General features: G+C 60.9%; 55 protein-coding genes (2 of these 55 cut by a window edge). 16 read left to right on the top strand and 39 right to left on the bottom strand.

What is annotated here, in order from left to right:
- A protein-coding gene (gene rfaH, locus WA302_RS22970) for a transcription/translation regulatory transformer protein RfaH (protein ID WP_025304924.1) crosses the window boundary here: on the top strand, positions 1-454 show its 3' portion. It extends 35 nt beyond the left edge of the window; the window shows 454 of its 489 coding nt (coding positions 36-489); its start codon lies off the left edge, out of view; its stop codon occupies positions 452-454.
- Positions 455-499: 45 nt separating this feature from the next.
- Here the strand turns inward: rfaH and hemB are convergent, their stop codons facing one another.
- From hemB to udp, 12 genes are all read right to left on the bottom strand, one after another.
- Positions 500-1,522: a porphobilinogen synthase gene (hemB, locus tag WA302_RS22965; protein ID WP_025304923.1), complete on the bottom strand. Its 1,023-nt coding sequence runs from the start codon at positions 1,520-1,522 to the stop codon at positions 500-502.
- A 14-nt stretch (positions 1,523-1,536) separates the two neighbouring features.
- Entirely contained in the window at positions 1,537-2,319 is a 783-nt protein-coding gene (tatD, locus tag WA302_RS22960) for a 3'-5' ssDNA/RNA exonuclease TatD (protein ID WP_167324723.1), read from the bottom strand.
- Between the two features lie 53 nt (positions 2,320-2,372).
- Positions 2,373-3,143, bottom strand: a complete 771-nt coding sequence (gene tatC / locus WA302_RS22955; protein WP_004934456.1) for a Sec-independent protein translocase subunit TatC — start codon at positions 3,141-3,143, stop codon at positions 2,373-2,375.
- Positions 3,144-3,146: 3 nt separating this feature from the next.
- The gene (tatB, locus tag WA302_RS22950) at positions 3,147-3,692 is read right to left on the bottom strand and encodes a Sec-independent protein translocase protein TatB (protein WP_025304921.1); all 546 of its coding nucleotides are present in this window, start codon (positions 3,690-3,692) and stop codon (positions 3,147-3,149) included.
- Positions 3,693-3,695: 3 nt separating this feature from the next.
- Positions 3,696-3,959: a Sec-independent protein translocase subunit TatA gene (gene tatA, locus WA302_RS22945; RefSeq protein ID WP_004934452.1), complete on the bottom strand. Its 264-nt coding sequence runs from the start codon at positions 3,957-3,959 to the stop codon at positions 3,696-3,698.
- 80 nt (positions 3,960-4,039) lie between these two features.
- Positions 4,040-5,671, bottom strand: a complete 1,632-nt coding sequence (gene ubiB, locus WA302_RS22940; RefSeq protein ID WP_025304920.1) for a ubiquinone biosynthesis regulatory protein kinase UbiB — start codon at positions 5,669-5,671, stop codon at positions 4,040-4,042.
- Positions 5,668-6,276: a ubiquinone biosynthesis protein UbiJ gene (ubiJ, locus tag WA302_RS22935; RefSeq protein WP_336064759.1), complete on the bottom strand. Its 609-nt coding sequence runs from the start codon at positions 6,274-6,276 to the stop codon at positions 5,668-5,670. Before ubiJ ends, ubiB begins: the two co-directional genes overlap by 4 nt.
- Positions 6,277-6,289: 13 nt before the next feature.
- Positions 6,290-7,045: a bifunctional demethylmenaquinone methyltransferase/2-methoxy-6-polyprenyl-1,4-benzoquinol methylase UbiE gene (gene ubiE / locus WA302_RS22930; protein WP_025304918.1), complete on the bottom strand. Its 756-nt coding sequence runs from the start codon at positions 7,043-7,045 to the stop codon at positions 6,290-6,292.
- Between the two features lie 78 nt (positions 7,046-7,123).
- Complete coding sequence (gene rmuC, locus WA302_RS22925) at positions 7,124-8,671, bottom strand: DNA recombination protein RmuC (RefSeq protein ID WP_049209369.1); 1,548 nt, start codon at positions 8,669-8,671, stop codon at positions 7,124-7,126.
- Between the two features lie 140 nt (positions 8,672-8,811).
- Complete coding sequence (locus WA302_RS22920) at positions 8,812-9,342, bottom strand: DedA family protein (RefSeq protein WP_004934438.1); 531 nt, start codon at positions 9,340-9,342, stop codon at positions 8,812-8,814.
- A 79-nt stretch (positions 9,343-9,421) separates the two neighbouring features.
- On the bottom strand, positions 9,422-10,204 hold the full coding sequence (locus tag WA302_RS22915) for a tyrosine-protein phosphatase (RefSeq protein WP_049209368.1): 783 nt from the start codon (positions 10,202-10,204) through the stop codon (positions 9,422-9,424).
- A gap of 257 nt (positions 10,205-10,461) precedes the next feature.
- Positions 10,462-11,223 (bottom strand): uridine phosphorylase, encoded by a 762-nt coding sequence (udp, locus tag WA302_RS22910; protein WP_004934432.1) that lies wholly within the window; start codon positions 11,221-11,223, stop codon positions 10,462-10,464.
- A 489-nt stretch (positions 11,224-11,712) separates the two neighbouring features.
- Between udp and WA302_RS22905 the strand changes: the two genes are divergently transcribed.
- The gene (locus WA302_RS22905) at positions 11,713-12,540 is read left to right on the top strand and encodes a dienelactone hydrolase family protein (protein WP_336064758.1); all 828 of its coding nucleotides are present in this window, start codon (positions 11,713-11,715) and stop codon (positions 12,538-12,540) included.
- Positions 12,541-12,624: 84 nt separating this feature from the next.
- Here WA302_RS22905 and metE read toward each other — a convergent pair whose 3' ends face one another.
- Positions 12,625-14,913, bottom strand: coding sequence for a 5-methyltetrahydropteroyltriglutamate--homocysteine S-methyltransferase (gene metE, locus WA302_RS22900; protein WP_197826794.1), 2,289 nt, complete (start codon positions 14,911-14,913; stop codon positions 12,625-12,627).
- Between the two features lie 90 nt (positions 14,914-15,003).
- Between metE and metR the strand changes: the two genes are divergently transcribed.
- Entirely contained in the window at positions 15,004-15,948 is a 945-nt protein-coding gene (gene metR, locus WA302_RS22895) for an HTH-type transcriptional regulator MetR (protein ID WP_016929455.1), read from the top strand.
- Between the two features lie 15 nt (positions 15,949-15,963).
- On the opposite strand, the gene WA302_RS22890 is transcribed toward metR, so the two are convergent.
- Positions 15,964-16,824: a carboxylate/amino acid/amine transporter gene (locus WA302_RS22890; protein ID WP_025304913.1), complete on the bottom strand. Its 861-nt coding sequence runs from the start codon at positions 16,822-16,824 to the stop codon at positions 15,964-15,966.
- Between the two features lie 151 nt (positions 16,825-16,975).
- On the opposite strand from WA302_RS22890, the gene WA302_RS22885 reads away from it, so the two are divergent.
- Positions 16,976-17,305, top strand: coding sequence for a hypothetical protein (locus WA302_RS22885; protein WP_025304912.1), 330 nt, complete (start codon positions 16,976-16,978; stop codon positions 17,303-17,305).
- Here the strand turns inward: WA302_RS22885 and WA302_RS22880 are convergent.
- The 12 genes from WA302_RS22880 to WA302_RS22825 all read right to left on the bottom strand — a co-directional run bounded on the left by WA302_RS22880 (position 17,286) and on the right by WA302_RS22825 (position 29,572).
- Entirely contained in the window at positions 17,286-18,242 is a 957-nt protein-coding gene (locus WA302_RS22880; protein ID WP_025304911.1) for an AEC family transporter, read from the bottom strand. The genes WA302_RS22885 and WA302_RS22880 overlap by 20 nt on opposite strands.
- Positions 18,243-18,302: 60 nt before the next feature.
- Positions 18,303-19,040: a glycerophosphodiester phosphodiesterase gene (gene ugpQ / locus WA302_RS22875; RefSeq protein ID WP_025304910.1), complete on the bottom strand. Its 738-nt coding sequence runs from the start codon at positions 19,038-19,040 to the stop codon at positions 18,303-18,305.
- Positions 19,040-20,110, bottom strand: coding sequence for a sn-glycerol-3-phosphate import ATP-binding protein UgpC (locus tag WA302_RS22870; protein ID WP_197837311.1), 1,071 nt, complete (start codon positions 20,108-20,110; stop codon positions 19,040-19,042). Before WA302_RS22870 ends, ugpQ begins: the two co-directional genes overlap by 1 nt.
- A gap of 5 nt (positions 20,111-20,115) precedes the next feature.
- Positions 20,116-20,961: a sn-glycerol-3-phosphate ABC transporter permease UgpE gene (ugpE, locus tag WA302_RS22865; RefSeq protein WP_025304908.1), complete on the bottom strand. Its 846-nt coding sequence runs from the start codon at positions 20,959-20,961 to the stop codon at positions 20,116-20,118.
- A complete protein-coding gene (gene ugpA / locus WA302_RS22860; protein WP_015376293.1) occupies positions 20,958-21,845 on the bottom strand; it encodes a sn-glycerol-3-phosphate ABC transporter permease UgpA in 888 nt (295 codons plus the stop codon). Before ugpA ends, ugpE begins: the two co-directional genes overlap by 4 nt.
- A 78-nt stretch (positions 21,846-21,923) precedes the next feature.
- On the bottom strand, positions 21,924-23,243 hold the full coding sequence (ugpB, locus tag WA302_RS22855; RefSeq protein WP_336064757.1) for a sn-glycerol-3-phosphate ABC transporter substrate-binding protein UgpB: 1,320 nt from the start codon (positions 23,241-23,243) through the stop codon (positions 21,924-21,926).
- 187 nt (positions 23,244-23,430) lie between these two features.
- On the bottom strand, positions 23,431-24,618 hold the full coding sequence (locus WA302_RS22850) for an aminotransferase-like domain-containing protein (protein ID WP_025304906.1): 1,188 nt from the start codon (positions 24,616-24,618) through the stop codon (positions 23,431-23,433).
- Between the two features lie 44 nt (positions 24,619-24,662).
- A complete protein-coding gene (gene livF / locus WA302_RS22845) occupies positions 24,663-25,364 on the bottom strand; it encodes a high-affinity branched-chain amino acid ABC transporter ATP-binding protein LivF (protein WP_025304905.1) in 702 nt (233 codons plus the stop codon).
- A 1-nt stretch (position 25,365) separates the two neighbouring features.
- Complete coding sequence (gene livG, locus WA302_RS22840) at positions 25,366-26,136, bottom strand: high-affinity branched-chain amino acid ABC transporter ATP-binding protein LivG (protein WP_025304904.1); 771 nt, start codon at positions 26,134-26,136, stop codon at positions 25,366-25,368.
- Complete coding sequence (locus tag WA302_RS22835) at positions 26,133-27,416, bottom strand: high-affinity branched-chain amino acid ABC transporter permease LivM (protein WP_025304903.1); 1,284 nt, start codon at positions 27,414-27,416, stop codon at positions 26,133-26,135. The genes livG and WA302_RS22835 overlap by 4 nt, the downstream gene beginning before the upstream one ends.
- Complete coding sequence (livH, locus tag WA302_RS22830) at positions 27,413-28,339, bottom strand: high-affinity branched-chain amino acid ABC transporter permease LivH (RefSeq protein WP_015376290.1); 927 nt, start codon at positions 28,337-28,339, stop codon at positions 27,413-27,415. The genes WA302_RS22835 and livH overlap by 4 nt, the downstream gene beginning before the upstream one ends.
- Positions 28,340-28,456: 117 nt before the next feature.
- Positions 28,457-29,572 carry a branched-chain amino acid ABC transporter substrate-binding protein gene (locus WA302_RS22825; protein WP_025304902.1) on the bottom strand — a complete coding sequence of 372 codons (1,116 nt, stop codon included), beginning with the start codon at positions 29,570-29,572 and terminating at the stop codon, positions 28,457-28,459.
- A gap of 405 nt (positions 29,573-29,977) precedes the next feature.
- On the opposite strand from WA302_RS22825, the gene panM reads away from it, so the two are divergent.
- From panM to WA302_RS22810, 3 genes are read left to right on the top strand one after another with little or no spacing between them, the layout of a single operon-like run.
- Positions 29,978-30,370 (top strand): aspartate 1-decarboxylase autocleavage activator PanM, encoded by a 393-nt coding sequence (panM, locus tag WA302_RS22820; protein WP_148123043.1) that lies wholly within the window; start codon positions 29,978-29,980, stop codon positions 30,368-30,370.
- Positions 30,367-31,584, top strand: coding sequence for a DUF3142 domain-containing protein (locus WA302_RS22815; RefSeq protein WP_311271490.1), 1,218 nt, complete (start codon positions 30,367-30,369; stop codon positions 31,582-31,584). The genes panM and WA302_RS22815 overlap by 4 nt, the downstream gene beginning before the upstream one ends.
- Before the next feature lie 43 nt (positions 31,585-31,627).
- The gene (locus WA302_RS22810) at positions 31,628-33,646 is read left to right on the top strand and encodes a hypothetical protein (protein ID WP_443018049.1); all 2,019 of its coding nucleotides are present in this window, start codon (positions 31,628-31,630) and stop codon (positions 33,644-33,646) included.
- A gap of 64 nt (positions 33,647-33,710) precedes the next feature.
- On the opposite strand, the gene rpoH is transcribed toward WA302_RS22810, so the two are convergent.
- The 4 genes from rpoH to ftsY form a co-directional block, all read right to left on the bottom strand.
- Positions 33,711-34,568, bottom strand: a complete 858-nt coding sequence (gene rpoH, locus WA302_RS22805) for an RNA polymerase sigma factor RpoH (protein WP_004934345.1) — start codon at positions 34,566-34,568, stop codon at positions 33,711-33,713.
- A gap of 317 nt (positions 34,569-34,885) precedes the next feature.
- The gene (ftsX, locus tag WA302_RS22800) at positions 34,886-35,839 is read right to left on the bottom strand and encodes a permease-like cell division protein FtsX (RefSeq protein WP_033636680.1); all 954 of its coding nucleotides are present in this window, start codon (positions 35,837-35,839) and stop codon (positions 34,886-34,888) included.
- Positions 35,829-36,500 carry a cell division ATP-binding protein FtsE gene (ftsE, locus tag WA302_RS22795; protein WP_004934337.1) on the bottom strand — a complete coding sequence of 224 codons (672 nt, stop codon included), beginning with the start codon at positions 36,498-36,500 and terminating at the stop codon, positions 35,829-35,831. The genes ftsX and ftsE overlap by 11 nt, the downstream gene beginning before the upstream one ends.
- A gap of 5 nt (positions 36,501-36,505) precedes the next feature.
- Positions 36,506-38,140 (bottom strand): signal recognition particle-docking protein FtsY, encoded by a 1,635-nt coding sequence (gene ftsY, locus WA302_RS22790; RefSeq protein WP_313245354.1) that lies wholly within the window; start codon positions 38,138-38,140, stop codon positions 36,506-36,508.
- 242 nt (positions 38,141-38,382) lie between these two features.
- On the opposite strand from ftsY, the gene rsmD reads away from it, so the two are divergent.
- Together rsmD and WA302_RS22780 are read left to right on the top strand one after the other, a co-directional pair.
- Positions 38,383-39,003, top strand: a complete 621-nt coding sequence (gene rsmD, locus WA302_RS22785; RefSeq protein WP_025304896.1) for a 16S rRNA (guanine(966)-N(2))-methyltransferase — start codon at positions 38,383-38,385, stop codon at positions 39,001-39,003.
- On the top strand, positions 38,993-39,265 hold the full coding sequence (locus WA302_RS22780; RefSeq protein ID WP_004934327.1) for a DUF1145 family protein: 273 nt from the start codon (positions 38,993-38,995) through the stop codon (positions 39,263-39,265). The genes rsmD and WA302_RS22780 overlap by 11 nt, the downstream gene beginning before the upstream one ends.
- Positions 39,266-39,268: 3 nt before the next feature.
- On the opposite strand, the gene WA302_RS22775 is transcribed toward WA302_RS22780, so the two are convergent.
- Positions 39,269-39,625: a DUF2500 domain-containing protein gene (locus WA302_RS22775; protein ID WP_025304895.1), complete on the bottom strand. Its 357-nt coding sequence runs from the start codon at positions 39,623-39,625 to the stop codon at positions 39,269-39,271.
- Between the two features lie 159 nt (positions 39,626-39,784).
- Here WA302_RS22775 and WA302_RS22770 point away from each other — a divergent pair, with 159 nt between their 5' ends.
- Positions 39,785-40,411, top strand: a complete 627-nt coding sequence (locus tag WA302_RS22770; RefSeq protein ID WP_025304894.1) for a lysoplasmalogenase — start codon at positions 39,785-39,787, stop codon at positions 40,409-40,411.
- 40 nt (positions 40,412-40,451) lie between these two features.
- Here WA302_RS22770 and WA302_RS22765 read toward each other — a convergent pair whose 3' ends face one another.
- Together WA302_RS22765 and WA302_RS22760 are read right to left on the bottom strand one after the other, a co-directional pair.
- Positions 40,452-40,829 (bottom strand): AprI/Inh family metalloprotease inhibitor, encoded by a 378-nt coding sequence (locus WA302_RS22765; protein WP_025304893.1) that lies wholly within the window; start codon positions 40,827-40,829, stop codon positions 40,452-40,454.
- A 54-nt stretch (positions 40,830-40,883) separates the two neighbouring features.
- On the bottom strand, positions 40,884-42,347 hold the full coding sequence (locus WA302_RS22760) for a serralysin family metalloprotease (protein WP_025304892.1): 1,464 nt from the start codon (positions 42,345-42,347) through the stop codon (positions 40,884-40,886).
- Positions 42,348-43,031: 684 nt separating this feature from the next.
- Between WA302_RS22760 and WA302_RS22755 the strand changes: the two genes are divergently transcribed.
- Positions 43,032-45,350 carry a zinc/cadmium/mercury/lead-transporting ATPase gene (locus WA302_RS22755; protein ID WP_265527375.1) on the top strand — a complete coding sequence of 773 codons (2,319 nt, stop codon included), beginning with the start codon at positions 43,032-43,034 and terminating at the stop codon, positions 45,348-45,350.
- 80 nt (positions 45,351-45,430) lie between these two features.
- Here WA302_RS22755 and tusA read toward each other — a convergent pair whose 3' ends face one another.
- Complete coding sequence (gene tusA, locus WA302_RS22750; protein ID WP_025304890.1) at positions 45,431-45,676, bottom strand: sulfurtransferase TusA; 246 nt, start codon at positions 45,674-45,676, stop codon at positions 45,431-45,433.
- Positions 45,677-45,894: 218 nt separating this feature from the next.
- Here tusA and WA302_RS22745 point away from each other — a divergent pair, with 218 nt between their 5' ends.
- From WA302_RS22745 to WA302_RS22735, 3 genes are all read left to right on the top strand, one after another.
- Positions 45,895-46,554 (top strand): 7-cyano-7-deazaguanine/7-aminomethyl-7-deazaguanine transporter, encoded by a 660-nt coding sequence (locus tag WA302_RS22745; RefSeq protein ID WP_025304889.1) that lies wholly within the window; start codon positions 45,895-45,897, stop codon positions 46,552-46,554.
- A 40-nt stretch (positions 46,555-46,594) separates the two neighbouring features.
- Positions 46,595-47,029: a GNAT family N-acetyltransferase gene (locus tag WA302_RS22740; RefSeq protein ID WP_043142199.1), complete on the top strand. Its 435-nt coding sequence runs from the start codon at positions 46,595-46,597 to the stop codon at positions 47,027-47,029.
- A gap of 80 nt (positions 47,030-47,109) precedes the next feature.
- Positions 47,110-47,673, top strand: a complete 564-nt coding sequence (locus WA302_RS22735) for a DcrB family lipoprotein (protein ID WP_336064755.1) — start codon at positions 47,110-47,112, stop codon at positions 47,671-47,673.
- 35 nt (positions 47,674-47,708) lie between these two features.
- Here the strand turns inward: WA302_RS22735 and glpC are convergent, their stop codons facing one another.
- The 3 genes from glpC to glpA are packed head-to-tail and all read right to left on the bottom strand — an operon-like array spanning position 47,709 to position 51,812.
- On the bottom strand, positions 47,709-48,908 hold the full coding sequence (gene glpC / locus WA302_RS22730) for an anaerobic glycerol-3-phosphate dehydrogenase subunit GlpC (protein WP_043142203.1): 1,200 nt from the start codon (positions 48,906-48,908) through the stop codon (positions 47,709-47,711).
- Positions 48,905-50,173, bottom strand: a complete 1,269-nt coding sequence (glpB, locus tag WA302_RS22725) for a glycerol-3-phosphate dehydrogenase subunit GlpB (RefSeq protein ID WP_060434789.1) — start codon at positions 50,171-50,173, stop codon at positions 48,905-48,907. The genes glpC and glpB overlap by 4 nt, the downstream gene beginning before the upstream one ends.
- On the bottom strand, positions 50,163-51,812 hold the full coding sequence (gene glpA / locus WA302_RS22720; RefSeq protein WP_025304884.1) for an anaerobic glycerol-3-phosphate dehydrogenase subunit A: 1,650 nt from the start codon (positions 51,810-51,812) through the stop codon (positions 50,163-50,165). The genes glpB and glpA overlap by 11 nt, the downstream gene beginning before the upstream one ends.
- Before the next feature lie 364 nt (positions 51,813-52,176).
- Here glpA and glpT point away from each other — a divergent pair, with 364 nt between their 5' ends.
- Together glpT and glpQ are read left to right on the top strand one after the other, a co-directional pair.
- Positions 52,177-53,532: a glycerol-3-phosphate transporter gene (gene glpT, locus WA302_RS22715; protein ID WP_025304883.1), complete on the top strand. Its 1,356-nt coding sequence runs from the start codon at positions 52,177-52,179 to the stop codon at positions 53,530-53,532.
- An 82-nt stretch (positions 53,533-53,614) separates the two neighbouring features.
- Positions 53,615-54,694, top strand: a complete 1,080-nt coding sequence (glpQ, locus tag WA302_RS22710; RefSeq protein ID WP_025304882.1) for a glycerophosphodiester phosphodiesterase — start codon at positions 53,615-53,617, stop codon at positions 54,692-54,694.
- Between the two features lie 54 nt (positions 54,695-54,748).
- On the opposite strand, the gene yigL is transcribed toward glpQ, so the two are convergent.
- Entirely contained in the window at positions 54,749-55,546 is a 798-nt protein-coding gene (yigL, locus tag WA302_RS22705) for a sugar/pyridoxal phosphate phosphatase YigL (protein ID WP_025304881.1), read from the bottom strand.
- A gap of 4 nt (positions 55,547-55,550) precedes the next feature.
- A protein-coding gene (pldB, locus tag WA302_RS22700) for a lysophospholipase L2 (protein WP_043142212.1) crosses the window boundary here: on the bottom strand, positions 55,551-56,225 show its 3' portion. The gene runs 369 nt beyond the window's last position; 675 of the gene's 1,044 nt are visible here — the last part of the coding sequence; its start codon lies off the right edge, out of view; its stop codon occupies positions 55,551-55,553.

Genomic DNA, 56,225 nt, shown 5'->3' with positions numbered 1-56,225 from the left:
TCAGCTGTTGCGAGCGCAGGAACATCTGGAGCGGCAGCAGGTAAACTGCCTCAGCCCGATCATCACGCTGGAAAAGATCGTGCGTGGTAAGCGCATCGCGGTCAGCGAACCCCTGTTTCCCAACTATCTGTTTGTGGAGTTCGACCCGGAGCGCATTCACACCACCACCATCAGCGCTACCCGTGGCGTCAGCCACTTCGTGCGTTTCGGCACGTTGCCGAGCGTCATCCCGAGCAAGGTGATCGATGAACTGCGCACGCACGCCTGCGAAACCTATGTCGATCCGGAAACCCCACAGCCGGGGGATACTGTTCTGATCGTCGACGGCGTGTTCGAAGGGCTGCAGGCGATCTACACCGAGCCGGACGGCGAGGCGCGTTCCATGTTGTTGCTGAACCTGATCAACAAGCAGGTCAGTCAAAGCATCGACAACCGACAGTTCCAGAAGATGTAATGCAAAAGGCGCCCTCAGGCGCCTTTTTGTTGGCTCATGTTCCGCTTAGCGGCGCATCGCGTCGTCGTGCAGCCACTGGGCGACACGCTTGGCGAAGTAGGTCAGCACGCCGTCGGCGCCGGCGCGTTTGAAGCACATCAACGACTCCATCACCGCAGGTTGCTCCTGCAGCCAGCCGTTCTGAATCGCCGCCATGTGCATGGCGTACTCGCCGGACACTTGATAAGCGAAAGTCGGCACACCGAAGGTATCCTTCACGCGGCGCACCACGTCCAGGTAAGGCATGCCCGGTTTCACCATCACCATGTCCGCACCTTCCTGCAGATCCTGCGCAATCTCCTGCAGCGCTTCGTCACTGTTGGCCGGATCCATCTGATAGGTTTTTTTGTTGCCGCCCTTCAGGTTGCCGCTGGAACCCAGCGCATCGCGGAACGGACCGTAGTAGCAGGAAGCATACTTGGCGGAGTAGGCCATAATCTGGGTATTCACCAAACCCTGCAGTTCCAGACGATCGCGGATCGCCCCGATACGGCCGTCCATCATGTCGCTCGGCGCCACGATTTCTGCGCCTGCTTCGGCATGAGACAGCGCCTGACGCACCAGAATGTCTTTGGTCACGTCGTTAATCACGTAGCCCTGCTCATCGATCACTCCGTCCTGCCCGTGGGTGGTGTAGGGATCGAGCGCGACGTCGGTCAGAATGCCCAGCTCAGGCACCGCGTCTTTCAGCGCGCGCACCGTGCGCTGTACCAGCCCTTCTGGGTTATAGGCTTCTTCCGCATGCAGCGATTTCAGACCCGGTTCGATCACAGGGAACAGGGAGATCACCGGCACGCCGAGTTTGGCGATGGTTTCCGCTTCCTTAATCAGCAGATCGATCGTCATGCGCGATACGCCCGGCATCGAGGCCACTTCTTCCTGGCGGTTGCTGCCTTCCATGACAAACACCGGATAAATCAGGTCGTTGACCGTCAGTTGGTTCTCGGCCACCAGGCGGCGGCTGAAGTCATGACGGCGTACGCGGCGCATACGACGACCAGGGAAGGTACCCGGAAATGCATAGCTCATAGTTTTCTCCTAGCTCAAACCAGCCGGAATAGCCGGCGGGCGTTCTCATCGGTCTTTTGCCCCAGCCATTGCGGCTCTTCCTGTCGCCAGACGGCGACCTGATGCACGATGTGGGGCAGGAAACAGGGTTCGTTGCGGCGAGATGCGGGTTTAGGCTGTAAATCCCGGGGCAACAGATAAGGGGCGTCCGTTTCCAGCAGCAGACGCTCGGCCGGGATCTGCGGCAACAGGGCTCGCAGTTCCAGGCCGCGCCGCTCGTCGCAGACCCAACCGGTAATCCCGATCGACAGGCCTAGCGACAGGCAGCTTGCTAATTCTTCGGCGGTGCCGGTGAAGCAGTGCACTACGGCCGCGGGCAGTTTATCCAACCACGGCGTCAGTAGCTCGGCAAAACGTGCGTGTGCGTCGCGGCAATGAAGAAATACCGGCAGCGCCAATTCCGCCGCTAACGCCAGCTGCGCGGTGAACGCCGCTTCCTGCTGTGCGGGCGTCGAGAAATTGCGGTTGAAATCCAGGCCGCATTCGCCGATCGCCGCCACTTCTGGGTGCGCGGCCAACGCATAAATCTGCTCGGCGGTGTGTTCATCCCAACTGCTGGCGTTATGCGGATGCACGCCGGCAGTAGACCAGCAATAACCCGGATGTTGCTGCGCCAGTTTGGCGGCCTCACGGCTCTCCGGCAGATCGGTGCCGGTAATCAACATCCCGGTAACGCCCGCCGCGCGAGCGCACTCCACCACGGTCTCGCGGTCTTTGGCGAATTGGCTGCTGGTGAGGTTAACGCCGATATCAAACATGGTTTTTTCCAAAGCAAAAGCCGCCCAATGGGCGGCTTAGCAATCAAGATGGATCAGGGGGCTGGGGGTTCGTCACCCTCGTCTTCTTCTTCCGCCTGTGGACGACGTTTTCCGGTATAGAAGCGAGCGAAGAACACCCCCACTTCAAACAGCAGATACATCGGTATCGCCAACAGGGTTTGCGAGAACACGTCCGGCGGCGTCAACAACATGCCGACCACAAACGCGCCAACCAACACATACGGCCGTTTCTTCTTCAGATCTTCCGGTGAGGTGACGCCACTCCAGCACAGCAGAATGATGGCGACCGGCACTTCGAAAGCGACGCCAAACGCCATAAACAGCGCCATGACGAAATCGAGGTAGTTTTTGATATCGGTCGCAATGGTCACCCCCATTGGCGCGGTCTTGGCGAAGAAACCGAAGGCCAGCGGGAACACAATGAAGTAGGCGAAAGCCATGCCGAGGTAGAACAACAGGCTGCTGGACACCAGCAGCGGCATCATCAGGCGGCGTTCATGCTTGTACAGCGCCGGCGCGATGAATGCCCACACCTGATACAGGATCATCGGCGCAGAGACGAACACCGAGACGATCATGGTCAGCTTGATCGGCGTAAAGAACGGCGACGCCACGTCGGTAGCGATCATGCTCGCCCCGGCCGGCAGCTGCTTGAGCAGCGGCGCAGAGACCAGCTGGTAGATGTCGTTGGCGAAAAACACCAGCACCACGAACACCGCCAGCACGCAAATAATCGAGTTAAGCAGCCGCTTGCGCAGCTCTATCAGGTGACTGATAAGGGGTTGGGTATCTTCAACAGCCATGTATTAACGATCGCCACTAGGTTGGTGAGACGCTGGGGTTTTATCCGCAACAGGTTCGACAGGAGCAGGCACGGTTTCCACCGGCGCTTTAGCCGGTTGCGCCGCCACGACGGCTTCAGGTTCCACTGCCGGTTTAGGCACCGCGGCAGGCGCGCTGGCGCTGGTTGCCGCTTCCGCCGGCGTCACGCCGTCGTGCAAAGCTTCCGGATCGATGGCCTGCGGGTTATGAATGGTGTTCGCCAGCTCTTCTTTCTCGCCCCGGTAGGTGCGTTTCAAAGATTCCGTCGCGTCTTTCAGCTCATCCATCGACGCCTTCAACTCCGGCGTCAGGTTCTGCAGGCCGGCCTGTTCGGCTTTTTTCAGGCTGTCCTGCAGCTCCTGCAGCTTCAGCTCCTGAGACAGTTCGTGCTGCACCGAGGCCGCCAGCGAGCGCAGCGCGCGGATCCAGCCCGATACCGTTCTGACCGCAACCGGCAAGCGTTCCGGCCCCAGAACAACCAGGCCGATCACCAGCACCAGCAGCAGCTCACTAAACCCAATGTCAAACACGGTTTATACCTGCTCTTTGTTCTTCGACTCTTCCGGTTTCACTTCCGGCTGCTTATCGGTAATAGGCTTGGCCGAGAAGTCAGCATCATCCAGGCTGCTTTTTTCAGCCGTATTGGGGGTCGACGGCGTATCGTCACCGATCGCTTTTTTGAAGCCCTTGATCGAGGCGCCGAGATCGGAGCCCAGCGTGCGCAGTTTTTTGGTACCGAACAGCAGCACCACGATCACTGCGATGATCAACAATTGCGTAATACTAATACCGCCCATTTTAATTACCTCTAATTTTAAAGGGTCTTTTAAAGCCAGCCCGCATTATAGAGCCGACTTTACCAGAGTAACGAATTAAATCAGGTGGTTCGCTTCCAGCCAATCACCCAGCATACGATGCCGGCGGCCATCATCCAGGCGGGAAACACCTCGATTTGCCCCAGCAGCAACAGCGTGCCGCTTACCAACAGTGTAGCGCCAACGCCGAACAAATAACGTGACTGCCCCTGACGAACCCGCTGAGCCTGCATCTGGTTGGTCAGCTTATCAACGCTTTGTTGCAACAGTTTATGCTGCTGCAGGCTGTCGTAAAACAGCTCGGGCAGTTCGGGCAGTTTCTCCGCCCAGAACGGCGCTTTCTCTTTCAACGCACGCACCACGGCGGGAATGCCGACCTGATCGCGCAGCCAGCTCTCGAGGAACGGCTTGGCGGTGGTCCACAGATCCAGCTGCGGGTAGAGCTGACGCCCCAGCCCTTCAACATACAGCAAGGTCTTCTGCAATAACACCAGCTGTGGCTGCACTTCCATATTGAAGCGGCGCGCGGTGTTAAACAGATTCAGCAGCACGTTGCCGAAGGAAATCTCCGCCAGCGGCTTCTCGAAAATCGGTTCGCACACGGTACGGATAGCAAATTCGAAATCTTCCACGTTGGTGTCACGCGGCACCCAACCGGAGTCGACGTGCAGTTCCGCCACCTTGCGGTAATCGCGGTTGAAGAAGGCGATGAAGTTTTCCGCCAGATAGCGTTTGTCATCCTTGTTCAACGAACCCACGATGCCGCAGTCGATGCCGATGTAGCAGGGATCTTCCGGATGTTCGTAGCTGACGAAAATATTACCGGGATGCATGTCCGCATGGAAGAAGCTGTCGCGGAAGACCTGGGTAAAGAACACCTGAACGCCACGTTCCGCCAACAGTTTCATGTTGGTGCCCTGCTGCTCCAGCGTGGCGATGTCCGAGACCGGAATGCCGTAGATACGCTCCATCACCAACACGCTTTCGCGGCAGTAGTCGGAGTAGACTTCAGGCACGTACAGCATCGGGCTGCCGTCGAAATTGCGACGCAGCTGAATGGCGTTGGCCGCTTCACGCAGCAGATTCAATTCGTCCAGCAGGGTTTTCTCGTACTCGCGTACCACTTCGCGCGGACGCAGGCGGCGGCCGTCCGGCAACAGCTTCGGCACCCAACCGGCCAGCCGGTACATCAAGCGCACATCGGCTTTGATAATCGGCCCGATATCCGGTCGGATCACCTTCAGCACCACTTCCTGGCCGGTGGTTTTCAACCGCGCGGTATGCACCTGCGCGATCGAGGCAGAGGCCAGCGGTTGCTGATCGAAGTCGTCGAACCAGGCTTCCAGCGGGCCGCCCATCGCCAGCTCGATATGCTTGCGCGCCAGCGCACCGTCGAAAGGCGCCACCCGATCCTGCAGCAGCGTCAGCTGATCGGCAATGTGCGGCGGGAACAGATCGCGGCGGGTCGACATCATCTGGCCGAACTTGATCCAGACCGGCCCCAATTCCTGCAGCGCCAGCCGCAGACGTTCGCCCAGCGGTTTGTCCTTGTGCCGATTAGGCATCCAGAACAGCAGCCGGCGGCCGAAGCGCAGCGGCAGCGTCAAACGCATTGTCGGGATCAGCTCGTCCAGCCCATAGCTGAGAAAAACGCGGACGATAAAATACAAACGACGCAGTTCGCCTGGGGTCATCGCTTGCCCTCCAACTTATCCATGCGGGCAATCAGCGCTTCCGCGCTGCGGGCGAGCGCATCCACTTCTTCATTGAACCACACCACTTCCAGCGGCCCCGGCGCCAGACGCCACTCTTCAGTCAGCGCCTCAGCCATGTCTTGCTGCCGACGCATCAATCCGGCCTTGAGTAACGAAGCGCCTTTGCCCAGCGCCTGCGTAATGCCCTGAGCGGCGATATCGCCGATATAAGGTGCCAGCCATTCCGCCGGATCCCACTCCGCCAGATCGAGCAGGCCAACCAGCTGTTGCACCACCTGAATATCGCCTTCCACCGTTAATTCGCCGCTGCGCATCAGCACTGGCAACTGCTGGCGATCGCGCAGCTTCAGTAAGGCGGGAATGCGGCTGCGCACGGTGCAATCGGCACTGTCTTCAGACTGCCCCAGCACGTCCACACGCAGTTCGCTGAACACCAGCACCAGCGGTGAAGCCAACTCTTCCAGTTCGATGCGCAGCACCTTGCCCGCCAGGCGTTGGCGAGCGGCTTTCATGCTGCGATCGCGAAACAGCAGGTTATTCAGCGAGGTTTCCAGCGCACCGGTCAGCAGAGGGGTAAACAGCATCGGCATCTCCCTCTCAGAACTTGAAGCCGCGATGCAGGGCGACAATCCCACCGGTCAGGTTGAAATAGGTGACGTTTTCAAAACCGGCGTTGCCCATCATGCCTTTCAGGGTTTCCTGATCGGGGTGCATACGGATCGATTCCGCCAGGTAACGGTAACTGTCCGGATCTTTCACCACCAGCTCGCCGATCTTCGGCAACACATGGAAGGAGTAGGCATCATAAGCCTTGCTCAGCGGAGCCAGCAGCGGCTTGGAGAATTCCAGCACCAACAGGCGCCCGCCCGGCTTCAGCACGCGGAACATCGAGCGCAGCGCTTTGTCTTTGTCGGTCACGTTACGCAGGCCAAAGGAGATGGTGATGCAATCGAAGTAGTTATCTGGGAACGGCAACGCCTCGGCGTTGGCCTGCACGTAATTGATATTGCCGACGATGCCGCGATCGCGCAGCTTCTCCCGCCCCATCTTCAGCATCGAATCGTTGATGTCCGCCAGCACCACCTGCCCCTGCTCGCCGACCATGCGGGAGAACTTGGCCGCCAGGTCGCCGGTACCGCCGGCCAGATCCAGCACGCGCTGCCCACGGCGCACGCCGCTGCAGTCAATGGTGAAACGCTTCCAGATACGGTGGATGCCGAACGACATCAGGTCGTTCATCACGTCATACTTTGCCGCTACCGAATGAAAAACGTCCGCCACCATGGCCTGTTTTTCGTCTCTAGCGACGGTGCGAAAACCGAAATCGGTGGTTTCCTGCGGTTGATCTGCCATTGTCCTGCCTGCTATTCAGTCAATTTTGTGTTGATGAGTGTACCAGAAGCCTGGGGAATACCCCACCTCGCCACGGCCTCAGCCGTGCGAAACGAAGCCCGGCTCCCCGGCGGTATCGTCATCGTCTTTCGTCTGCGGCAGCGCGGCGACATCATCGTCGTTCGCCTCTTCCGCGTCATCGTGTTGCGCGCCGGCTTGCTGCGCCAGCAGCGGGTTGATCGGCCGTTTGACCTCAACCCCAAGCGCGCGGAAACCTTCAATTTGGCCGATAAGATTACCACGGCCTTCGCTCAGTTTGTTCATCGCCTGACGATAACTGCCCTGCGCCTTGTCCAGGCTCTGCCCCAGCGCGGACATATCGTCCACGAACAGCCGCATCTTGTCATACAGTTTCGCCGCGCGATCGGCGATGCGCTGGGCATTTTGGCTCTGATGCTCATAACGCCACAGGTTGGTGATGGTACGCAGCGCCACCAGCAGCGTGGTCGGGCTGACCAGCATGATGTTGTGCTTGAGCGCTTCGCTGATCAACTCCGGCTCGCGATCGATAGCCAGCAGGAAGGCGGGCTCGACCGGAATGAACATCAGCACATAGTCCAGCGAGCGCAGCCCCGGCAGTTGCTGATAGTCCTTGCGGCCCAGCATGCGGATGTGGCCGCGCAGCGAGGCGATATGTTCGCTCAGCGCCGCCTCGCGCTCCGCCTCATCCTCGCCGTTGAAATAGCGCTCGTAGGCGATCAGCGACATCTTGGCGTCGATCACCACATCCTTGCCCTGCGGCAGGCGTACGATCACATCGGGCTGCATGCGGCTCTGGTGATCCACCCGCACGTTGACCTGCGTTTCATACTCATGCCCTTCGCGCAGGCCAGAGGCTTCCAGCACCCGGCTCAGCACCACCTCGCCCCAGTTGCCCTGCGTTTTGTTGTCGCCTTTCAGCGCCTTGGTGAGGTTGATCGCCTCGCGCGCCATCTGCGCGTTCAACTGCTGCAGATTGCGTATCTCGTGCGTCAGCGTGTGGCGCTCCCGCGCCTCCTGGCCAAAGCTGTCCTGAACCTGGCGGCGGAAACCGTCCAGCTGTTCGCGCAGCGGCAGCAGTAAACGATCCAGGCTTTGCTTATTTTGCTCGTCCACCTTGCGGCCGCTGTGTTCAAAAATGCGATTGGCGAGATTTTCAAACTGGGTGGTGAGGCGCTGTTCGCTGTTGATCAGCAGGCGTTGCTTCTCCTCCGCCGCCATACGCGTCTCTTCCAGACGGATGGTGACTTCGCGCAGCTCGGCCTCCTGCGCGCTGTTAACCTCGCGCTGGGCGCGCAGCTCCTGATTGAGCAGTTCGCATTCGTTGCGCCAATGGTTGAGCTGTTGCAGCTTCTCATGTCCGGCTGCCAGCTGGCTGTGCAGATTGCGCAGCTCCAGCTCGCTCTGGCGCAACTGCTGCTCATGACGCTGCAGGGTATCCTGCCGCACGGCCGTTTCCTGCTGCGCCTGCTGCAACGCTTGCTCCAGCAACCGCAGTTCGGTTTCATGTTGCGCATTCGTCTGCTGCACCCGCAGACTGGCGATCAGCCACCCCAACAGCATGCCGATCGCGACGCCGCCAATCCCATAAATCAGACTGGTATCCACCCTGCCTCCTGTTGCACCTTGCCGTTCCGGCGTTTCGCACGCCCATTGCCCGTCACGTTAAGGGGAGGCTGTATGGATGTCCAGCCTGATTTTGCCCGCCGCGCACAATATTGCGCGGCGCTACGCAATTTAGCGAGAAATCAGCCCAGCCACTGGCTGAGCCACTTGATGCCGAATGCCCCCGGCGCCAGAATGCCGAACGCCCAGATCATCGCCGACGTGACGTTGGCCAGTTGGAAATAGCGCTGCGGCATGCCGCAAATGCCGCCCACCAGCGGCACCACGGCGCGCAGCGGGCCGAAAAAGCGGCCGATGAAAATGCCCAGCACGCCCCAGCGCTCAAAGAAGGCATGGCCGCGCGCCAGCAGCTGCGGATTGCGCGACAGTGGCCACATATGGGCCACGCGATCCTGATAGTGATAGCCGATCCAGTAAGAGAGCCAGTCGCCGAAAAACGCCCCGGCGGCGGCGGCGGCCCAAATCGGCCAAAAGGCGATGCCGCTTTCGCCGATCAGCGCGCCCAGCGCCAGCAGGATCACCGTGGCCGGCAGCAGCAGCGACAAAAACGCCAGCGACTCACCGAACGCCAGGAAGAAGATGATGGGAATGGCCCAGCCTTCGTGCTGACGCACGACGTCGCTGACCCAGTTGATAACGTCATTGAGGCTCAATGCAGGGCTCCTGATACGCGATGGTTCGCCGCCTAGGATAAGCCGGGGCGAGTTAAACCCCGGCTAAACACGCGGTAATTTACTCGAGGTAAAACGCCTGCAGCGCTTCGCGCTGGGCCGCGCCCAGGCCGTATTCCGCTTCCAGCCAGCGGTCAGTGGAGCCGTATTGCTGACGGATGCAGCCCAGCGCCGTCATCAGGAACTCCTCGCGCGCGCTGAGCACGTAGGCGAATTGCTCCAGCGCCGCCGCATTCAGCTTGATAGACAGCTGATCCAGCATCTGCTCGCGGAAAGTGGCCAGCGTGGTTTCAGTCAGCAGATAGTCTTCCAGCACCGTCGCTTCGTCGGCGCCCAGCGCGAACAGCACCAGCGCCGAACCGACGCCAGTGCGATCCTTGCCGACCGCGCAGTGCTGCACGATCGCGCCGCCGCCAGGGTTGCTCAACAGCTGCGCCAGCCGCTGATAGGCCGCATTGCCGAACGGCAGGCGGCGATACAGCTCCAGCATGAACGCCCGGGCGTCGAAAGCGGCCAGCGTTTCGTTGGTGAGCTTTTCCAGGTTGGCGTTAACTTCGCTGCTCAGCGGGTTAGCCGGCACGTGGTGATAGTCGGCGCCATTCCACAGAATATCCGGTTTGGCCTGCACCTCGTCGGCATCGCGGTAGTCCAGCACGGAACGTACCGGCACTCCAGCGAGGAAAGTACAGTCGTTTTCCGTCAGCCGCTCGAGAGAACCGGAGCGGAACAGCAGGCCGCGTTTGATGCGGCGCCCGTCGGCCACGCCGTTGCCACCGAAGTCGCGGAAATTGATGCCACCGTCGAGCGGCGCAAGCGAAGGATGAAGCAGGATCTGGGCGGTCATAAACGTCCTCGTTGTTTTTGTTATGACAACGCGCGGCAGCCATCGGCGCAGCGCTGAGGAGTATCACCGTAACAGATTCGCCGCGAATGGAAAAACGGGCCGCGTCAGCGGCCCGTTCAGTTCGTTGACAAAGGAGGAAAAAACGCGGTTTTTCCTCCTTTGTGGTCATCAGCCGAAAATCAATGAATTGATTTTCCCTGTTTGTTATCCGCAGCTCTTTGCAAACCCGGCAATGGCATGAGGTTGAGGGAAGGTGATTACAGCAGACGGCGGGCGGCATCCACCACGATCTGCACCGCTTTGCTTTCCGTGTTTTTCATGGTTTCGGCGTTCGGGATCTCTTGCTGGGTGCGGTTAACGATCACCCCAGCCACCATGCCGGCGCGCAGGCCCTGGCTGGCGCACATGGTCAGCAGCGTGGCGGATTCCATTTCATAGTTCATCACGCCCATCGCCTGCCACTCTTCCATCGAGCCTTTAAAACGGCTGACCACGCGGCCGGAGTAGGTGTCGTAACGTTCCTGGCCCGGGTAGAAAGTATCGGAAGAGGCGGTCACGCCAATGTGGGTGGTCGCGCCGCTGGCTTTGGCCGCTTCCACCAGCGCGGTGGTGCAGGCGAAGTCCGCGACCGCCGGAAACTCCATCGGCGCAAAGTGCAGGCTGGCACCGTCGAGGCGTACCGCCGCCGTAGTCACCAGCACGTCACCGACGTTGATATTGGCCTGAATGGCGCCGGTGGTGCCGATGCGCAGGAAGGTGCGAATGCCCAGCTGCGCCAGCTCTTCCACCGCGATAGAGGTAGACGGGCCGCCGATACCGGTGGAGCAGACGATCACCGCCTTGCCGTCCAGCTCTGCGCGCCAGGTGGTGAATTCACGATGGGAGGCCAGATGCACCGGATTTTCCATCAGCTTGGCAATCTTCTCTACGCGCTGCGGATCGCCCGGCACGATGGCAAGCTGGGCCCCTTGTAAATCGTTCTTGGTGAGGCCGAGATGAAAAACATCAGACTGAGACATACGAGACTCCTCATGGATCATGTTTATTGGGAGGAACAAAAAAGCACTCTACTGAAAATCGCCGCTTAATTTCGTGACGATAGTCACTATGAAAAGAGAAACAAATCACATGCTACATATTTTTTGTGATTTTTATCACGAAAAAAATCACTATGACGCATCCAGAACGCACCGCTAAATCTCAGTCTAGCCGACAAACCTTGCCGCTCCCTGCCCGTTGGTTGCCGACTGAAACTATTTAGCTCATCAATTCGAAATACCCCCATCTTATCGGTTGCTTAGGGACAAAAAAGCCCTCTAACGCACCTTATGGCACTTACGTGGGCCAAAACGCGTAATAACATGATAAAAAGCGCTTAAAAATGCCGCAAAGCCAGATAATTAGCCGTTTTTTATCGACTTGTCCGAAAGTGCGCCACGCAGCGCCAATAATGGGTAATCTTTCCTATAGTTAATCTCAGCGCTTTTTTCTATTGCACGGAGACCGCAATGAAAACCGAACATGTGATGACATTAGAACAGGCTCAGGGGGGATTCGCCCCGGCCGCCGCGCCGTTGGCCGCCTCCGCGATTATCACCGACGAACAGGGCATTCACGCCGGGCAAACGACCATCCCTTCTCAGGGCGACGCGCTGCCGGCCTATGTCGCCAAACCCGCCGACCATAACGGCCCCTTCCCCATCGTGCTGGTGGTACAGGAAATCTTCGGCGTCCATGAGCACATTCAGGATCTGTGCCGTCGCCTGGCCAAGCAGGGCTATCTGGCAATCGCGCCCGAGCTCTATTTCCGTCAGGGCGACGCCAACGACTACACCGATATCGGCGAACTGTTCCAGCAGTTGGTGACCAAGGTGCCGGATCGTCAGGTGCTGTCGGATCTGGATCACGCCGCGCACTGGGCTATCCGCCACGGCGGCGACGCCGGCAAGCTGGCGATCACCGGTTTCTGCTGGGGCGGCCGCATTGCCTGGCTGTACGCGGCGCACAACCCGCAGTTGAAGGCGGCGGTCGCCTGGTACGGCAAACTGGTCGGCGAGAAAACGCTGAATTCACCGAAGCATCCGGTCGATGTCGCCACCCACCTGTTAACGCCGGTGCTGGGGCTGTATGGCGGGCAGGACAGCGGCATTCCGCTGGAGACGGTGGAAACCATGCGTCAGGCGATCCGCGCCGCCAACGCCGAGGCCGAAATCGTGGTATATCCTGGCGTCGGGCACGCATTCAACGCCGACTATCGCCCCAGCTACAACGCCGAAGCGGCGGAGGACGGCTGGCAGCGCATGCTGGCGTGGTTCGCCCAGCACGGCGTCAAATAATTTCCCGCGCATAAAAAAGGGCGCCGAAGCGCCCAATCATCACACCAGTAAATCTATAAGCGGCGGTTTACCCGCCGCACGGCATCACGCGTGCTCGCGTAGGCGCTGCGCCGCCAATACCATGTTGGCCAGCGACTGCCGGGTTTCCGGCCAGCCACGGGTTTTCAGGCCGCAATCCGGATTGACCCACAGACGTTCCGCCGGGATGTTCTGCGCCGCTTTACGCAGCAACGCTTCAATCCATTCCACGCTCGGCACGTTCGGCGAGTGGATATCGTAGACACCCGGCCCGATTTCGTTCGGGTATTCGAACTCTTTGAAGGCTTCCAGCAGATCCATATCGGAACGCGAGGTCTCGATAGTGATCACATCGGCGTCCAGCGCGGCGATGGAGTCCATGATGTCGTTGAACTCGCAGTAACACATGTGGGTGTGGATCTGGGTGTCATCCTGCGCCACGGCGGCATTCAGTTTGAAGGCGTCCACCGCCCAATTCAGGTAGGCGGCCCAGTCGGATTGGCGCAGCGGCAGCCCCTCGCGCAGCGCAGGCTCGTCGATCTGGATGATGCCGATACCGGCTTTTTCCAGATCTTCCACCTCGTCGCGCAGCGCCAGCGCAATCTGCTTGGCGATCACTTCGCGGGTCACGTCTTCACGCGGGAACGACCAGCACAGGATGGTCACCGGCCCGGTCAACATGCCTTTTACCGGCTTGTCGGTCAGCGACTGGGCGAATTTGGCCCATTCGACGGTGATGGCTTCCGGGCGGCTGACGTCACCGATGATGACCGGCGGCTTCACGCAGCGGGAGCCGTAGCTCTGCACCCAGCCATTCTGGGTAAACACGAAGCCGTCCAGGTTCTCGCCGAAATATTCCACCATGTCATTGCGCTCGGCTTCACCGTGCACCAGTACGTCAAGCCCGAGGCGCTCCTGCTCGACGATCGCCTGTTTGATGTGCTCACCGATGCTGGTGCGGTAGTTGTTGCCGTCCAAACGGCCCTGTTTGAAGTCCAGACGCAGGCCGCGGATCTCGGTGGTCTGCGGGAACGAACCGATGGTGGTGGTCGGCCAGGCCGGCAGGTTGAAACGCTCGCGCTGCGTCCTGGCGCGCTCGGCGTAAGCGCTGTGGCGTTCGCTGTCCTGCGCGGTGATCGCGGCCAGCCGGCGCTCAACCTGTGGGTTATGCACGCGGCTCGACTGACGGCGGGCGCGGATCGGCGCGCTGTAGGCGTCCAGTTCAGCCTGTTTCGTCGTGTCAGGCGCGTTCAGCGCCGAGCTTAATAGCGCCAGCTCGGCGCATTTTTGCAGCGCGAAGGCGAACCAGCTTTTCACTTCTTCGTCCAGACGGCTTTCCACGCTCAGGTCGATCGGACTGTGCAGCAGTGAACAGGAGGAGCCAATCCACAGCGGGCGGGTGCCCACCAGCGGCTGCAGACGTTCAAACCAGCGGCTCAGATCGGCGCGCCAAACGTTGCGGCCGTTGATCACCCCCAGCGACAGCAGCCAGTCTTGCGGCAATGCAGTGCTCAGCGTGGCGATATCGTCATGACCGGCGACCAGATCGACATGCAGCCCCTGCACCGGCAGCGTGCGAATGGTGTCGAGGTTGTGGCCTACGCTGTCGAAATACGTGGTCAACAGCAGCTTCACCTGCCCCTGCAGCGCGTCGTAAGCCGGTTTGAACGCGTCCAGCCAGGCTTGCGGCAGCTCCAGCACCAGCGCAGGCTCGTCAATTTGCACCCACTCGACGCCGCGCTTCGCCAGCTCGGCCAGCACCTGCTGGTAAACCGGCAGGATCTCTTTCAGCAGCGACAGGCGGTCGAACGGCTCGCCCTTCACTTTCCCTAACCACAGATAAGTCACCGGGCCAAGCAGCACCGGCTTGATGCGATGGCCGAGCGCCAGCGCTTCATCCACTTCGTCCAACAGCTGAGTCCAGCCCAGTTTGAACTGCTGGCCTTGCTGGAATTCGGGCACCATGTAGTGATAGTTGGTGTTAAACCATTTGGTCATTTCCGCCGCGGCCGCCGGCTCGCCGGTCGGTGCGCGGCCACGGCCGATGCGGAACAGCGTGTCCAGATCAATAGAGCCATCCGCATTCTGATGGCGCGCCGGCACGTTGCCCAGCAGCAGGCTGGTGGTCAACACATGATCGTACCAGGCGAAATCGCCGACCGGCACCAAATCCACCCCGGCCTGCTGTTGCTGTTGCCAATGACGAGCGCGCAGCTCGCGGCCAACCGCCAACAGCTCTTCCTGCGTTGAGTTGCCGGCCCAGTAGCTTTCCTGAGCTTTTTTCAGCTCACGTCGTAGCCCAACGCGAGGAAAACCCAGTGTGTGATTCAAAATTGCCATCGTCATATTCCCCATTTAGCCGTCCAGATGTTTACACATCCATAATCAGCAGGTACTGTATTAACCACAAGCGCAATTTATTCACTGTCAATGTGAAGGACTCTCATGATCGAACTGAAACATTTACGGACGCTGCAGGCCCTGCGCAACAGCGGTTCGCTGGCGGGGGCGGCGGCCCAACTTCACCAGACGCAGTCTGCCCTGTCGCACCAGTTCAGCGATCTTGAACAACGTCTGGGCTTCAAGCTGTTCGTGCGCAAGAGCCAGCCCTTGCGCTTCACCGCCCAGGGCGAGATCCTGCTGCAGCTGGCGGAGCAGGTCCTCCCGCAGATCCAACAGGCGCTGCAGGCCTGCCACGAGCCGCATCAGACCACGCTGCGCATCGCCATCGAATGCCACAGCTGCATTCAGTGGCTGACGCCGGCGCTGGACAACTTCCGCCAGCGTTTCCCGCAGGTGGTGATGGACTTCACCTCCGGCGTCACTTTCGATCCGCAGCCGGCCCTGCAACAGGGCGAGCTGGATCTGGTGATGACGTCGGATATTCTGCCGCGCAGCGGCCTGCACTATTCGCCGATGTTCGATTTCGAGGTGCGTCTGGTGCTGGCGCCGGATCATCCGCTCGCCGGCAAGCCGCACATCGAGCCGGAAGACTTGAGCGATGAAACACTGTTGATTTACCCGGTGCAGCGCCAACGGCTGGATATCTGGCGGCATTTCCTGCAGCCGGCGGGCGTCAACCCGGCATTGAAGAACGTCGATAACACGCTGCTGCTGATCCAGATGGTATCGGCGCGGATGGGGATTGCGGCGCTGCCGCATTGGGTGGTGGAGAGTTTCGAACGGCAGGGGCTGGTGGTGACCAAAACCCTGGGTGACGGCCTGTGGAGCCGCCTGTACGCCGCCGTGCGCGACGGTGAACAGCGCCAGGCGGTGACCGAAGCCTTTATCCGCTCGGCCCGCCAGCACGCCTGCGATCATCTGCCGTTCGTGCGCGACGCCGCACGCCCTGGCGCGACCGGCGCCAAAGCGTTGGCGGCCGGCGTATAAACTGCCGGCCCCCGTTTAGCCGAGCTGCTTCGGCGCCACCCAGCGTCGATGCACCCACAGTGAAGCGACGATCACCGCCCCGCCGATGATAAAGCTCGGCCAGTGCGGCTGCTGCTGCCAGATGGCCAGGTTGACCAGCAGCCCGGCCGGCACATGCATGTTGTTCATGATGCCGAGCGTGCCGGCATCGACCTGCGTCGCGCCATAGTTCCACATGAAGTAACCCAGTCCCGACGCCACCACGCCCAGCCAGATCAGCACGCCCCACTGCAGGTTGGTGGTTGGCAGCTGCTGCGGGTTACCCCACAGGAACCAGGCCACCACCGCCACCACCGCCGCCCCCAGGTAGAACCAGGAAAAGGCGGTGTGCTGCGGCAAGGGGTGCACTTCCATCAGGCGCTTATAGCCGACCATGCCGATGGCGAAGCTGATATTCGCCGCCTGCACCAACAGCAGCCCCCACCAGAAGTGTTCACTCAGTTGGTGATAGCGAATGATCGCCGCGCCCAGCACCGCCAGCAGCGCGCTGAAGACGTAGCCCCAACGCAGGCGTCGGCCGCTCAGCAAGTCGTAGATCAACGTGATATACAACGGCGTCAACACGGTGAACAGCAGGAATTCGGGTACCGTCAGGTAGAGATAGGCGCGGAAGCTGAACAGGTACATGATGCCCAGTTGGAAGGCCCCCACCAGCATATACAGCAGGATCACCTTGAGTTTGATGTTGCGCCAACGCAGAAACGGCAGAAACACCAGCGCCGCCAGCCCGATGCGCACCAGCGCCGAGAATCCGCTGTCGACGTGGCCCGCCAGGTACTCGCCAATCAGGCTGAAAGAAAATGCCCACAGAATGGTGGTTATAACCAAAAGCAGCACGATGGGTTCACCCTAAAAAGACCGAAAGGGCGATTGTAACGGAAGATGGACGCCTAAGGGGATGAAAGGCAGTTTACATCTGAACAAAAGACAAACTACCGGCAAAATTTCACCGCTGGGTTAGGCTTAATAAAAAGGCGAGGTAACCATCATGAAAACGTCTCACATTCTGTTCGCTCTGCTGTTGCTGCCTGGGTTGGCGGCGGCGGCCAACGGCGTAACCGACCTGCGCTCACAGCAGCAGTTACTCAACCAAAACAACCAGCAAGCGCAGCAACAGCGCTTGTTGAACAACCGGCAGATGGATCAACGCCGCCTGCAGCAGCAGCGACAGTTCGACAATCAGCGGCAACAGCTGATGCAAACCACGCCGAACGGCGGGCAGTTGCTGCCTAACGGCAACCAGCCGCGCGATCCGTTCAATCGCACCGCACCGGCGGTGCCGCAGGCGCCGATGCCGGCTACGCCCGCACGCCCATAACGGTGAGGATCAGCGGCGTGGTGATCGCCGCCAGCACGGTGGACATCACCAGGCTGGTGGCGGCCGGGCCGGTGAGCGTATTGAACTGGCGCGACATCAGGTAGACGTTCACCCCCACCGCCATCGATCCAAGTAGCACAACAACGCGGGTTTCCATCGGCGGCAGATCCATCATCCAGGCCAGCAGCCAAATCACTAGCGGCTGCACCAGCAACTTCAGCACGCAGATGGCGCTGCTCAGCTGCCAGCCTTCGCTGATGCGGTACTCGGCAAGCCCCATGCCAAGCACCACCAGCGACAGCGGCGCCGCCACCTGGCCGAGCATGCTGACCGGTCGATCGACGAAGTCCGGCAGCGGCAAGCCGGTCAGGCTAAACAGCGTGCCGGACAAAATGCCGACGATCAGCGGGTTGGTCAGCACGCTGCGCGCGGTTTTAGCGAAACCGCTCAACGTCGGCGAGCCGTTGCGCGCCCATTCGATCGACACCGTCACCAGCGTCCACAGGATCAGGCCGTTGAACACCAGCACCAGCGCCACCGACGGGATCGCCGCCTGCCCCAGCATTACGCTGGCGATAGGTAAACCGAGCATCACGTTATTGGAGAAAATACCGCCTAACGCAAACACCGATCCGGCGACGCCATCCAACCGGAAGAGGTGCCGGGCGACCAGGCGGCCAAGCACAAATACGATCAGGCAGCTGCCAAAGAACGCGATCAGCAGCCGGGCGTCGACCGCCGGGCGCTGCGAGAAGTCGCACATCATGCGAAACAGCATGGCGGGCAAGGCGAGGGAAAACACGAAGCGCGTCAGGCCATCGGTGATGCTGGAGGGCCATTTCCCCCAGCGAATCAGCCCATAACCCAATGCGATCAGGACGAACAGCGGTAAAGACAGCACGATCTGGTGCCACAGTGACAGGATAAAGCCAGGCATCGCATTCCTTCCGGTGGTGCGGCGGCAAGGCTTGTCGTCGCGGGATTCATCGGCGCCGGATTAAAAAGCCGGGCCAATCAAATCTATCCGGTCGGTGCAAATGCAGTCAACGCCCCAGTCGAGCAGCAGGCGCGCGCGATCCGGTTGGTTGACGGTATACACCAAAATACGCAGCCCGGCGTCTTTCAACGCTTTCACCCGCTCGGCGGTCAGCGCTTTGTGGTCGATATGCAGCGAGACGCAGTCCAAGCGTTCGGTCAGCTCGCGCCAGTTGTCGTCCCAGGCCTCCAGCAGCAAGCCGCGCGGCAAATCCGGCACGGTGCGCTGCGCCGCCGCCAGCGCTTCTACCGAGAAGGAAGAAAGCAGCGGATCGGTCTGCCCTTGCCACAGCAACCGCGCCGCCAGCGCCACCACCCGGCCGGTTTCATCGTCGCTGCCGGTGGTCGGTTTGATCTCGATATTGGCCATCAGGCCGTGTTCCCGGCAGCGTTCCGCCACCTCCGACAGCAGCGGCAACCGCTCGCCCTTGAAGGCCGAGCTGTACCAGTTGCCGGCGTCCAGCTGCACCAGTTTGTCCCACGGCAGCTCGCCCGCCACGCCCCAACCGTTGCTGGTGCGATCCAGCGTGTCGTCGTGCAGCAGGAAAATTTGCCCGTCCTGCGCCAGCTTGGCGTCGAACTCGATCATCTTGTGGCCGTGGCGCGCGCCGACGTCGATCGCCGCCAGGGTATTTTCCGGCGCCAGAGAACCGCCGCCGCGGTGGGCAACGATATGAGGGTAAGGCCAGGGTCTTGTCATCAATCCATCCGTAATCCGCTATGGGTGTCAAAGAAGTGCAGCGCCTGAGCAGGCAGCTGCAAATATAGCGTACTGCCCGCCGTCGGCAAGGTTTCATGCGACAGCCGCGCGATCACCCCGTGACCGCCCCACTGGCCGTGCGCCAGATTGTCGGCTCCCAGCAGTTCCAGCGTCTGCAGCTGCAGCGGCACGCCCTGGCCTTGCGCCACCAATTGAATATGCTCCGGCCGAATACCCAGCGTCAACGGCCGCCCCGCCCACTGCGGCTTGGCCGCCGGCAACGGCAGCGTCATGCCGTCCGCCAACAGCAGCTGGCCGCCGTCGGCGCTCAGGGTGCCGGGCAGCAGGTTCATCGCCGGCGAGCCGATAAAGCCGGCGACGAACAGCGAAGCCGGCCGTTGGTACACTTCACTCGGGGTGCCGATCTGCTCTGCCACGCCCTTATTCATCACGATCACCCGCTGCGCCAGCGTCATCGCCTCCACCTGGTCGTGAGTCACGTACAGGCTGGTGGTTTTCAGACGGCGGTGCAGCTGTTGCAGCTCCAGGCGCATCTGCACCCGCAGCTTGGCGTCCAGGTTGGACAGCGGCTCATCGAACAGGAATACCGCCGGTTCGCGCACGATGGCGCGCCCCATCGCCACCCGCTGGCGCTGGCCGCCGGAAAGTTCGCGCGGTTTGCGCTTGAGCAGCGGCTCCAGCTCCAGGATGCGCGCCGCTTCCTCCACCCGCTGGCGGATATGCTCCTTGCCTAAACCGCGGATCTTGAGGCCGTAAGCCATGTTGTCGTACACGCTCATGTGCGGATAGAGCGCGTAGTTCTGGAACACCATCGCGATGCCGCGATCCTTGGGCTCCAGATCGGTCACGCGCCGGGTATCGATATAGATATCGCCGCTGGTAGTGCGCTCCAGCCCGGCCACCATACGCAGCAGCGTAGATTTGCCGCAGCCGGACGGGCCGACCATCACAATAAATTCACCGTCCGCCACGTCGAGGTCAATCTGTTTGATCACCGGCGTTTTACCGTCGTAAGACTTGGTGACCGCCTGTAGTTTTAATCCTGCCATCGTCGTTATTTCTCGCTATCAACCAGACCGCGCACAAACCAGCGCTGCATCAGAAGCACCACCGCCAGCGGTGGCAATAAAGTTAGAATCATCGCCGCCATCACCTGGTTCCACTGGGTCGGCGCGCCGGAAGTGGAGATCATGCTCTTGATGCCCGCCACCGCGGTGCCCATCGAAGCGTCGCTGGTGATCAGGATCGGCCACAGATATTGGTTCCAACCGTAGATAAAGGTGATGACAAACAGCGCCGCCAGATTGGTTTTCGACAGCGGCAGCACGATGTCCCAGAAGAAACGCATCGGCCCGGCGCCGTCGATGCGCGCCGCCTCCAGCAGCTCATCCGGCAGCGTCATGAAGAACTGGCGCAGCAGGAAGGTAGCGGTGGCCGAGGCCATCAGCGGCAGCGTCAGGCCGGTATAGCTGTCCAGCAGGTTGAGGTTGGAGATCACCTCCACCGTCGGGAAAATGCGCACTTCCACCGGCAACATCAGGGTGAGGAAAATCAGCCAGAAAAACAGGCTGCGCAGCGGGAAACGGAAATACACGATGGCGTAAGCCGACAGTACCGACACCGCGATTTTGCCGCAGGTGATCGCCAACGCCATGATCACGCTGTTGAGCAGCAGCAGCGAGAACGGCACCTTGAGGTTGCCCACGCCGCCCTGCCAGATATTGCGAATGTTCTCCCACAGGTGGCCGCCGGGCACCAGCGTCATCGGCACCTGAAACACCTGTTTGTCATCCAGCGTGGCGGCGACAAAGGCCACGTACAGCGGGAACAGCACCACCAGCACGCCGATAACCAGCATCACATGGCTGAAGATGTCCAGCCCGCGTCGATTCTCAATCATTGATAGCGCACCTTACGTTCAACGAAGCGGAACTGGATCACCGTCAGGCCGATCACCAACAGCATCAGGATCACCGACTGTGCGGCGGAGCTGGAGAGGTCCAGCCCGGCGAAGCCTTCGCGGTAGATCTTGTAGATCAACGTGGTGGTGGACTGCACCGGCCCGCCGCCGGTGGCGGCGTCGATCACCGGGAAGGTATCGAAGAAGGCGTACACCAGATTGACCACCAGCAGGAAGAAGCTCACCGGCGCGATCAGCGGCAGCACCAGATGGAAGAAGCGCCGCACCGGGCCGGCGCCGTCGATGGCTGCCGCTTCCACCAGCGAACGCGGGATAGACTGCAGCGCCGCGAGGAAAAACAGGAAGTTATAGCTTATCTGCTGCCATACCGAGGCCAGCACCACCAGGAACATCGCCTGGCCGCTGTTTTGCGCATGGTTCCAGTTATAGCCCAGCCCGTTGAGGAAATGGGTGATCAACCCCAGGCCGGGGTTGAACAGAAAGATCCACAATACCGCCGCCACCGCCGGCGCCACCGCGTAGGGCAGGATCATCAGCGTGCGATAGAGGCGGCTGCCGCGCAGCACGTAGTCCACCAGCGCGGCGAAGAACAGCGAAACCGCCAGCCCGATGCCCGCCACCAGGAAGCTGAAGATCAGCGTGGTGTAGAACGAGTCGAGGTAGTAAGGATCCTGGAACAGCTGTTTAAAGTTATCCAGCCCGACAAACTGGCTGGAGAGGCCGAACGGATCGAGGCTCTGCACCGAATACCACAGCGCTTCGCCGGCGGGCCATAAAAAGAAGACGGCGGTAATCAGCAGCTGCGGCAGCACCAACGCATAGGGCAACCAGCTGCAGCCGAAACCGGGACGGGAAGATGACATAGCAGTTAAACCATTGATCGGGTAAGGAAGGATCGGCGTGAAGATGCGAGCCCGGTCTGTCGGGCTCGCGACGCAGGGTTACTTGGTCGATGCTTCGAAGCGGCGCAGCAGCACGTCACCGCGCTGTACGGCGGCGTCCAACGCCTGCTGTGGCGTTTTCTTGCCGGTCCACACGCCTTCCAGCTCCTCATCCACCACGCTGCGGATCTGCGGCATGTTGCCCAGGCGCAGGCCCTTGGTGAACGCCAACGGCGGCTTGTTCAGCATCTGGCGAGTGGCGACGTCGGCACCCGGGTTCTTGTCGTAGAAGCCCTGCTGCTTGGTCAGATCGTAAGCCGCGGTGGTGATCGGCAGATAGCCGGTCTTCTGGTGCCATTCGGCGGCAATTTCCGGCTGCGCCAGGTACTGCAGGAACTCGGCCACGCCCTTGTAGGTGGCGGCATCTTTGCCGTTCATCACCCACAGGCTGGCCCCGCCGATGATGGCGTTCTGCGGCGCATTTTTCGCGTCGGCGTCGTACGGCATCATGCCGACGCCGTAGTTGAATTTGGCGTAGTGCTTGATGTCCGCCAGCGAACCGGAAGAGGCGGTGGTGATGGCGCAGTCGCCGTTATAGAACTTCTCGGTGGATTCGTCTTTGCGGCCAAAGTAGGTAAAGTCGCCCTTCTTGTTCATCGCCTCCAGCAGCGCGATGTGCTTGACCTGCAGCGGTTGGTTGAACTCCAGCTTGGCGTTGGTGCCGCCGAAACCGTTGTTTTCACTGGCGAACGGCACGCCGTGCCAAGCGCTGAAGTTCTCCAGCTGGATCCAACCCTGCCAGCCGCTGGCGTAGCCGCACTTCATGCCGGCCTCACGCAGCTTGGCGGTATCCGCCGCCAGCTCCTGCCAGGTTTTCGGCGGCTGGTCCGGGTTTAGGCCGGCCTTTTTGAAGGCATCTTTGTTGTAGTACAGCACCGGCGTGGAGCTGTTGAACGGCTGCGACAGCAGATGTCCGCTCTTGTTGTCGGTGTAATAGCCGGCCACCGTCGGCACGAACACCGACTCGTCGAAGTTGATGCCGGCCTCTTTAAACACTTCATAGACCGGTTTGATGGCTTTGCTGGCCATCATGGTGGCGGTGCCCACCTCGTAAACCTGCAGGATCGCCGGCGCCTTGCCGGAGCGGTAAGCAGCGATGCCCGCCGCCAGGCTCTGTTCGTAGTTGCCTTTATAAACCGGCACAATCTTGACGTCGCTGTGCGACTGATTGAAGCGATCCGCCAGGGAATCCACTTCCTTACCCAGTTCACCTTCCATTGAATGCCAGAACGGGATTTCTGTCGCCGCCAGCGCCTGAATGCTGACCGCCAGGGTCAACGCGACGCACAGCGTGGTTTTGCGAATAGCGTAGGTGAGCATGCCTAACTCCTGAAAAAGCTGGTGTAAAAGCGCGTGAGCGAAAAGAATCAGTTTTTTGTTCGGAAGCTAACATGCCATGCGCGGATGACAGAAAAATAACCGTTATATGACAGCCACATGACGGCAAGGTGAAGTGAAGATGGCGGTTTGATGTCGGCGGCGGGCATGGGCTCCGCCGCCGCGAGGATTACAGCGAACGGCGCAGGCGCGCCACCGCTTCTTGCATCTGCTGCTCGGTGGCGGTGGCGAACGACAGGCGGAAGGTTGAACGATCCGGGTTGTCGGAGAAGAAGTATTCCCCCGGCACGAACACCACACCCTGCTGCAAGGTCGTGTTCAGCCATTCGGTGGCGTTGAACGGCTGGCGGAAGCGCGCCCACAGGAACATGCCGCCCTTCGGCTTATCGAAGGTGATGTAGTCGCCCAGCTCCTGCTCCACCAAACCGGCCAGGATCTCGCCCTTTTGCTTGTAAGCGGCGCGGATCTTGTCGATCTGCGCCGGCAGGCGATCCAGGCCGAGATAGCATTCGACGATGCTCTGCGACAACGCGCTGGCGTGCAGATCCGCCGCCTGTTTGATGATCGCCACTTTGTGCAGCAGGAACGGCGGCAGGATCGCCCAGCCCAAGCGCAGGCCCGGCGCCAGGATCTTGGAGAAGGTCGAGGTATAGATGATGTGGTCAGTGTTGCCCAGCACCTGCTGTGACACCTGATGCAGCGTCGGGTGGCGCTCTTCGGTGAAACGCAATTCGCCGTACGGATCGTCTTCGATGATCAGGAAGTTATGTTCAGCAGCCAGCTTCACCAGCAGTTCACGGCGCGCGGCGCTGAGGGTGATGCCGCTGGGGTTGCCGAAGTTCGGCACCACGTACACGCCCTTGATGCGCTGGGTTTTCAGCAGCTCGGCCAGCTCTTCCACCACCATGCCGTCGCTGTCGGACGAGACCGACATGATGTTGGCCTCCGCCAGCTCCAGCGTTTGCAGCGCCGCCAGGTAGGTCGGGCGCTCCACCACGAACACATCGCCGGGATTGACGATGGCGCGCATCACCAAATCCAGAGCCTGCTGAGAGCCGGCGGTGACCATTACCTCTTCCGCGCCAGCGGTGACGCCGCGCTCGGCGCACAGCGCGCAAATACGCTCACGCAGCAGCGGGCTGCCTTCGGTCAGGCCATACTGGAACGCGCTTTTCGGCTGTTCGGTGATCGCCTGCTGGGTGGCGATGCTCAATCCTTCGAAATCGAACAGCGCATCAGAGGGGATGCCGCCCGCCAGCGAAATGACGTGTTCCATCTTGCTGTGCTTAAGCAATTCACGGATGGCCGAACTTTTTACGTTAACGATGCGCTGCGCGAGTAACCCTTCTGTCTTCATTTCTTCTTCTCGTACCTGATTATTTTAATTCGTAGGGGGGCGGATTAACCGCCCAGATACGCCGACCTCACTGCTTCGTTGGCTAACAATGCAGCCCCCGTATCTTCCAACACCACGCGGCCGTTTTCCAGCACATAACCGCGGTCCGCCAATTTCAGCGCCTGATTGGCGTTTTGCTCCACCAGGAAGATGGTCATGCCCTCTTCCCGCAGTTGCTGAATGATGTCGAAAATCTGCTGGATAATGATCGGCGCCAGCCCCAGCGAGGGCTCGTCGAGCAGCAGCAGCTTCGGCTGACTCATCAGCGCGCGGCCGATGGCCAACATCTGCTGTTCGCCGCCGGACATGGTGCCGGCACGCTGGCTTCGGCGCTCCAGCAGGCGCGGGAACAGCGTGAACACCCGTTCAATGCGCTGTTGATACTGCTGGCGATCGGCGAAGAAGCCGCCCATCGCCAGGTTTTCTTCCACCGTCATGCGCGAGAAGACGCGCCGCCCTTCCGGCACGATCGCCACCGCTTCGCGCATGATGCGCGAGGTTTGCCACTGGGTGATGTCCTGGTCCTGAAAGACGATGCTGCCTTCGCTGGCGCGCGGTTCGCCGCACAGGGTGCCGAGCAACGTGGTTTTACCGGCGCCGTTGGCGCCGATTAACGTCACAATTTCGCCCTGACTTATCGTGAGACTGACCTGATGCAGCGCCTGAATTTTGCCGTAATGGGCGGATACCTGATTGAATGACAACATATTATTCTTCGCCCAAATAAGCCCGGATCACGTCCGGGTTGTTGCGGATCTCCGCCGGTGTGCCCTGCGCCAGCGGCGTGCCCTGGTTCACCACGTAAATGCGGTCGGAAATGCCCATCACCAGCTTCATGTCGTGCTCGATCAGCAACACCGAGACCTTATGCCGATCGCGCAGCTCTACGATCAGGTGATCCAGCTCGTCGGTCTCTTTCGGGTTGAGGCCGGCGGCCGGTTCGTCCAGCATCAGCAGCTCCGGCCGGGTCACCATGCAGCGGGCGATCTCCAGCCGCCGCTGCTGCCCGTAGGCCAGGTTGCCCGCCGAACGGTTGGCCATCTCCAGCAGGCCGACGCGCTCCAGCCACTCCGCCGCACGCGCCAGCGCCTCGGCTTCGGCGCGGCGGAAGGCCGGGGTTTTCAGCAGCCCGGCGAACACGCCGCTTTTCAGGTGCTGATGCTGCGCCACCAGCAGGTTCTCAATCACCGTCATTTCACGGAACAGCCGCACATGCTGGAAGGTACGCACCACGCCCATGCGGGCGATGGCCTGCCCCGCCAACCCTTCCAGGTGGCGATCGCGCAATTTGATGGTGCCGCCAGTCGGGCGGTAAAAACCGGTCAGGCAGTTGAACACCGTGGTCTTACCGGCGCCGTTGGGGCCGATCAGCGACACGATTTCGCCTTCGTTCAGCGTCAGCGCCACATTGTTGACCGCCAGTAGCCCGCCGAAACGCATCGACAGGCCCTCTACCTGCAGTAAAGGTTGAACGCTCATGCCTGCTCCCCCTTGCCCGCGTGAATGTCCGCCGCCTGCAGCTTCAGCTGCGGCCGTTTCATCGGCAACAGCCCCTGCGGCCGCCAAATCATCATCAGCACCATCAGCGCACCCAGCAGCAACATGCTGTACTCATTCAGATCGCGCATCAGCTCGCGCGACACCACCAGCAGGATTGCCGCCAGAATGACCGCGAACTGCGAGCCCATACCCCCCAGTACGACGATCGCCAACACGAAGGCCGACTCGACGAAGGTGAAGGATTCCGGGCTGACGAACCCCTGGCGCGCGGCAAACAGCGTGCCGGCAAACCCGGCGAAAGCGGCGCTGATGGTAAAGGCGGTCAGCTTGATGCGCGTCGGGCTGAGGCCCAACGAGCGGCAGGCGATCTCGTCTTCGCGCAGCGCTTCCCAGGCGCGCCCGAGCGGCATGCGCAGCAGGCGGTTGATGACGAACAGCGTCAGCACCACCAGCAGCAGCGCCACCAGGTACAGGAATACGATGCGATCGCTCGGATCGTATTTCAGGCCGAAGAAGTTATGGAAGGTATCCCAGCCGCCGTCGCGCAGGCTGCGGTTGAACTCCAGGCCGAAGAAGGTCGGTTTCGGGATCTGGCTGATGCCGTTCGGCCCGCCGGTGATCTCGGTATTGTTCAGCAGCAGGATGCGCACGATTTCGCCGAAGCCGAGCGTCACGATCGCCAGATAGTCGCCGCGCAGCCGCAGCACCGGGAAACCGAGCAGGAAGCCGAAAGCGGCGGTGACGATACCCGCCAGCGGCAGGCTCTCCCAAAAGCCGAGGCCGTAATAGTGATTCAGCAGCGCATAGGTGTAGGCGCCGATGGCGTAGAAACCGCCGTAGCCGAGCACCAGCAGACCGGACAAGCCCACCACCACGTTGAGGCCGAGGCCCAGCATCACGTAGATCAGCGTCAGGGTGGCGATATCCACCGTGCCGCGCGAGACCAGGAACGGCCAGGCGACCGCCGCGACGATGAGCAAAGCCGCCAGCAGCTTTTGCCGCGGCGTGGTGCCGTCGAAGCTCGGCAGCACGAACGCCGGGCCGGAGACTTTTTTCAATCCCTGCTGCAGCAGCGGGCGCAACAGCTGGAAGAAAAAGACGATGACGCAGCCGATGCCGATCCACATCCAGCGCACTTCCGCCGCGCCGTGCACCACCAGCTTGGTGCCGTCCAGGCTGAGCTGCATGCCCATCAGGAACGACGCCATCACGAACAGCACCGCCGTGGCGATCAGCGCATTGAGCAGATTGAGTTTCATACTTTCTCAACCTCCGGACGCCCGAGGATGCCGGTCGGCATGATCAGCAGCACCACGATCAGCAGCGCGAACGACACCACGTCTTTGTATTCGGTGCTCAGGTAGGCAGAGGTCAGCGCTTCCGCCACGCCCAGTACCAGGCCGCCAATCATCGCACCGGGAATGCTGCCGATGCCGCCCAGAACCGCGGCGGTGAAGGCTTTCATACCGGCCATAAACCCGATGTAAGGGTTGATGACGCCGTAGAACTGGCCGAGCAACACCCCGGCCACCGCCGCCATCACCGCACCGATAACGAAGGTCAGCGAGATCACCCGGTCGGTGTTGATGCCCAGCAGGCTGGCCATCTTCAGATCTTCCGCACAGGCGCGGCAGGCGCGGCCCATGCGTGAATAGCGGATAAACAGCGTCAGCGCCAGCATCGCCAGGAAGGTCACGAGCCAGATGGTCAGCTGCATGGTGCTGATGGTGGCGGCGAAGCCGTTGCTTTCTCCCAGCACCCACTGGCCGGTCACTAGGCTAGGCAGCGCCAGATCGCGTGAGCCCTGCGTCAGGCTGACGTAGTTTTGCAGGAATATCGACATGCCGATGGCCGAGATCAGCGCAATCAGGCGCTTGGAGTTGCGCACCGGCTTGTAGGCCACCCGTTCGATGCTCCAGCCGTAGGCACTGGCGATAACGATCGAGACCAGGAACGCGGCGCCGATCAGCAGCCAACCGACGTCGATGCCGAGCATCATCAGGGCGGCGATAACGATAAAGGAGACATAGCTGCCGATCATGTACACCTCGCCGTGGGCGAAGTTGATCATGCCGATGATGCCGTAAACCATGGTGTAACCGATGGCGATCAATGCATAGGTGCTGCCCAACGTTAAACCGTTGAACATCTGCTGCAGAAAATAGAGGAGTTGCTCTGACATACTCTGAACCCTTGGCTGCGAAACCCGCCGGCGCAGAACCGGCGGGTAAAGGGAGACGGGGCCGGCAAGCCGGCCCGCCGGGCGCAACAAGCCGCGCCCCACCCTAATCATTATGGCTTATTTGATCGGTGTGGACGTGCCGTTGGCATGCCATTCGAACACGCCGAACTCGAAGCCTTTCAGATCGCCCTTGTCATCCCAGGTCAGCGGCCCCATCACGGTCTCCACCGGCTTGCCGGTTTTCAGATCCTTGACGATGTCCGCCGGCTCCTGGCTGCCGCTGCGCTCCATGCCGGTGGTCAGCGACTGCAGCGCAGCATAGGTGGTCCAGACGAACGGGCCGGTCGGATCCAGCTTCTTGGCTTTCAGCGCATCGACGATCGGCTGGTTGGCAGGCACCTGATCGTAGCGTTTCGGCAGCGTCACCAGCATGCCTTCCGAGGCGGCGCCGGCGATGTTGGACAGCGAGGAGTTGCCCACGCCTTCCGGCCCCATGAAGCGAGTGGTCAACCCGGCCTGCTTGGCCTGACGCAGGATCTGCCCCATTTCCGGGTAGTAACCGCCGAAGTACACGAAGTCGATATTTTCTTTCTTCAGGCGCGCCACCAAGGTGGAGAAGTCTTTGTCGCCGGCGGTGATGCCTTCGAACATCGCCACTTCGGTGCCCTGTTTTTTCAGGCTGTCGCGCACCGAGCGCGCCAGGCCTTCGCCGTATTGCTGCTTGTCGTGCACCACGGCGATGCGCTTCGGCTTGATGTCGCTGAGGATGTATTTGGCGGCGGTCGGGCCCTGATCCGAATCCAGGCCGGTGGTGCGGAGGATCATCTTGTAGCCACGGGTAGTCAGATCCGCGTTGGTGGCCGCCGGGGTAATCATGATCACGCCTTCGTCTTCATAGATATCGGACGCCGGCTGGGTGGATGAGGAGCACAGGTGGCCGATCACGTAGCGAATACCGTCGTTGATCACCTTGTTGGCGACCGCAACTGCCTGTTTCGGGTCGCAGGCGTCGTCGTATTCCACGCCGACCAGCTTGTCGCCCTTGATGCCGCCCTTGGCGTTAATGTCGGCAATCGCCTGGCGCGCGCCGGTAAACTCCATGTCGCCATACTGCGCGACCGGGCCGGACATTGCCCCGACGATCGCCACCTTGATGTCTTTCGCCATGGCCGCCTGGCTCATGGCCATCGCAATACAACCCGCCAGCAGTGCCTTACCTGTTGTTAATTTCATCCGCAAATCCCCATCTGTCGTTGTGAACGTACCTGTTGTGTTTGCCTGCGCCCGATCGTTATTGACCGCTTTTGTTATAAGTAATAATGATTTAGGCGTTTTGTCGGCATTATTTTCTAATAAGACTTTATTTTTCATGCCATTAAACAGGAATTTTCTTCTGCAAATCAACTTCATCTGGCAGAAACAAGCGGTGTAAACAGGATAAAATTCGAATTAAATCTGCGCTCTTTACCTTTAGGCGTAGTGCGTTGTGCTGGTTAACAATCCGTTTACTAACTATTTACTCGGAAAATGCCCCGTGCAAAAAACATATTGCACAGTAATCGTACAGAAAAACTTACACAACGCTCTGCACAAGATCTATTACACTGTCGACATCATTTAGCTGCGCGGAAATTCTGCATGAAACTGACCATCGAGCGCCTAACCGCGCTGTCCCCGCAAGACCTTATCGACCTCGGTAAAATTTGGCCGCACCAGCAGCCGGAACAGTGGCAAGGTTGGCTGAGCGACGACAAGGCGCTGTTTGCCGCCCGCTTCAACGAGCGTCTGCTGGGTGCGGTGAAAATTGCGCTGCAGGACGACCGCGCCGAACTACAGGATCTGCTGGTACGCGAAGTGACGCGCCGCCGCGGCGTCGGTCTTTATCTGGTGCAGGATGCACAGCGTCAGCTGCCGCAGGTCGCCCACTGGCAGCTGTCGACCGCCGGCCTGGCGCCGCGTGAACGTGGGGAAGTCGATAACTTCATGCGCGCCTGCGGCTTCGCGCCGCAGGGCGATCTCTGGCAAAAATGAAGCGCCGGCTGGCGGCGCTGGTCTTGATTGCGCTGGGGTTGGCGGCCTGGTTCGCCGGGCGCCAGCAGGCGCAGCGCCTGGCCTCAGGCTGGGATCAGCAGGTTTATGTCTGGCAGCGAGTTTGGACGCCGCAGCACGCCGATGCGCTGGCGAGCAGCCGCGATCTGTTCGCCAAGCTGCGGGTGCTGGCGTTGCAGGTGCATCCGCGTGAAGGCTGGCGGGAAATCCCGGCCGATCTCAGCCTGCTGAAGCAGGACGGCCGCCCACTCTGGCTGGTAGCCCGCCTCGACGGCCAACTGCCGCAGCTGGATCAAGAGGCCATTATCCAGCGCCTGCTGGCGCTCACCCAGCGCTGGCAGGCGGCCGGGCTGCCCGTCACCGGCATCGAGATCGATCATGATGCCGCCACCGCCCGCCTGCCGGACTACCAACGCTTTCTGCAGCGGCTGCGCCAACGGCTGCCCGCCGCTTTGCAACTCGGCATCACCGCCCTGCCGGCCTGGATCGGCTCACCCAACCTGCCCGGCGTACTGCAACAGGCCGACAGTTCCGTCCTGCAGGTGCACGCGGTGCTCTCGCCACAGCAGGGGCTGTTTGACGGCCCGCTGGCGCTGCGCTGGGTGCGGCAGTACGCTGCCGTCACACCGAAGCCGTTTCGCGTCGCGCTGCCGGCCTACGGCATGGCGTTGTTGGGTTTTGATGCGCAAGGCGCGCAGGTGGAGAGCGAATCCTCGCTGCGCATGGCGGGCAACGGGCGCGAGCTGACGGTCGCGCCGCAGCAGATCGCCGATTTTCTGCAAACGCTGGCGCAGCAAACGCCGCCCCGGCTACGCGGCATTCTCTGGTTCCGATTGCCGCTGGCGGACGATCGGCGCGCCTGGTCGCTCGCCACGCTGCGAGCGGTGATCGAGCGCCGGCCGCTGAACGTCGACTGGCAGGTAAAATTTAGGCCTCAGCCACAGCAAAACGGGCTGTATGATCTGATAATTCACAACAACGGGCCGGTGGACGCCCCGCTGCCGCAAGAGGTGGTCATCCGCGCCGACGACTGCCTGGCGGCGGACGCGGTCGGCCACTACCGGCTGGAATCCGCACCGCAACAGCAACGCTTTATTCGCATCAGCAGCGACCAACTGCGCGCCGGGCAATCCCGGCCGTTGGGTTGGCTGCGCTGCCAACAACTGACGCCAGGAGGCACCCTTGTCACACCTTGATTCGCGCGCGGCACGGAACACCCGCCGCCTTCTTCCGCTGGCCATGCTGATCGGCGCCGCGCTGGCGCTGCCGCTGAACGGCTATGCCTGCGGCCCGGATTTTCCTAACCGGCTGCTGATCGACCGCAACGGCACCCTGCTGTATATGCCGGAGGGCAATTTCGCCTTCGAAGCCGGCCGGCTGGTGCCGATGGATAAACAGTTGCCGCACTGGCAAGCCCCGCCGCCGCCGATGCCGCCGAAACCGATGCCGCAATCGCCGGAAACGATCGCGATCGGTAAAATGCGCGCAGCCAAAACGGTGGAAGAGGCTGACGCCGTCAATGCGCAGGGGTTGTCCAACGCCGCGCGTCTCTATCAACTGGGCGCCGTCGCTTTCGCCAGCCACGATCCGCGCGCCACAGACTATTTCCAGCAGGTGCTGAAGCTACCGGCCGCCGAGCAGAGCGACTGGGGACTGCGGGCGCAGTATTCGCTTGGCCGCGTCCTGATGGCTGACCACGGTACACCGGTGAATGAATCCGGTGAAGCGGTTCCCGCCGCCGAGCATCCGCCTAAAGCCGAACTTGAACAGGCGCTGACGGCATTCCAGCAGGTGATCGACCGGGTGAAAAGCGGCGCTGCCGATCCCGATCAGTTGGCGCTGAGCAGCCTTGGGCAGCAGGCGCGCATCCACCTGTGGCTGGGTGACGTCGCCCCCGCCGCCCACCTCTATGCGCAACAGGCGGCGCAGGGCGATCCGAGCGGCGGGCAGTCGCTGCAGTACGTCTCCAGCCTCCTGGTCAACCCCGACCATTTGGACACGCTGAAACAGATTATCGGCGATCCGTTGATCCAGCAGTTGGTGACCATTGAGCTGTTCGCGCGCAGCGGCAACCTGCAAATGGCAGATACCGACGGCAACGGCCGCTCCGCCCAGATCATCAGCCAGATCCTGACGCTGCTGGACGGCTCAGTGAAAAGCGGCTTCGCCGGCAGCGATCGGCTGGCGGCGTTGGCTTACCGTTCGGGGCAGTACCCGATGGCGGCGAGCCTGCTGAAAAACGCCGGCGACAGCGGCCTGGCGTGGTGGCTGCGCGCGAAAATGGCGCTGCGCGACGGCGACGTGAAAGCCGCCACTGCCGCCTACGCCAAGGCGGCAAGCGCGTTCCCCGCCGACGAAAGCTGGGGTGAACAACGCAACGCCGACTTCGTCGCAGAAACCATCGTGCCCGAGTGCCGGGTGGCCGGCGAACAGGCCATCCTGGCGCTGAACCGCGGCGACTATCTGCAGGCGATGGACCTGCTGTATCGCGGCAAAGCGCTCTACTGGGCCGACGTGGCCGACGTGGCGGAGCGGGTGCTGACCGTCGATGAGTTGAAAGGCTTTGTCGATAAGCACGCCCCGGCGCCGACGACGCCGCTCAAGCCGGTTAATCCGGACGACTACGGCGGCCAGCAGATCACGCCGGAAGTGCAGCTGCGCGAACTGCTGGCGCGGCGGCTGATGCGCGTCGGACGAGCGCCGGAAGCGCTGGCCTATTTCGATATCCCCAACTACCGGCAAGCGGCGCAGCAGTTCGCCGACGAACTGAAGGCCGCCAAGGACAAATCCGCCGCGCCGCTGACGCGCGCGCAGGCTTACTATCGCGCCGCCAACCTGCTGCGCGCCCAGGGGCTGGAGTTTACCGGGTATGAGATGACGCCGGATTACGCCATCTATGGCGCCGGCTATTCCTATCTGGGGGATGCGTTCGATACTCGCGAGCTGAAGCATAAAAGCTGGATCGACAGCGCAGAAGCGGCGCGCGCCAAGGCGGCGCTACCGGAGGAAGACAACCGTTTCCTGCACTATCGCTGGCAGGCGGTGGGGCTGGCGCAACAGGCGGCCGATCTGCTGCCGCCGAAGAGCCAGGCCTATGCCGCCGTGTTGTGTAACGCTGCCAGCTGGGTTATCAAGCGTGATGCCAAAACCGGCCGTGCGCTTTATCAGCGCTATATCAACACCGGCCCCCGTTATCCGTGGGCGGCGAAATTCGGCTACGACTGCCCGGCGCCGGACTTCACCGCCGTGGCGCCATAACGCCGAATTTCAGGCACTAAAAAGCCCGGCTTGCCGGGCTTTTTTTATCGAATCTCGCATCGACTCAGGCTTCGATCGCCATTTTGAGTTTCTTCATGGCGTTCTTTTCCAGCTGACGCACGCGTTCGGCGGAAACGCCGTACTGATCGGCCAGCTCCTGCAGCGTCGATTTGTTGTCATCATCCAGCCAACGGGCGCGGATGATATGCTGGCTGCGCTCGTCCAGACCTTCCAGCGCATAGGCCAGTTTGTCTGCGGCGTTGCTTTCCCAGTTATCTTCCTCGATGCCTTCGGCGAAGTCCGAGCTTTTGTCCTGCAGGTACAGCACCGGCGCCATCGACTGGCCATCGCGGGCCTCGTCGTCCGGAGTCGGATCGAACGTCATGTCCTGCGCCGCCATGCGAGATTCCATCTCGCGCACGTCTTTGCTGGTTACGCCCAGCTCGCGGGCCACCAGTTCCACTTCGTCCTGGTTGAACCAGCCCAAACGCTGTTTGGTTTTGCGCAGGTTAAAGAACAGCTTGCGCTGCGCTTTGGTGGTCGCCACTTTCACGATGCGCCAGTTGCGCAATACGTACTCGTGGATTTCCGCCTTAATCCAATGCACCGCAAAGGAAACCAGACGCACGCCGACTTCAGGGTTGAAGCGGCGAACGGCTTTCATCAGGCCGATATTGCCTTCCTGAATCAGATCCGCCTGCGGCAGACCATAGCCTGAATAGTTGCGGGCAATATGAGCGACAAAGCGCAGGTGAGACAGGATGAGCTGCTTAGCGGCATCCAGATCGCCCTGATAATGCAGCCGTTCAGCCAGCTCCCGCTCTTCCTCTGCCGTCAGCATCGGATAGGCGTTGGCTGCCCGGATATAGGCTTCCAAGCTACCTTGGGGTACTAAGGCTAAAGTTTGCATTTCTTTGGTCATTCAAACCCTCTCTATGAGAATACAAAATCATGCAGGTGATTATTACAGCGGGGAAATGATTGATTCTACGGCAGTTGCTGAAGCAAAAGCGGTTCCACACGCCGGGCACCTTAACATTTGCTGCAATTTTTGACCGTACTCCGCCCTATAAGTTCACCCTTTTTTGCAAGCATTGTTGCTGACAATACGTGACGAGGGTGCAGGCCGATAGGGAATTTGTGCGCTAAGAAGAGAGGGATAGTGCTGACTTCGCTTGAGGTCACTCTTCTCCCGCAACGCGATCAAAAGCAGCAGGAGAAGAGTATACCAAAAAAATCTTACTGTGGTGTAAATCGGCGTAAATGTTGCACCGTCGCCAGCCAGGCGGCGATCCAGCCGATCATCGCGGAGATGATCAGCAGCAGCAGCGCCTCATCCCAGCCCAGCCCGTGCAAGGTGAAAGTGGTGCCGAACACCTTGGCCACGCCGGCGACCACCGACTCCAGTTGCCACACCAGCGCCCCGGACAGCACCAGCGACAGCAGCGCGCCGGCAAAGCCCAGCATCGCCCCGCCGTTGAGGAACGGCCGCAGAATAAAGCCGTCGGTGGCGCCGATCAGCTTCATCACGTTGATGGTGTCGCGACGGCTGAAGATGCTCAGACGCACGCTGTTGCCGATCACCAGGAACACTGCCACGATCATCAGCACGCCGATGATCGCCGCGATCTGGCCCGCCAGCCCGGTCAGCGCCGCCAGGCGGGCAAACCAGCTGTCATCCATGCGCACTTCTTCCACGCCCTGCACCGCCGCTACGCGATCGCGCAGGGTGTTGAGGGTGTCCGAACTCTGGAAGCTCATCTTCGGCGTGACGATCGCCACCGCCGGCAACGGGTTCTCTTCCAGCATGTCCAGCGCGCCGCCAAAGCCCGACCAGTTGCGGAACTCGCCGCGCGCTTCTTCACGCGACAGGTAGTTCACCTTCTCCACGCCGGCTTCCGCCTTGATGGCGTCGAGCACTTTCAGCGCCGCGTCGTCATCGAGCGATTTATCCAGGTAGACCGTCAGTTGCGGCGTCGGGTACCACTGGCTGGCCGCGGTGCTGACGTTTTTCCACACGATGTAGCACACGCTCGGCAGCGTCAGGGAGATGGCGATCACCATCACCGTCAGCAGCGTCGCCAACGGCTGGCGCAGCATGTCTTTGATGGCGTTCATCCAGGCGTAACGCCACTGTTCGCGCCAGCCGCCGCGCAGCGCCTTGCTCTTGGCGGTTTTTGCGTTATTGGCCATGGTGAGCGCCCCCCTGCATGCGGCCCTGGCTCAGCGTCAGGATGCGGTAATTGCGACGGGCGATAAGCCCGGTGTCGTGCGTCGCCATCAGTACGGTCACGCCGACGCGGTTGAATTCTTCAAACAGGCGCAGAATGCCTTCCGACAGCGCATCATCCAGGTTACCGGTCGGTTCATCCGCCAGCAGCACCGCCGGCTTGTTCACCACCGCGCGGGCGATGCCCACGCGCTGCTGCTCACCGCCGGACAGCTGAATCGGGAAGTTTTTCGCTTTATCCAGCAAACCGACTTTGTCCAACGCGGCGGAAACGCGGCGGCGGATATCTTCGGTGCTGGCGCCGGCGATGATCAGCGGCATCGCCACGTTGTCATACACCGTGCGATCCAGCAGCAGGTGGTGATCCTGGAAGATCATGCCGATCTGCCGACGCAGGAACGGCACCTCGCGGTTTTTCAAACGGCTGATGTCGTGCCCGCCAAACCAGATGTGGCCGGCGCTGGGCCGTTCGATACCGCAAATCAGTTTCAGCAGGGTACTTTTCCCCGCGCCGGAATGGCCGGTCAGAAACGCCATTTCCGCCGGGCGCAGATGGAAATCAACCCCCTGCAGCGCTTGCCGTCCGCCCAGATAAGCTTTACTGACCTGTTCAAAGCGAATCATCCGTATTAATCCTCTCGGGCAAAAAGTGCCTCAATAAAATCGTCAGCCTTAAACGGCCGCAAATCTTCGATGCCTTCCCCGACGCCGATATAGCGGATCGGGATACCGAACTGATCGGCGATGGCGAAGATCACCCCGCCCTTGGCGGTACCGTCCAGTTTAGTCAGCGTGATGCCGGTTAAGCCCACGGCCTCATTAAATAATTTCGCCTGACTGACCGCATTCTGGCCGGTGCTGGCATCGAGCGTCAGCATAACCTCATGGGGGGCCTGGTCGTCCAGTTTTTTCATGACGCGGACGATCTTCTTCAGCTCTTCCATCAGGTGCGATTTATTCTGCAGACGGCCGGCGGTATCGGCGATCAACACATCGATGCCGCGCGCCTTGGCGGCCTGCACCGCATCGAAGATCACCGAAGCGGAATCCGCGCCGGTATGCTGCGCCACCACCGGAATGCGGTTGCGTTCGCCCCACACCTGCAGCTGCTCCACCGCGGCGGCGCGGAAGGTATCCCCCGCCGCCAGCATCACCGACTTGCCTTCCGCCTGGAACTGACGCGCCAGCTTGCCGATGGTGGTGGTTTTACCCACGCCGTTCACGCCGACCATCAGGATGACATACGGGGTTTTCCCGCTGACATCCAGCGGCTGATCGACCTTGGCCAGAATTTCGGACATTTCCTCCTTCAGCTTGCCGTACAGCGCTTCAGCGTCTTTCAGCTGCTTGCGGCTGGCGTGCTGAGTCAGGGAGGTGATGATCTTGCGCGTGGTCTCCACGCCGACGTCGGCGATCAGTAGCTGTTCTTCCAGCTCGTCGAACAGATCGTCGTCGATCTTTTTACCGCGGAACAGCCCCATAAAGCCGGAACCGAGATTTTGCTTGGTCTTCAGCAGGCTGCGTTTCAGGCGAGCGAAGAAGCCTTCTTTGGTCGGGCGTTCCTGCTCTTGCGCAGCGGCCGGCACCACAGGTTCAAGCGGCGCTTCTTCCGGCTCCGGTTCAGGTTCGACGATTGGCTCGGGTTCAACGACCGGCTCAGGTTCGACGATTGGCTCGGGTTCAACCACCGGCTCGGGTTCAACCACCGGCTCGGGCTCAACCACTGGCTCGGGTTCAACGACCGGCTCAGGTTCGACCACCGGCTCGGGTTCAACCACCGGCTCAGGCTCGACCACCGGCTCAGGTTCGACGACCGGCTCGGACTCAACCACCGGCTCAGGCTCAACCACCGGCTCAGGTTCGACGACCGGCTCAGGCTCGACGACCGGCTCAGGTTCGACGACCGGCTCAGGTTCAACCACCGGTTGCTGCTGCGCCACCACTTGCTCGGTGACGCTGACGATCTCTTCAGCCAACGCTTGCGGCGCCGCCGGATGTTCAGCCGCCGCCGGCAGGTTTTCCGCGATTTGCTCGCCGGCCTGACCGTTATCCCACTCCCCCGGGGTGTCGACGGAGGCGGCAGGTTCAGATTCCTGGGCGGGGAGCTTGTCATCCAGCTTGGCGGCGGCCGGTTCAGCCGGCGTCTCCGCGGCCTGAGGTTCCGCCTGCTCTACCGGCTGCTCAGGTTGCTGTTGCTCTTCTTCCTTTTCCTTCTGGCCAAAGCCCAGCCAGGAGAAAAACCCACGTTTCTTATCTTTTGCCATGTTATGACTCTACTCCGTACCGAAGGCTCGCTTACCCTACATACCTGAAGGATATATGCTGACAATAATCCGCCGAGTCTATCACTTTCCCTCGCGCAGCAACACGCATCCGGCATGCTTTCCGGTGTGAAATCAGACAACAACGTTTTACCGTTCCCCCCGACGCCCGTCACCGGTAGAATAGGGACAACTTTTCGTTAACCTCTGCGGCCCCGCGCCGCAAAAGAAATCAAACAACGCTTATGACAAGACTCTCGCCACGGGCCGCGGCCAAAAAGCCGCCCCAGGCCGCAGCCGGACAGATCCGCATCATCGGCGGCCAATGGCGCGGCCGCAAACTCCCGGTGCCAAACAGCCCGGGGCTGCGCCCCACCACCGATCGGGTGCGTGAAACCCTGTTCAACTGGCTGGCGCCGGTGATTCAGGGCGCGCGCTGCCTGGACTGCTTCGCCGGCAGTGGCGCATTAGGGCTGGAAGCGCTGTCGCGCTATGCCGGCAGCGCCACGCTGCTGGAATTCGAACGGCCGGTGGCTCAGCAACTGGAAAAAAATCTGGCGCTGCTGCAGGGCAAAGGGGTGGTTATCAACACCAACGCGTTGAGCTGGCTGGCGGGCGACGGTCAACCGTTTGACGTGGTGTTCCTCGATCCGCCGTTTCGCAAAGGCCTGCTGGCGGAGACCGTCTTGTTACTGGAGCAGCGTGGCTGGCTGGCCGACGAGGCGTGGATCTATGTAGAAGCCGAGGCGGAAAGCGCCGCGGCGGACGTGCCTGCCAGCTGGCAGTTGCACCGGGAGAAGGTCGCCGGTCAGGTGGCTTATCGCCTTTATCTTCGTTCGAAAGAGAAAACCGACCATGCTGATTAATCTGGGCCGCCTGCTGATGCTGTGCGTATGGGGCTTCCTGCTCTCTAACCTGTTCCATCCGTTTCCCAAGCCGCTGAAGTATTTCATCGACGTGGCGCTGTTTTTTATGGTGGTGATGCACGGCCTGCAGCTGGTGCTGTTGAAATCCACCCAGCCGAAGGATCAGCCGATCAGCTACTGGCAAGAGGCCAAGATCTTTATCTTTGGCGTGTTTGAGCTGCTGGCCTGGCAAAAGAAACAGCCGCCCATCAAGAAAAAGTGACCGCTACGGCTGAACGGTGAACGAGACGAACCGCGTGCCCTGCATGTTTAACGTGCCGTGCGCGCCTTTTTCTATCGGGTTGTACTGCCATTGCTTCAGCCGCAGCGTAATGTCTTCACCGCCCTGGTTCGGGCTGAACACCACCTCGTAATACATCGGCTCGTTGACCAACGGCTCGCGCTGCGGCGCACGGGTCTTGGCGACCGGGAAGCTCCGCTTGTCGCTCACCGTCACCTGCAGACTGCGCATCGGCGCACGATCGTTTTCCGCCTCCTGCTGGCGCTGTTTGAAGTAGCGTTGCGTGGCCAGCACGGCGATCAACGCAATGACGGCGACAAAAAATAACGGTGGCTTACTCATCGGTTTCCCATTTCCTTCACGGCCAAATCGGCGTAAACATAGCATTCTCAAGAAAGCATTGTCGATCGTCGGCAGGCTACCTACACTGAAATAAGAAGTGACATGGGTGACAGTTTGGAGCCGGTGGTTGCGGCTCCCTCCTACATAAGGATGACATCAATGAGTTGGCCGTTCCTTGCCGTATTCTTTTCCGGTTGGCTGTTCGTCGACGCCTCTTACCGCGGGCCGCGCTGGCAGCGTTGGGTGTTCAAACCCGTCACGCTGTTGCTGCTGTTGCTGCTTGCCTGGCAGGCGCCGGTGCTCAGCGCGGCGGGTTATCTGATCGTACTCGGCCTGCTGGCGACGCTGATCGGCGATGCGCTGCTCCTGCTGCCGCGCGAGCGAGTGCTGTACGCCATCGGCGCCTTTTTCCTGTCCCACTTGCTGTACACCCTGAGTTTCGCCAGCCAGATGACGTTCAGTCTGTTCTGGCCGCTGCCGCTGGCGCTGCTGGCGATCGGTGCATTGCTGCTGGCCACCCTTTGGACCCGGCTGGAAGAGATGCGCTGGCCAATCGTCACCTACGTGGCGATGACGCTGCTGATGGTCTGGCTGGCAGGCGAACAATATTTCCTGCGCAGCACCGATTTCGGCTTCTCGCTGCTGGCCGGCACCTCGCTGCTGCTGCTGGCCAACGTGGTTTGGCTGCTCAACCGCTACCGCTTCACCTTCCGCGCGGCGGACGCCATCGTGGCTTTCTGTTACTTTTCCGGCCACTTCCTGATCGTGCGTTCGCTCTACCTGTAGAGACCTGCCGCGGGTTCGGCGCGCCGAACCCGTTTCTTCATCAAGCCAGCGCTTTCAACGTCAGGGCATCACCCGCACCCAGCTGATTGCGGTACAGATCGCCGTCGCGCGAGAAGAACGCCAGCGTGCTGCCATCCGCCTGCAGCAGGGCGATGCCGTCCGGCGCCGGGCGCCAGCCCACCACCTCGGCCGCAAATACGCTTTGCAGACAACGCTGCCGATCCACCAGCTGGTAGCCGTTGGTCTCGCTTTGCTCATTGGCCAGAAACTCGATTTGGCATTGCCTTTCGCTGTCGGCTACCTGCCATTGCCCCGCCAGCGACTGCGCGGTCGGCAGCGCCAGACTGCCGGCCATCACCGCACTCGTCACCATCATGCCTCCCGCCGCCAGGGCGGCGCGCGTTAAAGTACCTTTCATACCGGCTCCCACATCACGCCCGGCCGAGACTGCGCCGGGCGCTCCGTTGCTGCGTTACACGATAAAGTCAGTGGCGACGTCTACCTGACCGACGATTTTCACCAGGAAGTCCGGCGCCTGATGCCCCCCGATGTTCACCGACAAATCGGTCACGTTGTTGGACGCGTTGTAGCTCAGCAGCGCTTCACCGGCCGCGCCGCTGAAGTGATCGACGAAGTGAATGAAGTCGCTGCTCTGCGCCTCTTTGTTGAAGAACGACAGATCAATCTTGTCGATCCCTTTCTGGAAGTCGCGGATCCAGTCTGAAGCGCCCGGTGCGGAATCGCTGGCGGCAGAGAACACGAAGATGTCTTTACCGGCACCGCCCCACAGCTCATCCGCCCCGCCGCCGCCGAACAGTACGTCGTTACCCGCGCCGCCTTTCAGCACGTTATTGGCCGCGTTGCCGACGATCACGTCGTTGCCGGAACCGCCAATGGCGTTCTCAATGGTCACACCGGCGGCGATCGACACGTTGCCCTTCAGGCCGCCCACGTCGGAGAACGACTTCTCGTTCAGGTTGATGCGTTGGTTAGCGGTGTAACCGGAGAAGTCGAAGGTATCGTTGCCGCCCGCATCCCAGGCCGCAAAGATCACTTTTTGCGAGTTGCTGGTGGTGCTGAGGAAGTCACGACCGGTGTTGGAGTTAAAGCCGTACACGGTGTCGCCGGTGCGGGTCGACAGGTTGGCGCCATACAGGTGCTGAATGGCGGCAATGTCATCCAGCAGCGGAGCCGCGGCGTAATGACCGCCGTTGTCGCCACCGGTATTGGTTTCACTCCAGTAGCTCATCAGGCTGAACTGACGAGTATCTTCCGCGTAAGTGACGTCGCGGTAGGTCGGGTTGCCTTCACCGGCGTTGTAATCGCCCGGATGGCTCAGACCCAGTGCATGGCCAATTTCATGGGTGAACGTCTGGCGGCCGTAGTCTTCGGTCGCCGGATGCTTGACGTTGGACTGATTGACGTTGTACCAGGTCTGGCCCCCCAGATCCTGGCCCTGCCAAATGGTGTTCGGCAGGAAGGCGTAGGCCTGGGTGCCGTAATCATAGTGGCCGGGGCGATCCTGGCTGTAGTTGCCGAAGGTGATATTGGCCTTTTGTCCGGCCGCCACTTCGGTGAAGGTGATATTGGCGACGTCGGCCCAGGACTGCAGCGACAGCTTAGCCTGCTGCTGCTGTTCCGCGCTGAACTTGCTCAGCCCGGTGTCGCCGGCGACGTTAGTGGAAGAGAACTTATAATCCGGGAAGGAGAAGGTTAATTTGATCGGCTGGCCAAATACCTTGTAACCGTTCCAGGTTTGGTTCTCGCGGGTAATAAACAGCCCAGCTTGCTCGTTAGAAAATGAATCCTTGCCATTAATCTGAATCCCGTTACCCCGCTCATGATAATGCAGCAGGTCGTCTACAGCATCGTAACCGGTTGTCGCGGCCGCGAGGCTGGATTCAGTAATTTCAATTGCCTTTTTAGTAGATTGCATTGGTTCGATTCCACTCATTACCTGATTGATATCAATCAGACAGATAGACATAACCTCCCCGTAAGCCACGGTTAATGAACCTCAAGCTTGCTGGAAGGGGCTTATGCGCCGTTACCGGCAGTGTGTTAGGTAGAATTAATGCATATATATCAGCAAATAAGATCACCATTAAAAAATGGTAATCGATTCCAATTATAGGCAGGACCGTAAAACTGCACATAAAATAATCAACCATTTATTATCGCAACGAAAGTTTGTTATGCTGCTTTTTAGGCTTCTTTACAAAGCAAACGAAACTTGATGAGGATAAGTTGGCACCAAACTTCAATAGCAACGCGGCCTGCAGACTCAAGCGAATCATGCTGGCTTTACTTAGGGAAAAAGGTAAATTTTGCTAAAGCGTTATAGATTAATAACTCTTTATTATTAGGTCGGGCGATTTTTTAGTTTCTATAGGAATATTATTTTCTTATTTAAACTAACGGTAGCGAGCCTTTTCGCCCAAATAGGGGATAAGAAAAGCCGATATATTTAAATTCGCATTATTCATTATTGAATGAATCCCCCCTTTTCTACGCCCGAACGCCGTTAGCAATAATTCTCATCCGGCGCTTGACTCTGGAGTGGACTCCAGGGTGTAGAGTCAGCTGAGCAAACCCGTTTAACAGCCCGAAGGGGGACGTTATGCACAATCAGCAAAACCATAATCATCAGGAACATCACCACGCCGAAGGCGGGTGCGGCTGCAACCACAGCCACAGCAAAACGCAGCATGGCTGCAGCAGTGAGCCGAAAAGCGCAGCCGTACAGGCCGAACACGCCCACCACCATCACGATCATGGCGATAGCGGCTGCTGCACCGCCGCCCCCGACGATCCGGACGAGGAAAGCGACAGGCTGGCCGCCGCTCCCCCTTCCGGCAGCCAACGTTTCAGCTGGAAAGTCACCGGTATGGACTGCCCCAGCTGCGCCAAGAAAATCGAAAATGCCGTCACCGCGCTCCCCGGCGTTGACAGCGCACGCGTATTGTTCGCCACTGAAAAACTGGTGGTCGACGCACAGTCCGATCTCAGCCTGCGGATCCAGGACGCGGTCGCCCAGGCCGGTTTTACCCTGCTCGGCACTCAGACCGCCAAAGATGCCGCGCCAAAAGCCTCGCGCTTCGGCGAATTTGCGCCGCTGCTGTTGTTAACTACCCTGATGGTGGTCAGCTGGGTGCTGGATCGGATTAACCCGGAGCTGGGTCGCATCGCCTTTATCGCCACCACGCTGGTCGGGTTGGCGCCGGTCGCCGCCAAGGCGCTACGTCTGATTCGCTCCGGCACGCCGTTCGCCATCGAAACGCTGATGAGCGTGGCGGCCATCGGCGCGCTGTTTATTGGCGCCACCGCCGAGGCGGCGATGGTGCTGCTGCTGTTTATGGTCGGCGAGCTGCTGGAATCCTACGCCGCCAACCGTGCGCGTCGCGGGGTGAAGGCGCTGATGGAGCTGGTGCCGGAAGATGCGCTGCTGCTGCAAGGCACGGAGCGCAAACGCGTGCCGGTCGCCAGCCTGCGCCCTGGCGATGTGATTGAAATCGCGCCCGGCGGGCGCCTGCCGGCCGACGCCGAGCTGCTCAATCCGTTCGCCAGCTTTGACGAAAGCGCCCTGACCGGCGAATCGGTGCCGGTCGAGCGTCAACAAGGGGAAAAAGTGGCCGCCGGCAGCCTGTCCGTCGATCAGGCGGCACAGATGAAGGTGATTTCCGAGCCCGGCAAAAATGCCATCGACCGCATTTTGCAGCTGATTGAAGAGGCCGAAGAACGCCGCGCGCCGATCGAACGCTTCCTCGATCGCTTCAGCCGCTATTACACCCCAGCCATCATGCTGCTGGCCGTCGCGGTGATCCTGGTACCGCCACTGCTGTTCTCACAGCCGTGGGAGACCTGGATCTATCGCGGCCTGACGCTGCTGCTGATCGGCTGTCCATGCGCGCTGGTGATCTCGACGCCGGCGGCCATCACATCCGGGCTGGCGGCCGCCACGCGGCGCGGCGCGCTGATTAAAGGCGGCGCGGCGCTGGAGCAACTGGGCCAGATTCAAACCATCGCCTTCGATAAAACCGGCACCCTGACCGAAGGCAAGCCGACGGTCACCGACGTGCTGCCCATCGGCGCGCTGACCGAACAACGGCTGTTGCAGCTTGCCGCCGCGGTAGAGGCCGGTTCACATCACCCGCTGGCGCAAGCGATCATCAACCGCGCCGCCGCAAGCGGGGCTGAGCTGCCGCTGGCGCAGGCGCGCCGCGCGCTGACCGGCGTCGGTGTGGAAGGGATCGTGGACGGCAAGACCGTGCTGATCAGTGCGCCGGGCAAGCTGGCGCCGGGCCTGCTCGCCACACAATGGCAGAGCCAGGTAGACAAGCTGGAAAACGCCGGTAAAACGGCGGTGGTGGTGCTGGAAGACGGCGCGCCCATCGGCTTGCTGGCGCTGCGTGATACGCTACGCAGCGACGCCAAACAGGCGATAGCCGAACTGAACGCGCTGGGTATTCGCGGCGTGATGCTGACCGGGGATAACCCGCGCGCCGCCGCAGCGATCGCCGGCGAGCTGGGCCTCGACTATCGTGCCGGTCTGTTGCCGGAAGATAAGGTCAGCGCGGTCACCGAACTGAGCGAACTGCGCCCGACGGCGATGATCGGCGACGGCATCAACGACGCCCCGGCGATGAAGGCCTCCAACATCGGCATCGCCATGGGCAGCGGCACCGACGTGGCGCTGGAGACCGCCGACGCTGCCCTGACCCACAACCGACTGGTGGGCGTCGCGGAAATGATCCGCATCTCGCGCGCCACCCACGCCAATATCCGGCAAAACATCACCATCGCGTTGGGGTTGAAAGGGGTCTTTCTGATCACCAGCCTGCTGGGGTTAACCGGGCTGTGGCTGGCGGTGCTGGCCGACTCCGGCGCCACCGCGCTGGTCACCGCCAACGCGCTGCGGCTGTTGAGAAAGCGCAGCTAAGCTCTGAAACAAACACGGGCGCGGCATACCGCGCCCGTTGTCATTTTGGGGAGGGAACTTTTAACTCGGCCGCGCCGCCGTTATACGCCTTTACGCAGCAGATAACGGTACGGCGCCTGCTCGGTCTCCTGCGCCACCAGCGTATGCTCCATAAAGCGGCAGAACCCCGGGATATCGCGGGTGGTAGCCGGATCGTCGGCAATAATCAGCAGCGTTTCGCCGTTGTCCATATGGCGCACGGTTTTACGCACCATCATCACCGGTTCTGGGCAACGCAGCCCCAGCGCGTCGAGCGTCTGGTCTGCCTGGGCAAATAAGTCAGTCATGCAATTTTCTCGTTCAAAACGATCGGCGAACGCTCGCCGCATCTCATTAGCGCCTAGTTTACGCCGGTAGTTTTTCTGCGCAAGATGCGTTAACGTTTGCGTTAAATTTAACCATTGCATTGGTTGCGCAAACGCGTATCATGCCGCCGCGCAGCGTTTTTTGCTGTTTTGACAAGACACACTGGGTTCCCTCACCCCACTGCTAAAAAGGCTACAACATGTATTCGTTTACCGCACAGCAGCGCTTCACGGCGTTGGTCTGGCTTTCGCTGTTTCATATCGCCATCATTACCTCCAGCAACTACCTGGTGCAGCTGCCGATCACCGTTTTCGGCTTCCATACCACCTGGGGCGCCTTTACCTTCCCGTTTATCTTCCTGGCGACCGATCTGACCGTGCGCATCTTCGGCGCGCCGCTGGCGCGACGTATTATCCTGGCGGTGATGGTGCCGGCGCTGTTCATCTCTTATGTGATCTCCACCGTCACCTATCAGGGAGAATGGCAGGGCTTCGCGGCGCTGAGCAGTTTTAACCTGTTCGTGGCGCGCATCGCCGTGGCCAGCTTTATGGCCTATGTGCTCGGCCAGATCCTCGACGTACACGTATTTAACCGTCTGCGCCAACGCAGCGCCTGGTGGGTGGCGCCGGCGGCGGCGATGTTCCTCGGCAACATCAGCGATACGCTGGCGTTCTTCTTCATCGCCTTCTACAAGAGCAGCGATCCCTTCATGGCCAACAACTGGGTGGAGATTGCGCTGGTGGATTACAGCTTCAAGGTGATGATCTGCCTGCTGTTCTTCTTGCCGATGTACGGCGTGTTGCTGAACATGCTGCTCAAACGCATCGCGGCGCGCAGCGGCAGCCTGCAGCCGAGCTGAGCCATGCTATTCTGGGCGGCCTTATCCTTGGAGGCCGCTCATGACCCCAATCGTCCGCACCGCCACGCTCGAAGAAATCCACCGCCTTTATCAACGCATCCCCGAATTCGGCGGCCTGCATAGCCTGGCCGATCTGCAGCAGCGCATCGGCACCGCCCCCGCCAGCCTGTTGATCGCCGAGATAGACGGGCAGCCGGCTGGTTTCAAACTCGGTTATCAACGGCAGGAAACGGTGTTTTACAGCTGGCTGGGTGGCGTGCTGCCGGCATTCCGTCGCCACGGCGTGGCGCAGGCCTTGTTGGCCGAACAGGAACGCTGGGCTCGGGCGCAGGGCTATCGCCAACTGACGGTCAAAACCCGTAACCGGTTCCGCGCCATGCTGACGATGCTGCTCACCCACCACTATCAGATTGTTCAACTGGAAAAGAAAGGCGAAGTGGCTGATTATCGGCTATTACTGGAAAAAAACTTGTGACAACATCTGCCTTGCATTTCAACCTGGAATAGGTTGCGATACGACAGTGAATCCCTACCGGAAAGGAAGAAGGAAGCCCGATGCGTAAAATAGCGAAATTGATGGGTATCAGCCTGCTGGCGCTTGGCCTCGCGGCCTGCGACGGCAACACCAAAGACACCAAGGCAGCGCCAGACGGCGCGGCAGCCAGCGCGCCGGCCGGGCAGCAGGTGAGCCTGCTGGACGGTAAACTGGCGTTCACCCTGCCGGTCGGCATGGCGGATCAGAGCGGCAAGCTGGGCAACCAGGCCAACAACATGCATGTTTACGCAGACAGCACCGGCCAGCGCGCGGTGATCGTCATCTTGGGCGACAAGACCGCCGACAGCCTGGAGACCCTGGCCAAGCGCCTGGAGAATACCCAGCGCGCGCGTGACGCCAACCTGCAGGTGATCACCAACAAGGCGCTCGACGTCAACGGCGTGCCGCTGCGTCAGCTGGACAGCATCATCACCAGCGGCGGTGAAAAGGCTTATTCTTCCGTCCTGATCGGTTCGCTGAACAACAACATGCTGACCATCCAGGTAACGCTGCCGGCGGACAATCAGCAGCAGGCGCAGACCGAAGCCGAAGGCATCATCTCCACCCTGAAGCTGAAGCAGTAATCCCACAGAGGGCCGGTTTGCCGGCCCTTTCGTTTTTATACCAGCGCCTGCGCCAGCAGGGTGATCGGATGTTCGCAGCGCTTGCTGGTGGACATTTCTATCTGCCATTTGCAGGTTTCGCAGTCGGTCACCACCAGATCCACCCCGCTCTCTTCTATCTGCCGGAACAGCGGCGCGCCGATGCCTTGCGACGTGGCGTAGTTCTCCGATTTGAACCCGTAGGTGCCGGCGATGCCGCAGCACTGCGAATCCAGCACCACCAGCTCCAGCCCCGGTATCTGCCGCAGCAGCTCCAGGGTGTAGGCGGTCCAGCCCATCTTCTCCATATGGCAAGGCGTGTGATAAGCCACCCGCAGCGGCGTGCGCTTGAGCGGCAGGCTGCGCCCCTGATTGATCAGGCGATAGAGATAGCGCGTCGCCAGCTCCACCCGATCGCGCACCGCAGTGGTGTCTACGTCCAGCAGATGAGGGTATTCGTCACGCAGGGTGAAGGTGCAGCTCGATGAGGTCGCCACCACCGGAATGCCGCGCTCCAGCACCGTTTCCTGCAGCGATTCGGCATTGACCCTGGCCTGCTTTTTAGCCTGCTCGATAAACCCGTTGGCGATCAGCGGCACGCCGCAGCATTTCTCGCGTTTCAGCAGCTGCACGCCGATATCCAGCGCGTTGAACACCCGGACCAAATCCTTGCCCAGCTGCGGGTGGTTATAGTTGACGAAGCAACCGTGGAAGAATGCCACCTGCTCGGCGTAACGCTGCTGCGCCTGCGCCTGTTGCCGGTACCAGCGGCGGAAGGTGCCGAAGGAATATTTCGGCAGCTCACGACGGTGATCAATCTTCAGCGCCTTGTCCAGCAGCTTGCGCACCGGTTTCAACCCGGTGGCGGCGTTGACGATCGGCGCGAACGGCGTCGACAGCGAGCCCATGATGTCGGTGTGGCTGAGTATGGCATCGCGCAGCGTCGGCTTGCTCTGGGCGAAGTCGGCGCGGGCGCGTTGAATAATGTCGCCGATTTTGACGTCGGACGGGCAGGCCACTTCACAACGTTTGCAGTTGGTGCAGTATTTCAGCGCTTCGTCGTACAGCGCCGGGTCTTTCAGCCGCAGCCGCTCGCCGTCCGGCCCCGCCTGTTTCGGCCCCGGGTAGAGCGGGTTCACTTTGGCGACCGGGCAGTAAGTGGTGCAGACGGTGCATTTGATGCAGCTTTCAAAGCTGTGGTCCCGATGCAGGCTCATACGTTCTCCTCCGCGGCGATCTGCTGCGCGACGTGCAGCGCGCCGATCAATGACACGCCGGCGCCGCAGCCCTGCTGCAGCGGATCGTAGCCACCGGCGACCGCGCCGATGGCGTACAGGTTGTCGAACGGCACTCCCTGCTTCATCGCCCGCAGCCTGCCGTCGGTACGCACGCCGAACTGCAGGTAAGGCTGCGGCGCGAACAGCTCGCGTCGGCTCCAGTCGGCGCGATCCGCCCGGCTGTGTACGTCCAGCCCAAAGATCGGCTCACGCACCCGGTCGAAATCGGCCACCAGCCCATTGCTGAAGAAGCTGCCGCTGGCCAGCACCACCTGCTGCGCTCGCAGCGGAATATCGCCGTGGTTGCGGGTGTACAAACCGGTGATGCGGCCGGCCTCGCTCTCGGCGCGCAGCACGCTGTCGCCGGGCATGAAAATGCCGCCCAGCTGCTGAAAACGCCGCCGCAGCGCCTGATGCAAGCGCATGCCGGGCACCGAAGGCGGCAACGTCGGCAGCAGTCGGATCGGTTTGCCGACCGCATCCTGCAACACCGCCAGCGACGCATCGTCCTCCAGGCCCAGACAGGCCGGCAGGAAGAGCGCCTCGGCCTCGCCCGCCAGCCGCCGCAGCTCTTCGGCCATCGGCGGCAGGCTTTCCATCAAATCCAGTACCCGGGCGATGTTCACCGCGCGGAACTCACTGGGGTTATTGCGCAATCTGTCCAGCGCCGGCATGTGCAGATAGGCCACGTCCGTCTGCACGCCGAGCTCGCGGCTCAGGGAATCGGCGGCCATCTGCGGCTGGAAGTCGAGGAACCCTTCGATGCCGATCACCGCGATGCGCCGCCACGGCAGTTGGCCGGTCAGCGGCAGCGTCGGGATCGCCTGCGGGCTGAGCCAGGTGGCGCGGCGCGTGCCCAGCGGCGTAATGCGCAGATGGTTATTGGTTCCCTCCCCCTGCAGGTTCAACCCGCAGCGCTCCAGCAGCCGCTGTGCGGCAGCGGACAGCGCCGCCACCCGGCCGGGCCCGATCAGGGCATACGGATGCTGCGGCGCCTGCTGCGCCAGCTGCGGCAACGCCGCCAGCGGCATCTCGACCGGCGTGCCGTCCGGCAATCTCGCCAACAGGTCGAGCGAGCCGGAGGAGAAGTAGAGCGCGCTCTGGCCAGAACTGACCACCGCGCAGCGCTTGCCCTGTTCGGCCACGGCAATGGCGCAGCTCAGGCCCGCCAGACCGCCGCCAATCACCACGACGTCAAATCGCATCATCTGCCTCCTGCTCCTGGTCGGCCTGGGCTTCAAGCCCGCATAATCCCTGGTAAACCCAGCTGGTAAATTCGCTCTCGCGCAGCGCATCGCCCCAGGCGATCGGCCGTACGCCTTTCCAGCGTTCGTTGAGGAACTGCGACAGCTGCGCGATGGATTGCTGCGGCGTGCTGACGTTAAAGCGCGTCAGCAGCCCGGCGGCGCGGCAGGCGCAGAGTTCGCCCTGGCAGGTGCCCATGCCGACGCGGGTGCGGCGGCGCAGATCCACCAGGTTATTGACGGTCAGCGAATTGACCGCATAACGCACTTCCCCGGCGGTCACCGCCTCGCATTCGCACACCAGGCTGGTGTCGAGCCGATCGGCCGCCGGCACCTGGCTGGCGCGATCGCCGTGGCGGTAAATCGCCGAACCACGGATGCTGGCGGGCAGTGAAACCACGCTGCGCACCGTTTCCTCCGCCGACTGGCGGGATCCGGGCAACGCGTCCTGCGCGGTGGTGCACGGACGGTTTACGCCAAGCTTTTCGCACACCTTGTCGGTGGCCCACTCCGCCATCAGGCGGTAGGTCATCAGCTTGCCGCCGGTGATGGTGATAAACCCTTCCAGCCCGTCGCGGGCGGCGTGATCGAGCAGCACGATGCCGCGGCTGACGTTGCGCCCGCTGGGATCGTCGTCGCTGGCGACCAGCGGCCGCACCCCGGCATAGGCGCGCAGAATACGGGTCTGCGCCAGGGTGGGCGCCAACAGCGCCCCCTCGCGGATCAGAATGTCCACCTCCTGCGGGGTCACCAGCATGTTGTCAATTTGGTCGTAGTCGATATGGGTCGAGGTGGTGCCGATCAGCGAGATGGTGTCGCCCGGCACCAGGATGTCGGCGTCCGCCGGTTTGCGGCAGCGGTTGATCACCATGTTGTTGATGCGATGGCCGAGGATCAGCAGCGCTCCCTTGGCCGGGAACATGCGAATGCGTAAATCGGCATATTCGGCGATCTGCTGGCCCCAGATACCGGCGGCGTTGACCACCACAGACGCGTGCAGCTCATAGCGCCGCTGATTCTGATGGTCGTAAACGCGCACGCCCGTTACCCGATCGCCGCTGCGCAACAATCCCACCACCTGGTGGTAGGTCAGGATCTGCGCACCGTGCTCGCGCGCGTCCAACATGTTGGCGGCGGTCAGCCGGAAGGGATCGACGGTGCCGTCCGGTACGCGCACCGCGCCGATCAGCGCCGGGTTAGCCGCCGGCTCCAGCCGCAGCGCCAGCTGCGGGTCGATCGCTTCGGCGTCGATATCGGCCTGGCGACAGGCCGCGATAAACTGCTGCTGATAGTCCAGCGAGTCTTGCGGCAAGGTGATGAACAGCCCGTCGGTGCGCTCGATACAGTGATGCGCGATGCGTTTCAGGATGCGGTTTTCTTCGATGCACTCGCGCGCCGACTCGCCGTCGGTCACCGCATAGCGCGCGCCGCTGTGCAATAAACCGTGGTTGCGGCCGGTGGCGCCGGTGGCGATGTCGTGGCGCTCCAGCAAAATGCATCGCAGGCCGCGCCGCGCACAGTCGCGGGCAATGCCTGCGCCGGTGGCGCCGCCGCCGATGATGATCACATCCGTTTCGCCGCCGTCAAAATAGCTGCTCATGTCGCTCCCTCAGGATCGGTAGTTATGAGCCTATTGAGCCACGGTTATTGGGGTCTTTGTTTGATAAGGAACAATAACGAACATAAAACGAAATAAAAATGACCACAAAAAACCATCAATGTGATCATAATCACGATTTTTGGACGTTTTTCTATTTCATAACGTTAACGAATCGCTCAAAATCCGCCGTGGTTTCATGAAAGTGTAACAATTGCGCCATTCGTCACAGCGACACCAGGCGTATTTGATGACAATGGCGCTCGTTATGGAACACAAAAACACCACATTCGATATCCGCTCAATCATCAAATGAACGTAAAAGGTCATATTGATGTGATAACAGATAAAGCCATCGGAGGCGCTCATGTTGAGTATTTTTAAGCCAGCCGCACACATCGCCCGTGTGCCGAGCGATAAGGTAGATCCGCTCTACCGTAAGCTGCGCTGGCAAATTTTCCTGGGGATCTTCTTCGGTTACGCCGCCTACTATCTGGTGCGTAAGAACTTCACCCTGGCCATGCCTTACCTGATCGAACAAGGCTTCAGCCGCGGCGACCTCGGCTTCGCGCTGTCGGGCATCTCTATCGCCTACGGCTTCTCCAAATTCATCATGGGTTCGGTTTCCGACCGTTCCAACCCGCGAGTATTCCTGCCTGCCGGCCTGATCCTGGCGGCGGCGGTGATGTTGTTCATGGGCTTCGTACCGTGGGCAACTTCCAGCATCGCGGTGATGTTCGTTCTGCTGTTCCTGTGCGGCTGGTTCCAGGGCATGGGTTGGCCGCCGTGCGGCCGCACCATGGTGCACTGGTGGTCGCAGAAAGAACGCGGTGGCATCGTCTCCATCTGGAACTGCGCCCACAACGTGGGTGGCGGCCTGCCGCCGCTGCTGTTCCTGCTGGGCATGGCCTGGTTCAACGACTGGCACGCGGCGCTGTACATGCCGGCCTTCGGCGCCATCCTGGTGGCCCTGATCGCCTTCGCCCTGATGCGCGATACCCCGCAATCCTGCGGCCTGCCGCCGATTGAAGAGTACAAAAACGACTACCCGGACGACTACAGCGAAAAAGACGAAGAAGAGCTGACCGCCAAGCAGATCTTCATGCAGTACATCCTGCCGAACAAGCTGTTGTGGTACATCGCTGTCGCCAACGTGTTCGTCTACCTGCTGCGTTACGGCATTCTGGACTGGTCACCGACCTACCTGAAAGAAGTGAAGCACTTCGCGCTGGACAAGTCTTCCTGGGCCTACTTCCTGTATGAATACGCCGGTATCCCGGGCACCCTGCTGTGCGGCTGGATGTCGGACAAAGTGTTCAAAGGCAACCGCGGCGCCACCGGCGTGTTCTTCATGACGCTGGTGACCATCGCCACCGTGGTGTTCTGGATGAACCCGGCCGGTAACCCGACCGTGGACATGATCTGTATGCTGGTCATCGGCTTCCTGATCTACGGCCCGGTGATGCTGATCGGCCTGCACGCGCTGGAGCTGGCGCCGAAGAAAGCCGCCGGCACCGCCGCGGGCTTCACCGGCCTGTTCGGCTACCTGGGCGGCTCGGTTGCGGCCAGCGCCATCGTCGGTTACACCGTAGACTTCTTCGGTTGGGACGGCGGCTTCATGGTGATGATCGGCGGCGGCGTGCTGGCGGTTATCCTGCTGCTGCTGACCATGCTGAACGAGAAGAAACACCACGCGGAAATCGCTGCCGGCAAGCGCGGCTAACCGTCACACGACTTTTGCATGATTTAAAGGCCGCCCTGCGGCCTTTTTACTACCCTGCCCCCAACAACACGGAGAAAACGGAATGCGGACTCAAGTCAAAGCCCTGCTGACAGGGATCATTCTCGCCACCTCAATGGTCAGCGCCGCCCAGGCGGCGGACAAAGTGGTGATCGCCCACCGCGGCGCCAGCGGCTACCTGCCGGAACACACTCTGCCGGCGAAGGCAATGGCCTACGCGCAGGGCGCCGATTACCTCGAACAAGATCTGGTGATGACCAAAGACAACGAGCTGGTGGTGCTGCACGACCATTACCTCGATCGCGTCACCGACGTCGCCGAACGTTTCCCGAACCGCGCACGCAAAGACGGCCGTTATTACGCCATCGACTTTACGCTGGCGGAGATCAAATCGCTGAAGTTCACCGAAGGCTTTGACATCGAAAACGGCAAGAAGGTACAGGGCTACCCTGGCCGCTTCCCGATGGGCAAATCCGACTTCCGCGTCCACACCTTCCAGGAAGAGATCGAGTTCGTGCAGGGTCTGAACCATTCGACCGGCAAAAACATCGGCATCTATCCTGAAATCAAAGCGCCTTGGTTCCACAAGCAGGAAGGCAAAGACATCTCCAGCAAAGTGCTGGCGGTGCTCAAGCAGTACGGCTACACCGGCAAGAACGACAACGTCTACCTGCAGTGCTTCGACGCCAACGAGCTCAAGCGCATCAAGAACGAGCTGGAGCCGAAGCTGGGCATGGATCTGAAGCTGGTGCAGCTGATCGCCTATAACGACTGGCAGGAAACCTACGAGCAGAAAGCCGACGGCAAGTGGGTAGAATACGACTACGACTGGATGTTCAAACCGGGTGCGATGAAGAAAATCGCTCAGTATGCCGACGGTATCGGGCCGGACTACCACATGCTGGTGGTGGCGGATCAATCCAAGCCGGGCCACATCGTGCTGACCGACATGGTGAAAGAAGCGCACGCCAGCAAGCTGGCGGTGCATCCGTTCACCATCCGCGCCGATGCGCTGCCGAAGTACGTGACCGACGTGAACCAACTGTATGACGTGATTTACAACCAGGCCGGCGTCGACGGCGTGTTCACCGACTTCCCGGACAAGGGCGTGCAGTTCCTGCAGAAGCAGGGCCAGCACAAGTAATGCCAAGGGCGCCGCAAGGCGCCCTTGTTATTTCAGAGAAACGGCCTGGTTATTTCAGAGGAACATCTTGCGCAGGTAGTGCGGCACCGCGTTATCGACATTGGAGCCGATCACTTCCAGCTCCGGCAGCATATCCTTCAGGCGCTGATGCGCGTCGCGCATGATGCAGCCCTTGCCGGCCATCGACAGCATCTCCAGATCGTTCATACCGTCGCCGAAGGCGATGCACTCTTGCAGCGTATAGCCGATGATCTTGGCCACTTCTTCCAGCGCATGCCCTTTCGACACGCCGCCCGCCATCACTTCCAGACAGGTCGGGAACGAGAAGCTGACGTTGACCCGATCGCCCCAGCGCGCGTTGATGGCGTCTTCCACCTGCAGCAACCGCTCATGATCTTCACAGGTAAAGTAAACCTTGCAGACGCCGTCGGTTTCCAGCAGGCCCGGCTCAAACAGCTGATATTTGAATACCGACTCCTGGAAGAACTCTTCCTGCTCCGGGCTTTCGCGGTTGATGAACCAGTCATCGTTACGGTAGACGTTGGTGGTTATCTCCGGATCGTCGTGCAGCATGCCGTACAGATCGCGGGCGATATCCTCGTCCAGGTTGTGGCTGAAGATCAGCTCGCCGGCCGTGTTGTGCACCCGCGCGCCGTTGGAGGTGATCATAAAGGCACTGATCTCCAGACTGTCGCGGATCTGCGCCACGTCGATGTGGTGGCGGCCGGTGGCGAACACGAAATGCACGCCGCGCTGGGTCAGCAACTTCAGCGTTTCTTTGGCGTACGGCGACAGGGTATGGTCGGGAGACAGCAGCGTGCCATCTAAATCGGAAGCGACGACGTGATACATAGCGTTATGTTCTAACCTCTGATGGAGTTGTCGGCGGCAGCGCGCCACCTAAGTGTTGAGCAAAGAAGCGCAGGATTGCGTTCAGTGCTTCGGCGCGCATCGCGTCCCGCTCGAACAGGATCTCATGGCGTGCGCCGTTGATAACCCACGGAAGCCCCCCTTCGCAAGGGCGCCCCGCGTCTGACAGAGCCTGACAAAAAGCCTGGTGCGAACGGTTGTCAACCACCCGTTCCTCACCGGCTTGCAAAAGCAACAGCGGCGTTGTTATCTCCCCGGCCTGCGCGATAATCTGCCGGCCGGCGCGGATGCTCTCCCGCACCCAATGGTAGGTCGGTCCGCCCACCTGCAGCTCGGGGTAATCGGCGTAATAGCGCAGGCTACGCCGGTAGCGTTCGCGGCTGTGGGTCAACACGTTGACCACATAAGGCAGCGGCCGCCACTGGCCGGTGCCCACCGCGTAGTAGTCGCGGATCGCCGGACGGGTCTCCGCCCAGTCGAGGATGCGGTCGGCCAGCCAGCCCGGCATCGGCAACTGGATGCCGAACATCGGCGCGCAAAACGCCGCCGCATCGAACGCCTGCGGCCGGCGTTGCAGGAACTGCGCCAGGATCGCGCCGCCCATCGAATGTGCCAGCGCGAAGCGCTGCCGGTAACCGCGCGACTCGACTTCGCGCTGCCA

This window comes from Serratia sp. 201 (assembly GCF_037027545.1).
GTDB lineage: Bacteria > Pseudomonadota > Gammaproteobacteria > Enterobacterales > Enterobacteriaceae > Serratia > Serratia bockelmannii.
Note: the sequence above shows the minus strand (reverse complement) of the source record. Positions and strands in the feature narration are given on the sequence as shown.

Coding starts and splice junctions, on each gene's coding strand:
- hemB (WP_025304923.1), bottom strand. CDS start 1,522: ATGAGCTATGCATTTCCGGGTACCTTCCCTGGTCGTCGTATGCGCCGC.
- tatD (WP_167324723.1), bottom strand. CDS start 2,319: ATGTTTGATATCGGCGTTAACCTCACCAGCAGCCAATTCGCCAAAGAC.
- tatC (WP_004934456.1), bottom strand. CDS start 3,143: ATGGCTGTTGAAGATACCCAACCCCTTATCAGTCACCTGATAGAGCTG.
- tatA (WP_004934452.1), bottom strand. CDS start 3,959: ATGGGCGGTATTAGTATTACGCAATTGTTGATCATCGCAGTGATCGTG.
- ubiB (WP_025304920.1), bottom strand. CDS start 5,671: ATGACCCCAGGCGAACTGCGTCGTTTGTATTTTATCGTCCGCGTTTTT.
- ubiJ (WP_336064759.1), bottom strand. CDS start 6,276: ATGCTGTTTACCCCTCTGCTGACCGGTGCGCTGGAAACCTCGCTGAAT.
- ubiE (WP_025304918.1), bottom strand. CDS start 7,045: ATGGCAGATCAACCGCAGGAAACCACCGATTTCGGTTTTCGCACCGTC.
- WA302_RS22915 (WP_049209368.1), bottom strand. CDS start 10,204: ATGACCGCCCAGATCCTGCTTCATCCTTCGCTTGCGCCGCTCGACGGT.
- udp (WP_004934432.1), bottom strand. CDS start 11,223: ATGTCTCAGTCTGATGTTTTTCATCTCGGCCTCACCAAGAACGATTTA.
- WA302_RS22905 (WP_336064758.1), top strand. CDS start 11,713: ATGAAAACCGAACATGTGATGACATTAGAACAGGCTCAGGGGGGATTC.
- metE (WP_197826794.1), bottom strand. CDS start 14,913: ATGGGGAATATGACGATGGCAATTTTGAATCACACACTGGGTTTTCCT.
- metR (WP_016929455.1), top strand. CDS start 15,004: ATGATCGAACTGAAACATTTACGGACGCTGCAGGCCCTGCGCAACAGC.
- WA302_RS22885 (WP_025304912.1), top strand. CDS start 16,976: ATGAAAACGTCTCACATTCTGTTCGCTCTGCTGTTGCTGCCTGGGTTG.
- WA302_RS22880 (WP_025304911.1), bottom strand. CDS start 18,242: ATGCCTGGCTTTATCCTGTCACTGTGGCACCAGATCGTGCTGTCTTTA.
- ugpQ (WP_025304910.1), bottom strand. CDS start 19,040: ATGACAAGACCCTGGCCTTACCCTCATATCGTTGCCCACCGCGGCGGC.
- WA302_RS22870 (WP_197837311.1), bottom strand. CDS start 20,110: ATGGCAGGATTAAAACTACAGGCGGTCACCAAGTCTTACGACGGTAAA.
- ugpE (WP_025304908.1), bottom strand. CDS start 20,961: ATGATTGAGAATCGACGCGGGCTGGACATCTTCAGCCATGTGATGCTG.
- ugpA (WP_015376293.1), bottom strand. CDS start 21,845: ATGTCATCTTCCCGTCCCGGTTTCGGCTGCAGCTGGTTGCCCTATGCG.
- ugpB (WP_336064757.1), bottom strand. CDS start 23,243: ATGCTCACCTACGCTATTCGCAAAACCACGCTGTGCGTCGCGTTGACC.
- WA302_RS22850 (WP_025304906.1), bottom strand. CDS start 24,618: ATGAAGACAGAAGGGTTACTCGCGCAGCGCATCGTTAACGTAAAAAGT.
- livF (WP_025304905.1), bottom strand. CDS start 25,364: ATGTTGTCATTCAATCAGGTATCCGCCCATTACGGCAAAATTCAGGCG.
- livG (WP_025304904.1), bottom strand. CDS start 26,136: ATGAGCGTTCAACCTTTACTGCAGGTAGAGGGCCTGTCGATGCGTTTC.
- WA302_RS22835 (WP_025304903.1), bottom strand. CDS start 27,416: ATGAAACTCAATCTGCTCAATGCGCTGATCGCCACGGCGGTGCTGTTC.
- livH (WP_015376290.1), bottom strand. CDS start 28,339: ATGTCAGAGCAACTCCTCTATTTTCTGCAGCAGATGTTCAACGGTTTA.
- WA302_RS22825 (WP_025304902.1), bottom strand. CDS start 29,572: ATGAAATTAACAACAGGTAAGGCACTGCTGGCGGGTTGTATTGCGATG.
- panM (WP_148123043.1), top strand. CDS start 29,978: ATGAAACTGACCATCGAGCGCCTAACCGCGCTGTCCCCGCAAGACCTT.
- WA302_RS22815 (WP_311271490.1), top strand. CDS start 30,367: ATGAAGCGCCGGCTGGCGGCGCTGGTCTTGATTGCGCTGGGGTTGGCG.
- WA302_RS22810 (WP_443018049.1), top strand. CDS start 31,628: ATGCTGATCGGCGCCGCGCTGGCGCTGCCGCTGAACGGCTATGCCTGC.
- rpoH (WP_004934345.1), bottom strand. CDS start 34,568: ATGACCAAAGAAATGCAAACTTTAGCCTTAGTACCCCAAGGTAGCTTG.
- ftsX (WP_033636680.1), bottom strand. CDS start 35,839: ATGGCCAATAACGCAAAAACCGCCAAGAGCAAGGCGCTGCGCGGCGGC.
- ftsE (WP_004934337.1), bottom strand. CDS start 36,500: ATGATTCGCTTTGAACAGGTCAGTAAAGCTTATCTGGGCGGACGGCAA.
- ftsY (WP_313245354.1), bottom strand. CDS start 38,140: ATGGCAAAAGATAAGAAACGTGGGTTTTTCTCCTGGCTGGGCTTTGGC.
- rsmD (WP_025304896.1), top strand. CDS start 38,383: ATGACAAGACTCTCGCCACGGGCCGCGGCCAAAAAGCCGCCCCAGGCC.
- WA302_RS22780 (WP_004934327.1), top strand. CDS start 38,993: ATGCTGATTAATCTGGGCCGCCTGCTGATGCTGTGCGTATGGGGCTTC.
- WA302_RS22775 (WP_025304895.1), bottom strand. CDS start 39,625: ATGAGTAAGCCACCGTTATTTTTTGTCGCCGTCATTGCGTTGATCGCC.
- WA302_RS22770 (WP_025304894.1), top strand. CDS start 39,785: ATGAGTTGGCCGTTCCTTGCCGTATTCTTTTCCGGTTGGCTGTTCGTC.
- WA302_RS22765 (WP_025304893.1), bottom strand. CDS start 40,829: ATGAAAGGTACTTTAACGCGCGCCGCCCTGGCGGCGGGAGGCATGATG.
- WA302_RS22760 (WP_025304892.1), bottom strand. CDS start 42,347: ATGCAATCTACTAAAAAGGCAATTGAAATTACTGAATCCAGCCTCGCG.
- WA302_RS22755 (WP_265527375.1), top strand. CDS start 43,032: ATGCACAATCAGCAAAACCATAATCATCAGGAACATCACCACGCCGAA.
- tusA (WP_025304890.1), bottom strand. CDS start 45,676: ATGACTGACTTATTTGCCCAGGCAGACCAGACGCTCGACGCGCTGGGG.
- WA302_RS22745 (WP_025304889.1), top strand. CDS start 45,895: ATGTATTCGTTTACCGCACAGCAGCGCTTCACGGCGTTGGTCTGGCTT.
- WA302_RS22740 (WP_043142199.1), top strand. CDS start 46,595: ATGACCCCAATCGTCCGCACCGCCACGCTCGAAGAAATCCACCGCCTT.
- WA302_RS22735 (WP_336064755.1), top strand. CDS start 47,110: ATGCGTAAAATAGCGAAATTGATGGGTATCAGCCTGCTGGCGCTTGGC.
- glpC (WP_043142203.1), bottom strand. CDS start 48,908: ATGAGCCTGCATCGGGACCACAGCTTTGAAAGCTGCATCAAATGCACC.
- glpB (WP_060434789.1), bottom strand. CDS start 50,173: ATGCGATTTGACGTCGTGGTGATTGGCGGCGGTCTGGCGGGCCTGAGC.
- glpA (WP_025304884.1), bottom strand. CDS start 51,812: ATGAGCAGCTATTTTGACGGCGGCGAAACGGATGTGATCATCATCGGC.
- glpT (WP_025304883.1), top strand. CDS start 52,177: ATGTTGAGTATTTTTAAGCCAGCCGCACACATCGCCCGTGTGCCGAGC.
- glpQ (WP_025304882.1), top strand. CDS start 53,615: ATGCGGACTCAAGTCAAAGCCCTGCTGACAGGGATCATTCTCGCCACC.
- yigL (WP_025304881.1), bottom strand. CDS start 55,546: ATGTATCACGTCGTCGCTTCCGATTTAGATGGCACGCTGCTGTCTCCC.